This is a genomic window from Marinobacter excellens LAMA 842, assembly GCF_001574445.1.
Taxonomy (GTDB): domain Bacteria; phylum Pseudomonadota; class Gammaproteobacteria; order Pseudomonadales; family Oleiphilaceae; genus Marinobacter; species Marinobacter shengliensis.
Genome location: NZ_LOCO01000030.1, coordinates 3,450 through 44,131 on the forward strand (window position 1 = coordinate 3,450; position 40,682 = coordinate 44,131).

Sequence of the window (40,682 nt, forward strand, 5' to 3'; positions counted from 1 at the left end):
GTCGCCAGCGCATTGATCTCCGGTGACACCCCCATCCGCACAGATGAGAACACCACCATCGGCAGAGTCGTCGCCCCGGGCCCGGAGACAAAGCTGGCAATCACCAGGTCATCCAGGGACAGGGTAAACGCCAGTAACCAGCCCGACACCAGGGCCGGCGCAATCACCGGCAATGTGATCACAAAGAAGGTTTTCAGCGGCGTACAGCCCAGATCCATGGCGGCTTCTTCGATGGAGCGATCCACTTCCCGCAGCCGCGCGCTCACCACCACTGCCACATAGGCACTGCAGAAAGTGGTATGGGCAATCCAGATGGTGGCCATGCCACGGTCCGTTGGCCAGCCAATCAACTGCGCCATCTGCACAAACAGCAGCAACAGCGACAGGCCCGTGATCACTTCTGGCATCACTAGAGGCGCGGTGATCATACTGGACAGCAGGGTGCGGCCGCGCATCTTCTTGAACCGGGCAATCACAAACGCGCACAGGGTGCCCAGGCACACCGCCATGCTGGCGGAGTAGAAGGCAATGCGCAGGCTCATCCACACGGCAGACAGGATCTGCTCGTTGGCAAACAGGGCGCCGTACCATTTGGTGGAAAAACCGGCCCATACCGAGACTAACCGGGAGGCGTTGAAGGAATACACGATCAACACCACCATCGGCAGGTACAGGAACAGCATGCCCAGCACCAGCATGGTCTTGGAGAAACCGGGCGCTCTTAGCCTAACCATTTTTTTCCATCTCCCGTGCCTGGAAGCGGTGGAACAGCACAATGGGCACCAGCAGCAGCGCCAGCATCACAATCGCCAGGGCCGAGGCCACCGGCCAGTCACGGTTGTTGAAGAACTCTTCCCACAGCACCTTGCCGATCATCAGGGTATCCGGCCCGCCCAGCAGTTCCGGAATCACGAATTCGCCCACGGCGGGTATAAATACCAGCATGGAGCCCGCCAGGATTCCGGCCTTGGATAACGGCAGGGTGATGGCCCAAAAGGTGGTCAGGCTGCGGCAGCCAAGATCCGACGCCGCTTCCAGCAGGCGTATATCCAGCTTCACCAGGTTGGTGTAGATGGGCAGGATCATGAATGGCAGGTAGGCGTACACAATGCCCAGAATCACCGCGAAGTTGGTGTTCAGCATTTTCAGGGGCGAGTCGATCAGCCCCAGCCACATCAGGAACGTGTTCAGCAGGCCCTGGTTGCCGAGAATGCCCATCCAGGCGTATACCCGAATCAGGAACGAGGTCCAGGATGGCAGCATCACCATCAGCAGGAACACCAGTTGCCAGTGCTTGGGTGCCCGGGCGATAGCGTAAGCCATGGGATAACCGATCAGCAGGCAGAACAGGGTCGCCAGGAACGCCGTCTTCACCGAGCCCCAGTAGGCGGCCACGTACAAGCTGTCGGAGGCCAGGAACAGGTAATTGCCAAAGTTCACCACCACCGACAGGGTATTGTCGACAAAGCGGAACACCGGTTCGTAGGGCGGAATGGCCATCACCGCCGAGGTCAGGCTGATCTTCAATACCAGCGCAAACGGCAGCAGGAAGAACAGCAGCAGCCAGGCGAACGGTACGCCGAACACCACCCGGCGATGGAACAGCACGGCACGCACCCGCTCCACCACCGGGGCAGGAAAGAGCTTTCGATTCATCGCGTCAGTTCCAGAGCAGGATCGGGCTGGAGGCTTCCCAGGACACATAGACCCGGTCGCCCCAGGTGGGCCGTTCACCACGGCGTTCCACGTTGGCCATGGTGGCCTGAACCCGCTTGCCACTGGCCAGCTTCACGTAATAAGACGTGATATCACCCAGATAGGCGATGTTGTCGACCGTACCGCAGCTCCAGTTGGTGTCACCTTCCGGTTTCTCTGTGGTCAGGTAGATCTTTTCCGGGCGCAGGGCAATCAGGGTTTCCGTGGTTTCTGCGGGCGTGGTTACGCCCCGGTCAATAAACACCGGTGCATCCAGCAGCTCACTGGTCAGTGAAATGCTGTCGGAGTTGTCTTCCAGGATATTCGACTCAAAAATATTCACCGAGCCGATAAACTCCGCCGTCATGCGGCTGTTCGGGCTCTCGTAGATATCAATGGGGGACCCCACCTGGGCAATCCGGCCGTGGGACATAATGGCAATGCGACTGGCCATGGTCATGGCCTCTTCCTGGTCGTGGGTGACCATCAGGCAGGTTACGCCCACCTTTTCCAGGATATCCACCAGCTCCAGCTGCATTTCCGTGCGCAGTTTCTTGTCCAGTGCGCCCATGGGCTCGTCCAGCAACAACAGTTTGGGGCGTTTGGCCAGGGATCGGGCCAGGGCCACGCGCTGTTGCTGTCCGCCAGACAACTGTTGTGGCCGGCGCTTGCCGTAGGCTTCCATTTTCACCAGTTTAAGCATGGCCGCCACGCGGTCGGCGATTTCGTTTTTCGGCAGCTTGTCCTGTTTCAGACCCATGGCAATGTTCTGCTCCACCGTCATGTGTGGGAACAGGGCATAGGACTGGAACATCATGTTGGTGGGCCGCAGGTACGGGGGCAGGGCTGTGATGTCCTGTCCGTCCAGCACGATGCGACCGGAATCCGGAGTTTCAAAGCCTGCCAGCATGCGCAGCAGGGTGGATTTGCCGGAACCGGAACCACCCAGCAGGGCGAAGATCTCACCCTTGTGGATGTCCAGGCTGACATCGTCCACCGCCAGGGTGCTGTCAAAGCTCTTGGAAATGCCCTTGATGCTGAGAAGCACCTCCGCTTGCGCGGAGGTGCTGTTGGTTACGGCCACCGTCAGCGACCAGACTTCACGCTGGTCCAGGTACGGGTCATCAGGCGCTGGGCGTCCTGGGGCCGACCTTCCATGATGTAGAGATTCTTCATCACCTCATCAGTGGGGTAGATGCTGGTGTCTTCCAGGATCTCCGGGTTCACAAACTCGTCTGCCGCCTTGTTCGGGTTGGCGTACCACACGTAGTTGGTGACGTCTGCGATGATCTCCGGGCGCATCAGGAAGTCCATCAGTTTATGGGCGTTCTCCACGTTCGGCGCGCCGGCCGGAATGGTCATCATGTCAAACCACAGCACCGCACCTTCCTTGGGGATGGTGTAGCGGATCACGTTGCCGTTCTTTGCTTCGTCAGCGCGGGCAGCGGCCTGCAGGATGTCGCCGGAGTAGCCGGCCGCCACACACAGGTCACCGTTGGCCAGGTCGCCAATGTAGCGGGACGAGTGGAAGTAAGTAATGTTCGGGCGCACAGCCCGGATCACATCACCGCCTTTCTTTATGTCATCAGCGTTGTTGCTGTTCGGGTCCAGGCCGATGTAGGCCATGGCGGCGCGCACCATTTCCTCGCCGGAATCCAGCATGGCAATGCCACAGCCGCCAGCGGCCAGCTTGCCGGTTACTTGCGGGTCAAACACCAGGGCCCAGGAGTCCACGGGCGCATCGTCACCCAGGATTTTCTGGATACGGCCTTCGTTGTAGCCATAGCCGTTGGTGCCCCAGAGGTAAGGCAGGGAAAACTGGCTGCCCGGGTCAACCTTTTCCAGGTTGTCCATCAGGTCCGGGTTCAGGTTGGCCATGTTTGGCAGTTTGCTGTGGTCCAGCGCCACGAAGGCCTTGGCAGAGATCTGCTTGGCCACGTAGTGGTTGGAGGGCACAACAAGGTCGTAACCGGAGCGGCCAGAAAGCAGCGCAGCTTCCAGCACCTCATTGCTGTCGTACACATCGTAGACAACCTTGATGCCGGTTTCCTGGGTGAACTTCGCCAGGGTGTCCTCGGCGATGTAGTCAGACCAGTTATAAACACGCACTTCTCCGGCGGCAAAAACCGAAGAGGCACCCAGAGACAACGCAACAGCGGCGGCAAGCGCCTGTGGCTTACACAACTTGAACATTGGATGGTGTCCCTCACTGAAAAGGGATGGATACAAAGCGTGCAGGACGCACGCAGTTCTTGGTGGGATTCGAGCGATTTTTAACACGAGAACCCGGCGCGCGCTACAAAAATTTCAATGTTGGGATTGGGGGTTGTACGTAGCTGATTTCACTCTGAGCAAACGCCTGGTCCGGTGGGCCTTTACCCGGTCTTTACATGGGTTGACGGACACAAAGCGCGGCCTGACGAATAATAGAGGCAAACAACGGGTTGCGGAGTAAAAACATGGAAAAATCCAGGAGGTTGTGGACGATGGGGTTGCTGACACTTGCAGCCATGACGTTGTCTGGCTGCAAGGTGAGCGCCACATCCGGGGATCGCTACTACGACCGGGATGAACAGCACTTTAGCCGCGGCTATTTCCTGGATGCCCGAGACACCGGGCGCTACTTCCCCGAGGGCCGATGGAGCCTGAATTACGAGACGGAAGCGTGCATTGGCGACACCCTGTATTTTGAAACAGCGGACCGGCGGGTACGTGTCTACGGCTCACCCGCCTTCAGCGAAAATACCTTTCGTGCTGCCGCAACAGAGGTGAGCAACCGCATAGACGTCGTGCTTAACCGGTTCAGAATGAGCTGGCGTGATTTCGTCGATGAGCGCAGCTCAGCCGTGCCGTACCCGGAAAAGGTCATCGCCTGCTTGAGCCCGAGAGTCAGCAACAGCAATCTTGCCTCAGGTACCCTCGCCGCCGTGGCCGTCGCCCCCTATCACCGAAGCTGGCCCTACGAGGCCGGGCAGATCTTCACCCATGAACTGGCCCACTACGTTCAGGAAAACCTGAGCCGCTACACTGCCTCCACGTCTTTGCTACCGTACTGGTTTGCGGAAGGCCAGGCAGCCCTGGTGGCCGGTGATCCCGTAGCACCTGCCTATCGGCATTTCGACTATGACCCCCTGCGAGACGCCACCAGAAACGACGCCAGCAATGTCAGCTACCGTTTCGAACATTACGCGCTGGCCTACCGCTATCTGGAGCGGGCCAACGGCGCTCTGGAGATGACGCTGCTGCTGGATCTGGTTCAGTTTATGGACTGGACGGGTGACTACCGCGGGGTGATCAGCACGGGCGAATCACGGGCCTTTGTGGAAGCCTTTGATGCCATGGAGCTGGTGGACCATCGGGGGCGGTACCTGAGCTTTGCCCGTTTTCGGGCGGACTACCATTCCCTAGTAGGAGCGGGCGGCTGATTCAGCATTCATCCGGTTGCTGCTGCGTCTTCTTTCTGACATTGCGAGCAGCAGGATGCCCAGCCCAAAAAACAACGAGAGGCCGGACAGGTACGCAATCTCGGAGGTCAGGCTTTGGATTGGGGCCCCCATCTGATTGAGGGACAGGAAGCCCTGAATGCCGGGTTTGGCGGGAATCATCATGGTGAGTGAGTCTAGCCACTCCGGGAGATTAGACGCCGGCCAGGCAAACCCTGCCGTGAAGACGATGGGCAACGACGACAGCAGAACAATAACGGTCGTCAGTTCGGGCCTGGGCAAGAGGTAACCGAGCAGGATTGCAAAGAGTGTTGTTGAAGTGAGAAACAACAGGCTGAAACCGATTAATGCGAACTGCGGTGCAGCGTGCGGGACGCCATAAAGCTGAAAGAAAAAGCCGAAATACAAAAGCGCCAGGATCAGGTAGGCGAACACAAACGTTACTAATCTGATCGAAAGTGCCTGTCGGAGCGGGGTAGTGACAAGCCCTGATAACCGGCGGGCCCGATCCTTGATGGTGACCGTGCCTGCTGCAATCAACAGGGTCTGGTGCAGGATCAGAACAAAGACGGCAGGCACAATATAGTTGATGTATCCGCCCGTTGGGTTGAACACCCCATGTGGAGACATCCTGAACGGCATGATTTCACCGGGAATGTTGGCGGGGCTGCTGCCTTTTCGGAAGCTGCTGATAATCTGTGTTTCAACGGAAAGCGTGGTTGTTGCCTTCAGCAGGCCTTCGACAATATTCCCATAAATCAGAAAATAGCTGGCGTCACCGGCGAACGCAATATTCACCGGGCGCCCGAGATAGACGTCTCGCTCGAAGTTGGCGGGGATGACCAGCAGCCCGTGAACGACATCGTTCTCCAACAGGACGGTTGCCTCACCCATGCTTTGTGGGACGGCAGCCACGCGCAACTGAGGCGTTGCGTCGGCCATGCGTATCAATTGCCGGGCGAGCGCTGAGCGGTCCTGATCCAGAACCGCCAGGGCCTGTTGCCCCGGAACGTTCTTCTGGTAGGGCAGCGGGTAAAGCAGTGCATAGAATAAGATGCCACCGATCATAACCAGCATCACCGATCTGTCGTGGATGATATTCGACAGCTCGGCTTTCCAGGTACCCCACAGACTGGTGTTGCGGATCATCAGCTCACCTGCTCTGCAAGTTTGGGGTCAAGCCTTGCCGGAAGTAGCTTCAGCGCTATTGGCAAGACAAGTAGGAAAAGCAGCAACGCAATCAGTGAACTGACAATGAGCGGCAGGGAGGCGCCGTGGTCGGCAATGTCCACCTGCAACTTGATGTAGTGAGTGGATGGCATCAAGCCTCCCCAGGCCCATGCGATCACATTCATATCACCTCGGGGGAAGGTAATACCCATAAATGCAAACGCAGGGGCAAGATACGCAGCGCTAACACTCATTGCTTTTACCCGGTCCCGAACGAGAGCGACAATGAGGACTGCCATGGCCTGAACGCTGAAGATGGTCAGGGCCAAACCAAGAAGAAGCCAGACGATGTTGCCGGATGGCTGCCACCCCAGAAAGAGGCGAAACAATACGAGCATCAGCAACCCCTGGAGCCAGAGGAGCAGGCTGACAGGCGCAAGCGCGGCAGTGATCGCTTTGCTCCGCTCAATCAATGGTGCCGGGATGGCTTGTTTTTCGAGTCGCCAGCTTAACGTCAGAACCGTTGAGATAACGATGATAATTTGCCAGAGAGCCGGCGATATTGACGTCACCAGAAAGCGCGCGTAGCTCATGTTGGGGTTATAGAGCGATGTGACTTGCGGGCGCACTGGCACTGCCGAGGTGATGGCTTCAGGGGCAGTCTGGCCATGGCTGATCTTAAGGCCAACACCCGTGCGCGCGGCCAGATCCATGGAGGCGCTTATTAACGATGAATTGATGAATTTTCCGGACAACAGATATTGATTGTTGTAAAAGGCGGTCACCGTCGGGCTGATCGAAAGCCGAAGGTCTCGCCCAAAATTTTCCGGAATGATAACAAGGGCAAGGATTTCAGATCGCTGAAGGGCATCTGCGCCAGCGGACGCTGAGGTGTATGACCTTAACAGGCTCAGGCCCGGGCTTGCGTCCAACTGACGTTCAACCGTATAGGATTCATGGCTATGGTCCAGATTGACAACACCCACGGGAAGAGATTGCGGTGTTCCAATTCGGAAGATACTGATCAACAACACGAACAGAACCGGCGGTAGCCAAACGACCACCGCAAGCAGCCAGGGCTGCTCCCGCAGAGCTTTCCAGCCAGTCAGATGCTCACGACCCATCGGGCTCTCCGGTCCGTTTCCGAGCTTATGGTGCCATCTCAAGAAGAACACTCATGCCCGCCCTTAATCCAGCGATTGGCTCCACAGGTTGCATTTCTACCTCGAACGTTCTCATATCAAATCCGCGCCCTGGCGTTGTTGCACGCCATGTTGCGTAGTCCCCGAGCACAGAAATATGGCTGACACGGAATCGTGCGGATTGATCAAGGGCAGGGATTTTCAGATCAAATTCACTGCCTTCCGTGACTCGGCTGAGCAAATCTTCCCTGACGTTGAATAATGCCCACGAATCATCAAGATCAGTGACAATAATCACCGGGAAACCCTGGGGGGCAAGCTCTCCCTCGTTCAACAGCACATTACTGACAATGCCACCTCTGTGGGCCCGCGCCACAGTATCATCCAGCAGTTCAGCAACTTCGTCTCTCAAACTTGAGGTGGCTGCTTCACCGGCTTGCGCCGCGGTGCGGGCTTCCTGCCGTGGGCCTGCTTCGGCCAGTTTCAATATCTCAGATGCCGTAACCCGTGTTTTCTCGGCCACCTTCCACAGTGTGAACGTATCGTCGGCTCTTTGCCTGGCAACCAGACCCTCATCTGCAAGCGCACGAATACGTTCAAAGGTGGTTTTTGCCAGTGCCTCGGCGGCCAGTGCTTTTTCATACTCGCTGCGAGCTGCGGCGATACGTTCTTCACGCGTTCCACCCTCAACGGCTTGAGCGAGAGATTGGCTTATGGTTTCAAGCGCTTCTATCTGAGTCAGTTTGGCCTCAAGCTCCGGGCTGTCGATGCGGAAAACCTCAGTGCCTGCCTCTACGCGATCCCCACGGCGGACGCTAATGTCTGCAACCCGCCCCGGAATTTTGGACGCCACCATATGTTGCCTGGCCTCAATCTGCCCCTGTAACTGGATGGGGGCAGGTGCGTAGGCTTTCCAGAAGACGATGACAATACCTAACAGGATGACAACAACGATAAGAGGAATGGCAATTCGTTTCGCAGTCACTGAATTTCATCTCCTTCAAGCACGTAGGAAAACAGGCTTTCATAGTCGCCGCTCAGGGTCAGTAACTGAGTAAATGCCAGCACGAAACGGAGAGCCGCTGCATCACGACGGGTCTGTGTGGTCGCCAGGAAGGTTTGGGCATCGATGACATCAAGCGAGCGCCCGAGCCCTTCAGCAAATGCGCGTTCCTGCAATCTTAAGGTCTGCTCTGCCAGGGCCACGGTCGATGCCAGGTCCCGGTGCTCAGCAAGGGCCTGCCGGGCTTCACGGTAGTTCCGGTCGAGTAGCAACTCCAGCCTTCGTTGAGTGGCCTTTTGCAGTGAATCGACCTCACGAACGGTGTTGTCGGCTGCGCCTACCTTGCCTTTGCGGCCACTACGATCCACCAGCGCGATTCGGACGCCCACGCCAACCAGCCAATCCGGCGTGAGATCGCTCGCCAAAGAATCGTTCTCATACACGTTGTAGCTGCCGAACAGAAAAACGTCCGGGCGATACAGGCCCCGGCTCGCTTGGGCAATGTTCTTCGCCTGCTCATGCTTGGTGGACAGAATCCGCAGGCTAGGGTGTTCGCTTAACCCTGCCTCGAACGTATCCCGCGGAGGTAATTGCGGGAGGGTGAACAGAGGCGTTGTTGGATCCAGCCGGCGCGATTCAACCCGGTGCCCGTTATCCTGGAAATCCATATGTATCAACGACGCAAACGCGTTGTGCGCCGTGTCTCGTTGTTCCTCAACCGCTCGGGTGGTAATCCTGGCTCTGTCATAAGCGGCTTCCGCAGCCAGGCGCTCCACGCCGGAAATCTGTGCCTGATCCTCCAGGGCTGTTGCCACATGCAGATGCCTGGAAAGAGCGCTTTCTACCTGTTGCTGAGTGTTCAACGCGCGCTCCGCCATTACCAAACCGAAGTAGGTCGCAACCAGCTCCGTAAACCGGGCCCGCCGGACTTCCTCCAGGACATGTGATGCTTCGGTCTGCTCGAGTTGAAGCAGATTTTTCTTGGCCGTGATTTTTCCGCCGGTATAAATCGGCCACAGAGTGTTTATTGAGCTTCGAGTTATGTTGCGGCTTGTGACGGGGGTCTGGAAAGCTCCGGGGCCGCCAATCAAGTCGATCAGCAATTGCCCTGGTATGGTTTCCGATGCGCTGTTGAGGGGGTTCAGAGACAGCGCATCCAGTTCTATCTGGGAGTCGAGCCGCGTGTAAGACCCCACCAGGTCAACTTGGGGCAGATACAAGCTGTTCGCCGTTGATGCCAAGGCTTCCGCCCGAAGACTGGCTGACTGATTTGCGGACAGCAGATCGTCGTTTTGGAGAAGTGCTTGCCAGGATTCAGATAAGTTCAGAGAGGACGGTCTGTTCTCACCATACGCGCTGACACTCAAGCAGACAGCTAATATGAACGGCAAACATTTTACCTTTTCCCGCACGTTGACCTCGTGTTCTGGAGCGAAAGCGATTTATATCGATGTACGCCAAGTCTAGTCTAATTGTCTCCACACGTGCTCAGGGCTTTGTGGTTTTGAGAATTTTCTTAAATTTCTTAATCCGGGTTGATGGTCCCTGGTAACGCAATGACCTCACCATACACTCAGAAAACACCCTGACAGGAGATGCTGCCAGGGTGTTGTGGAGAGAACATCACAAAAGCTTGAATAGACTACTGAGCGGTAATAACGGTCATTACCAGCTTGCCATCCCGGCGAATCGGGCCGTCTTCCTTGGCACCCAGGGTGTATTCAAAAATACCGGTCTTGCTGCCGCCTTCTTCGTTGTGAATCATCAGCATCAGCTTGTCGCCGCTGGCCACTTCCTCGGTCAGGATGGCGGCCACGTCCATGTTCTTGCCTTTTTTCAGAGGCGCGTGACCCACGACCGGGCCAGGCTTCATGGCTTCATCAGTACGATGCACTACCAGCCAGCCATTCTCTTCAGTCACCACTTTCTTGGCGGTTACGGTGCCTTCGGATACAGATTGGTCATCGCCCCAGACACCCACCTTGTCGCCGTGATTCATCGCCAATGCTGAGCCGGAGGCGAATACGCCGGAAACCAGAGTGGCCGCCAGGAATGCAGTTGTCTTTAAGTGTTTTTTCATTGTGTGCTCCTTAAGTTCGGTTGTACCCATCCATCACCTTGTTTTTGATGGGAGTACAAGCAGCTACGGAGCGGCGCCTGAAAAGTTTCAGGCGCCATCACAATTTAGTTGCGACCTTTGCCTTGGTCGGCAGAGGTGGGGTAGAGGAAGCCGTGAATGGCCGGGCCAGTCGGTTGTCCGGTGGGTGAACCGCCCTTTGGCTCCAGGCTGATACCAAACGTGGCGCCCCGCAGAGTCTCCGGGTCGTAATCACGCAGTGCAGCCTGGTCCAGGGTGAAGTTTTCGCCGATCACGCCCACCGATCGTGGGTTAGGGCCATACTCCTCTGCCACCATCCAGAGCTGGTAAGATTTGTCCGGTTGAGGTTCGGCGGTTACCGGCTGGATATTCAGCTGGCGGCTGTTCAGGTCCACCGTCAACAGGAACGCAGGCTGTTCATCGTTGTGCTGGAATACCGCCACAAAGGATTGCGCCTGTGGGTCCGGCTCCGGTTGCGTGGCCAGCACGGCAACCAGTACCAGCGCCGCTGCCGAAGCAATGGCCGTGCTCCAGCGCCAGCGGGTCAGCTGTTTGCGCAGGCTGATGACATTGTCTGGTGCTGCGCTCTGCGCTTCTGGCACAGCGTATTGCTGGTCAGTGTTCTGGTCGATCGTTCGCTGAATTCTGGCAAACAGCTCGGGGCCGGGCGCTACAGGTTCAACCCCATCAAGCATGCCAGCCAGCCGGGCCTCCCATTGCTGAATCAACGCTTCCAGCTCAGGTTCGCGGGCACGGCGGGCCTGCAAGGCATCCCGCTCTACTTGTGGCAGAGTTCCCAGAACGAACTCCGCAACCATCATATCCAGGTCGTCGCGTTCGCTCATGGTTCAAGACACCTTTTGATCTGTTTCAAAGCTCGGTGCAACCAGGTTTTCACAGTGTTGATCGGCTGGTCAAAATGCAGCGCCAGCTGATCCCGGGACCAACCATTCAGATACGCCAGACGAACCATGTCCTGGCGATCTTTTTCGAGTTGGTCAATGCAATGGTTCAAGTGCTTTACCGTTTGTTGATCTGAGATTTCTTCATGGGCCGCGGGCGCATGGTCCGCAATATTGTCGAGTTCGTTGCTTGCGGTCTCTCGCCTTGCGGGATGCCGCCGTAATTCGTCGATAGCGCCGTGCCGGGCAATGGCTGCAAGCCAGGTGATCGGTGAGGAACGCTCTGCATCGAACTGGTCCGCCTTTTGCCAAACTTTGATATAGGTATCGTGAATCACATCATCTGCCCAGCTTCTGTCCTTAAGGATACGAAGCACGGTGGCCATAAGTTTCGGGGCGGTGGCTTCGTATAATTCGGCAAATGCTTTTCTATCCTGCTGGGCAACCCGGTGAAGGAGCCGGGTGATACCGGAGCTGCCCTCCTGATCAGTGCTCAGGTAGTCAGTGGCGCCGGGAGACGCATCTGGCTGATGTGAGTCAGAGTACATGCGCGCCTCAGTCGGTCTGTTGGGGGGAGCGGGCGCCGGTCCCGATGTACAGGTACACAGAATGGCGGCGGTGGTCTTCTACCCGGTGCAGAGCGACAGCCGGTGCCTTGGCTTCGCCGCTTGTAAACTGGATTCGCTCGCCCGCCGGCTTGCCATCACGCTCTCGGACACCCTTTTCGGCCTGCCAATCCGGCCCAAGGCACTCAGACAGTTCGCTTGCGGCACGGGCGTGCATGGTTTCCGCAACCTCCTTATCCGGAGCAGACACTGTGCAGGTATAGGCGGAGTCTCCGTTGCCCCAGGCCCAGATCTCGCAATGGCCCTTGATCAGGTGCTCTTTCGCCCGGTAGATCGTCACAGAATTGAAGTTGCTGCTGCCTCCCCGGAAATCGGCAAAGCCGGTGGGATAATCTGCCACTATGTTCTGAAGAGTAGCGCAGGGATCTTCCGTACCGCTGGTGACAGGCTGAAAACTGCTACAGCCGGCAAGTGCCGCGCTCGTCAGGGTCAAAATGAGAGCCGCGGTTGAGTTTCTGACCATCAATCGGTTCCTTCGCTGAATAGGGGGGGCAAAGAGCATTTGAGCTTAACTGTAGAAGCGATGCAAAGGCCAGACAAGCAAGATCAAAGTTGTTGGCGCGAGATGCCTTGCCGAACCCGGATAATATCTGCCATCACCGCCAGGGCAATTTCTGCGGGCGTTTTGCTGCCAATATTCAAACCTACGGGCATATGGATCCTGCGGATCTGTTGCTCGTTCAGCCCGCCAATACGAGCCAGCCGCTCCTGGCGCTTCTCAGAGGTTTTCATGGACCCCATCACGCCGATGTAAAAAGCGTCGGTTTTCACGGCCTCCATCATGGCGGTATCGTCAATGCGCGGGTCATGGGTGAGCGCGACCACTGCGGTAGCGCGATGGCAGCCCTCACGGGCAATAAACACCGAGGGCAACTCCTGTTGGAGTGTGACGTCTGCCAGGTTGAAGTGCCGAACTTCCTCGGGCCTTGGGTCGCACACAATGACCTCAAACCCCAGGCTGTGTGCAAAGCTCGCGCAGGCGGTGGCAACCGGTGACAGTCCTGCAATAACCAATCGCGAAACCGGGCCAACACGCAATCTCAGGCGGGCCTGGTCAGCATCTTCGGTGACCCGGGCGCCCAGCTCACTCTCAGGCTCCAGGTGAATGTCTCCGGTTTCCAGTGATACCACCCGGGCAATCGGCCCCTCGCCCGATAACGCGGACTGAAGCGCCAGGAAATGTTTTCGGGTAGCGGAGGATGCAGGCCAGTGCTCTATCAGAACATCCAGTACTCCGCCGCAGGGGAGGGTTACGCGGGCATTATCTGGGCCGTCCGGAGCGCCGTAGCGAATGCGATTAATGCGCCCTTTGAAGGTGTTGTCCTGCAAGCGGGCCAGAAAATCTTCTTCCACACACCCGCCAGAAAGCGAGCCACAGTGGGCACCATCCTGCCGGGCGATCAACCAGGAACCCGGCGCTCGGGGTGAAGAACCAAATGTGCTCACCACGGTACAAAGCCAGAAATCATGGCCTTCGTCGAACCAGTGCAGGGCTTGTTCAACAACCTTGATATCCAGTGGCTGCATGATGTTCTGTCGATTTCCTGTGCTTGTTGAATGTAACCGGCTGGTTAATCTATCAGTGTCTGGCCGTGTGGCGATAGTCACTGGGGGACTTGCCCATCACCTTCTTGAACAACCGGGAAAAGTAATAGGCGTCGTCATAACCCAGCTGCCGGCTGATGTCGGCGAAGCTCTGGCTGGTGGTATCCAGCAACTGGCAGGCCCGCTCCACCTTCAGGTGCAGGAAGTGCTGAATGGGTGAGGTGCCGGTCTGCGCCCGGTAGCGGGTGGCAAAGTGCGCCGGCGACAGGCCGGACAGCTCCGCCAGTTGCTGCAACGTTAGCCGTTCCTCAAGATGTTCCCGCATGTAGTTGTGGATGGTCTCCAGCTCCGCCTGTTGTGCCAGGCCGGTCTCATCGGCATTCAGGGGCACGGCGGCCAGCAGTTGTCGCAAGCGATTGCTGGCATGAATCAGCCCCCGGGCGCGAAACCCGGTCTGGCGAACCGACAACAGTCCGTTGAAATCCACCAACAGCCTCGGTTGCCGGCCCAGATGGCGAACGTGGTTGTTGCCATCAAAGCCCATGTAATTTCTGAACTCTTCTGCCAGCGGCCCGGTGTAGTGCACCCAGTGAATGGTCCATGGGTTGTCCGGTGCGGCGGTGTAGCGATGGCTGGCACCGGCGGGTAACAGCAGAAGATCCCCCGCGTTAACCGTCAGGGGCTCGCCCGCGACATTCAGGAAGGCCTGGCCTTCAGTGCAATAGATCAAAAGATTGTCACGATGGTGTTCCCGGTGCATGTGATGGCCAGCGGCCCTGCGGTAGTGGCCAAAAGCCAATGGGTACAGCTCGCGGGTTAATGGGTGCTTGGCCAGCAAGCGCACAATTGGTTCCGGCACCACATAGCGCACGCTGTCTGGCGGCACCGGCCATTGCGAGGTTTGGGTGGTTTTCGGGGTTCTCGGTTCCTGTGGCATCGAAAAATAATCCATCATGGGCGAAATTTAGTCAATCACCCTTTGCCAAACCCCATGCTACGCTCTTTTCATATCGTGCCGCTTCCCGCTGGGAAACGGCGCTCCCGCATAACAACAAACAGGGATTATCAGCATGAAGAAGATACCTCAGTACATCGCCGGTGAATTTGCCCAGAGCCAGACCGAAAACTGGATCGACGTCACCAACCCCGCCACCAACGAAGTGATCGCCCAGGTGCCCTGTGCCACCGAAGCCGAAATGCGCCGGGCCATCGATAACGCCGGGGAAGTGTTCAAGAGCTGGAAAGAAACCCCGGTGTCCGAGCGTGCCCGGGTGATGCTGCGTTACCAGGCACTGCTGAAACAGCACCACGATGAGATTGCCGAAATCCTGTCCCAGGAAACCGGCAAAACTTTTGACGACGCCAAGGGCGATGTCTGGCGCGGTATCGAGGTGGTGGAGCACGCTGCCAATGTCGCCTCCATGATGATGGGGGAAACGGTAGAGAACGTAGCCCGCGAAGTGGATACCCATTCCTGGGTTCAGCCTCTGGGCGTGTGTGCGGGCATCACCCCGTTTAACTTCCCGGCGATGATCCCGCTGTGGATGTTCCCCATGGCCATCGCCTGCGGTAACACCTTTATCCTGAAGCCCTCCGAGCAAGACCCGATGACCCCCATGCGCCTGGCCGAACTGTTCGAGCAGGCGGGTGCGCCGAAGGGCGTTCTTCAGGTGGTGCATGGCGCGAAAGAGCAAGTGGATACCTTGCTCACAGACCCGGCCATCAAAGCCATTTCCTTCGTCGGCTCGGTGCCGGTGGGGCGTTACATCTACGAAACCGGCACCAGCCACATGAAGCGGGTACAGAGCTTTGCGGGCGCCAAGAACCACATGGTGATCATGCCGGATGCCGACAAACAGCAAGTGATCAATGCCCTGGTAGGCGCCTCCGTGGGAGCCGCCGGTCAGCGTTGCATGGCCATTTCCGTCGCGGTATTCGTGGGCGCGGCGCAGGAGTGGATTCCGGAACTGAAAGAGGCCATGGCGAAAGTGCGCCCCGGCGCCTGGAACGATTCCGGTGCCAGCTACGGCCCGGTGATCAGCCCCAAGGCCAAGGAGCGTATTGAACAACTGATCGCCACAGGCGAGAAGCAGGGCGCTCAACTCCTGCTGGACGGCCGGAACTGCACCGTGGATGGCCTGCCCGATGGCAACTGGGTTGGGCCAACCCTGTTCGGCAACGTGACTCCGGAGATGGATATCTATAAGGAGGAAATCTTCGGGCCGGTGCTGACCTGCATGAATGCCAACGACCTGGGCGAAGCCATCGCGCTGATCAACAACAGCCCCTACGGTAACGGTACCTCTATCTTCACCAACCACGGTGGCGCCGCGCGCCGGTTCCAGCATGAGATTGATGTGGGCCAGGTGGGTATCAACGTGCCGATTCCGGTGCCCCTGCCGTTCTTCTCGTTCACCGGCTGGAAAGGTTCCTTCTACGGCGATCAGCACGCCTATGGCAAGCAGGCGGTTCGCTTCTACACCGAAACCAAAACCGTGACATCCCGGTGGTTCTCCAGCGAAGCCACCTCATCCGAGGCGAACTTCTCAATTCAGCTTCGCTAAAGGAGGAGCCGGGTAATGGACTTCAACCTGACCGAAGACCAACTGGCCTTCCGGGATGCCGCCCGTGCCTTCGCCGAGAAATCCATGGCACCGCACGCGGCCCAATGGGATGCCGAACACATCTTCCCGGTGGAGGTGATGAGGCAGGCGGGTGAGATGGGCTTTATGGGCATGTACACGCCCGAAGCCCTGGGCGGCATGGGGCTGTCTCGCCTGGACACCTCGGTGATCGTGGAAGAGCTGGCCATGGCCTGCCCCTCCACCGCTGCGTTTATCACCATCCATAACATGGCCACCTGGATGGTGGCCAGCTTTGCCTCGGACGACCTGAAGCAGGCCTATGTGCCCAAGCTGGCCAGCGGCGAATGGCTGGCCAGCTACTGCCTGACCGAACCGGGTGCCGGCTCCGATGCCGCCAGCCTGCGTACCCGCGCGGTGCGAGACGGCGACAGCTATGTGATCAACGGCAGCAAGATGTTTATCTCCGGTGCCGGTGCCACCGATATTCTAGTGTTGATGGCCCGAACCGGAGATGCCGACAGCGGTGCCAGGGGCATCTCGACCTTCGTGATTCCGGCTGATGCCGAAGGCATTTCCTACGGCAAGAACGAAGAGAAAATGGGCTGGCACAGCCAGCCAACCCGTATGGTCACCCTGGAAGATGTGCGCATTCCCGCCAGTAACCGGGTTGGTGAGGAAGGCGACGGCTTTGCCATTGCCATGAAAGGGCTGGACGGCGGTCGCCTGAACATTGCCACCTGTTCCCTGGGTGGAGCCCAGGCGGCCCTGTTGCGGGCCCGCAATTATATGCACGAACGCCAGCAATTCGGCAAACCGTTAGCGGCATTCCAGGCCTTGCAGTTCAAGCTGGCGGATATGGCCACCAACCTGGTAGCGGCCCGGCAAATGGTGCGTTTGGGGGCCTTCAGGCTGGACAGCGGTGATCCGGAAGCCACCCTGCATTGCGCCATGGCCAAACGTTTTGCCACCGACGCCTGTTTTGACGTGGCCAACGAGGCCCTGCAGCTGCACGGCGGCTATGGTTATATCCGGGAGTATCCGCTGGAACGCTACCTGCGGGATATACGGGTGCACCAGATCCTGGAAGGCACCAACGAAATCATGCGCCTGATTATCGCCCGCCGGCTGCTGGAGGATGGCGTGGTAGAAGCCATCCAGTAACCGACCAGAGACAAAACAAGGAACCGATCATGAGTGACCTGATTCAACTTGAGAAACGCGACCACATTGCCATCCTGACCATCGCCAATCCACCGGCCAACACCTGGACGGCGGATTCCCTGGCAGCACTGGCGAAACTGGTGGAAGAACTCAACCAGGACCGCAACATCTTTGCCCTGGTGGTTACCGGCCAGGGCGAAAAGTTCTTCTCCGCCGGGGCGGACCTGAAAACTTTCGCCGACGGGGATCTTGCCCGGGCCAACGACATGGCCCAGCGTTTTGGCGAAGCCTTCGCCGCGCTTACCGCTTTCCGGGGCGTGTCTATCGCCGCCATCAACGGCTACGCCATGGGCGGTGGCCTGGAGTGTGCGTTGTCCTGCGATATCCGCATCGCCGAGGAGCGCGCCCAGATGGCCCTGCCGGAAGCCAGCGTTGGCCTGTTGCCCTGTGCTGGCGGCACCCAGAACCTGCCCTGGCTGGTGGGTGAAGGCTGGGCCAAGCGCATGATTCTGTGTGGCGAACGGGTGGATGCCCAGAAAGCCCTGCAGATTGGCCTGGTGGAAGAGGTGGTGCCCTCTGGCGAGGGGCTGGCAGCCGCCCTGAAACTGGCCGAAGGCGCCTGCAAGCAAAGCCCGTCGTCCATTGCGCGCTGCAAGCAACTGGTGATGAGTGCCCGTGACGGTCGCAGCCACAGCGATGGCTGGCGCATGGAGCGGGAACTGTTCGTAGAACTGTTCCACACCGAAGACCAGAAAGAAGGCGTGAATGCCTTCCTGGAAAAGCGCAAGCCAGCCTGGAAGAACCAATAACCGTTGAGACTGCTATGAGCGAGCAACCCATTATTTTTGAAGAGTGGACAACCACCGGTGGTGAGCTGATTGCCGTGGCGCGGCTGAACACACCGCGCAACCTCAACTCGTTGTCGATGGAGATGATCCGCCTGCTCAAACCCCAACTGACCCGCTGGGCGGAAGACGAAAGGGTGTGCGCGGTCTGGCTGGAAGCCGAGGGTGACAAGGCCTTTTGCGCCGGCGGAGACATCGTGTCTCTGTACCGCAGCATGACCGAGCCGGGAAAACTCGTCGAGGGCGACCAGTTCTTCACCGAAGAGTACGAGCTGGACTACCAGATTCACACCTTCCCGAAACCGATCATTTGCTGGGGCCACGGCATTGTGATGGGCGGCGGCATCGGCCTGTTGGTGGGCGCTTCCCACCGGGTGGTTACCGAGCACTCGAAACTGGCGATGCCGGAAGTAAGCATCGGCCTGTACCCGGACATCGGCGCCGGCTGGTTCCTCAATCGCATGCCCGGGCGAATCGGCCTGTTCCTGGGCTTGACTGGTGCCCGGATGAACGCTGCCGACGCGTTGTTCACTGGCATGGCGGACCGGTTCGTGAAGCAGGAACTTAAAGCGCAGGTGGTCGACACTCTGGTTGCGGCCGACTGGCAGGGTTCCAATAGCCACGCCGTGGTCAGTCAGGTACTGCGCAGGTACGAGCAGCAAAGCCAGGATGCTGTGCTGGAATCACCGGTGCGGCAGCATTACGACGAGATCCAGCAAGCCACCGATGCCGATTCCCTGGAACAGGTGGTTGGTCGCCTGCAGGAATTCGGCAGCCGTAACGACTGGCTGGGCAGATCTGTGAAAGGCCTGGCCTCGGCCAGCCCGACGTCGCTGGCGCTGCATTGGCAGCATTACCACCGCAGCCGTTTGCAAAGCCTGGCCCAGGTATTGGACAACGAACTGGTCATGGCGAAGCAATGCCTGAGAAAAGGTGAGTTTGCCGAGGGCATCCGCGCCCTGCTGATTGATAAAGACATGCAACCCCGCTGGCGCTACGCCTCGCTGGGGGAAATCGACAACAGCTGGGTAGACGAGTTTTTCAGCCAGGAAGCCGAGGGCTAACCACTGCCCCTTGGCTTAACGACAACAACAAGGAGAAGCAACATGGCGAAGATTACCTTTATCGGCCTGGGCAACATGGGCGCACCCATGGCCTCTAACCTGCTCAAGGCCGGGCATGATGTGACCGTATTCGATCTGTCACATCATGCCGTTGAGGCGCTGGTGGCCGAAGGCGCCAGCACCGCCGATTCCGGCAAGGCCGCTGCCGAAGGGGCAGAGTGCATCATCACCATGCTGCCGGCCGGCAAACATGTGGAAGCGGTGTACCTGGGCGACGACGGCCTGCTCTCGGCCTTGCCGGAAGGCACCCTGGTGATTGATTCCTCCACCATTGCCCCGGAGACTGCCCGCGCCGTGGCGGAAGCCGCTGCAGCACGGCGCCTGGCGTTCATCGATGCCCCGGTGTCCGGTGGCGTAGGCGGTGCCAAAGCCGGCACCCTCACCTTCATCTGCGGTGGCGAAGAAGACACTTTCAATCGCGCCAAACCTGTCCTGGAAGGCATGGGAAAAAACATCTTCCACGCGGGCCCCCACGGCGCCGGCCAGGTGGCCAAGATCTGCAACAACATGATGCTGGCCATCCTGATGGCAGGGACCAGCGAGGCCCTGGCTCTGGGCGCCAAGAACGGCCTGGACCCAGCGGTACTGTCGGAAATCATGAAGCAGAGCTCTGGCGGCAACTGGGCGCTGAACGTGTACAACCCCTGGCCGGGTGTGATGGAGGGCGTACCGGCATCGCGAGAGTACCAGGGTGGTTTCCTTGTGAACCTGATGACCAAAGATTTGGGCCTGGCGTTTGATAACGCGGTGAAGAACCAGGCGTCTATCCCCATGGGCTCACTGGCCCGCAACCTGTTCCAGCTACATGCAGGGCAGGGTAATGGTGAGCTGGATTTTTCCAGCATCCTCCGGCTCTACAAGGCGGACTGAGCGGCTCAGCTTTGTAAGGCGGCGCTGTAAAGATCCGGTTATCGTCCTGGCTGGGGATGCACCCGCAACAGCCAGGACGCAGCCGCAACTCCGAGCAGACCAATCAGGGCGCCCGGTAGTGCACCGAGTGCCAGGCTGACAACCAGCCCGGCCATCAGCGAGAAGCCGCCGGCCAGGATGATTCGGGGCCTGGAGGTTGTCACAACGCCTTGCTTGCGGCGCATTTCAAAAGCCACCACCAGCGCGATGACCGGCACCACCATCAGGCCGCAGAGCACAATCCACCAGAATCGCCCCATCCAGAAGCCGGGTTCACCGGGCAAACCGGCGTCGACAGGCAACCCGAAACGGTCGCCCAGCCAGGCGGCTGGTAGTTCTGCAAGTTTGTGCCAGAGGTACAGGGGCATACTCAGGGCACTGAGCATGGTGACCGCCCCGCTGATTCTGCGCCTGTCCAGCAGCCAACGCCCCGGCCGCTCGAAGAACAGAACCGCGCCAACCTGAAGCCACATCACGCCCACCAGCGCCAGGGTGGGGGGCAGCATGTTGCTGTCGCCGTGAAAATCCCGGCCTACCATGCCGATGGGATAACCACTAGCCAGGGCAGCCACCAGCCAGAAGCCGCCCAGCACCAAGAAAAATAGACCTGTCCACACGCCCCTGAAGCGACCCCGCTTCCAGGCGATGCCCAGCTGCTGGGGTAACAGCCAAACCAGCACGGCATTGATCCAGCCGATGCTGTCTGCCGAATCCGTTACCCGGTGTCCCAGGCGCAGAATATCCGCCGCTGAGCCGGGCATGGCCCGCACAACATCCACCACCGCGGCTGCCACAACCAGCCCAACGACCGCCCCCAGGCCCCAGCGCCTGTCGGCCTCCACGCTCAGGGGCAACAGCGCCTGCACGGCCAGCAGCATGATCAGAAACCACAAGTGTATGGTGAGCGACTGGTTAAACGGCCCCAACACCCGGCCGCCGGTGTAGAGTGAAAGCAGGGCAATCAGGGTAATGGCGGCAAGATACGTCACCGTAGGCCTGGCCAGCGCCAGCGCTCTCCCTGCCCACCAATGCATTTGCCGGTGCCCCTGAGCCATCCGGTGCGCCACACCATCGGCACTGACGGTGGCAGATACAAACACGAACAGCGGCACCACCTGCACAAACCAGGTGATAAACCCTGACGGCTCCCAGATCTTTAACAGGTGTTCTGTTTGAATTTCCAGGCCACCATCAAACCGGGGCAGGGTGGCTATCCAGTGCCCGAATACCACCACCAGCAAGGCACCGGCACGCAGGGCATCCAGGTACAGGTCCCGCTCGGAAGGTGACTTGGTGTGTTTATCGGATGACGGCGTGGATTGTGTTGCCATGAAACTCCTAAGGAAGGGCTGCCAGCGCTTGCGCGATGTAACGGTAACCTTTCTCCCCGGGGTGATAGCCATCACTGGCCAGCAATTCCGGGTCTGAAATGACAGGGTAGTGAACGTAAGAGAACCGCTCTGGCATCTCGCTGGCAAGTGTCTTGTACAGGTGATCCAGCAGCCGCGCTCGCCACCCGATAACCTGCCGCAACGGCGCGGGCAGGGCGGTAAACAGGTGCATGGGCGGAACACTCAGAAGCATCAGCGGTGCCGGGTAACGGGCATCGAGCAACTGGCGCAGCTCCAGCAGTTGTTGGCGAAACTTGTACCTGGGCGTGAAGCCGGTGGTGTCGTTCACCCCCATGCTCAGGATCACCAGGTCTGCCTCTGGCAGGTCCGCCTTCGCGAGCTGCTTGTTCAAGGCACCCAGGCGAATACCGTTCACCCCAAAGGTATGCCAGGCAATGGCCTGGCCGGTACGTTCATGGATCTGCTTCGCCAACTGGCTGGCCAGCCCTTGCTCATGTTTGTCAACGCCCACGCCGGCGGCGGTGGATTCTCCGATCACCAGAACCCGCCTGGCGGGCTCGCCCTCGCCATACTGCCCACACGGAGAGCCAGAGGCCTCCGGCAGCCGAGGAGTGGCGCGCCGGGTGCGCTTACCCTGGTACAGCAAAACTGGAAACAGCAGGGCCGTTGTTAGCCAGAATGGAAGATGCATTGCGTGGGTCTCAGCTTTAATTAACCAACTTGGGGCTACAGTTAATCTCACCAGACTAGCACGAAACACAAAGGGCTGATCACCCGCCCCAGAGTGGTGGCCACTGGCCATGGCTTTTGATGTACTGCTCAATCGGCTCGCTGCGGTAACCGCTGCTGTAGCGCGTCTTAACGCTGGGGTGTACGTAGGTCAGGTTGGCCTCGGGTACGGGGATGGTGCGAACCAGCTTGCCCAGCAGCCGGTACTTGCCCTTGTATTCATTGTGCTGCTCGGCCGTTACATGGGTTTGGGAGGGCAGATTGTTATTGAACAACAGTTTCTGTTTCTTTGCCTCGTCTGCCATCCAGAGTAGCGGAATGTCTGCCAGAATCTGATTCGACTTGTCCGGGCCGTAGCCGCCACCCACATCCGAGTGCACCCCGGCAAACCACACCTGCTGGATGTCTGTGCCGTTCCTCGGCTCCCACAGCGTGGGTTCAAAATCCTCCCGCTGCTCATCCAGAGACAACGCGTGCCGGGCCGTTGCGATGTTGCTGCCAATCTCCCTGTCATAAAACAGGTCTTTATCCTTAATCAGCCCGAAAAAGGTAAACGGCAGCCCCAGGGCACCTACGGTATCCCACACACCCACAAACTTGATGGGAGTGCGCAGCTCTAACGAATGTGTCTTCTTCCCGTAAAACACCACCTGCTCCACGCCCTGATCATCCGTGGGCCGAATAGCCCGGGCAAACTGCAGAACATTGGTGGGGAAATCCTCGCCGATGTTTTCCTCTGGCCGATTCCAGGTGCCGTCAAAGCAAATGGCGATGCGCTTCATGGTGATGACCTCCTGTCACGCCCACACCTTGCTGACATACACCAGAGCTAAAACTCCGGCAGGCAAGTACCGCCTGGCTGTTGTGAATGAGTAACTCAGATAATTAAAGCCGATAGGTGAGGCGTGCGCCAGCGAACCCTGGCGGGCGTTATGCCCTAAAGGAGATGCCCATCTGGTAACATGCGTTTGTGTAGAATACGGATAATCTCAACGACACTGTCGGTCGCTACCCGATAGAATATGATGTGACTTCCTTGGGGATACTGTCGGTAGTCCGCGCGGATCCCATCGCAGGTTTGCCCCAGATTCGGGTTTTCGCCCAGTAGGTGGAAGCACTGGTCAAACTGGAGAATGTAGTGGTTTCGTTGATCTCGGCCCCATTTACGCTCCGCGTACAGTGCAATAGATTTGAGATCAGCTTTGGCCTTCCTGGAAAGCTTGAAATTCAGCATTAGCGCTCTTCGTTGTCCAGTTCGCGAATGAAAGAGTCATAGGAGTAGTCCTCAAAGCCACTATCTTCGCCTTCCTTAAGAAGTTTGCGGAGCGTAGTCAGGCGGGTTTCGGACTCTTCAAGCAGGCGCAATCCTGCACGAACAACTTCGCTGGTTGAGCTGTATCGGCCAGTTTTGAGTTGTTCCGCAATGAACGCATCAAAATGTTGGCCTAAAGTGATGCTGGTGTTCTTTTGCATGATGCTATCTCGCTAGTACCAATAATTGGTATATTTTGGTTCAGGTGGCATAACAAATCAATCCACGCGACAAGCGCTCGATTGCGGGCGTTAGGCATGCAAGGTGGCGCTTCTTGGATAGAAAACTTCTGAGCTTAGTTCAACGGTTGCAGGTCCCTGACCGACCAAAGACAAACAGCGGCTACGCTGGTCCGCGAGTTGCGGTGATTCACGGCTTCATGGCCCGACGACTGATGCAGCGCAACCTGCTGCGTTACCTTAGAAGCAAGGGGTTGTCAGACGTGACAATGTACGGCCACCTGCACTCGGTTGATGCGATATCAGATGACTTGCAAGCATCACGTCGCGAGGGGCGGAAGCTCGTGATTCTCGGGTATAGTCAGGGCGGGTTTCATGCGGTCAAGGTTGCACGCGAGCTTGAGCGACGAGGTGTGGAGATTGCCCTGCTCGTCAGCATCGCCGCAGGAGGGCTGGGGCGAGTATTCCCCGGACGGTGGGGGTTTGATCCTCGTAACGTACCGACAAATGTTGATGTGTGCCTTAATTTCTTCTCGCAGGGAGACTTGCTCGGGTGCGACCAAAGTCACCAAATGAACGAGGCTTTCGGGAGCAGTGCAACGCAACGGGTCGAAAACCACATGTTCCATGCGCACGAGGGCGTAAGTCATATTGATCTGGTCAGGTGTTATCCAGAAGAAAGGATCAAACCTGCGGTGCGGACACAGGTTATTGAAAGGATCATGACGGAGATTAGTGGGCTCAACACGTCCGGCGTCCAACACATATGAGCCTCTCCGGAAGCAGTCATATGATTCGAGAATAATAAACAGGCAGATGCCGACCAAATCCAGGAGATTTGGCTATCCGCCTCAATCGCAGCTCATAATCTAAAACAGGGATTAGTTTCCGTCGGAGACTTCCGTTTGTTGGTCGTCCTTTAGCCAAAAGTTTACCTTTACGTAAAGTGAAGGCTGTGCTAAACCTGATTGAAGTTTGTACAACCAACAACGACAACAAACGGAGTGTACGATGAGCCTTCCGCAATACAATGACGTGTACAACCAGTTTGATGCGGCCGCACTGGAAGCGGACATCCTGGACGGACGCCTGGAGAGTGGCCTGAACGTATGCCACGAAATTTGTGACCGATGGGCCGTTGACCCGCAAAAGGTTGCGCTCTACTACGAAAAAATCGGCGGTGGTGAGGGAACCCTGACCTTCGCTGAGCTCAAAGCCGCGTCTGCACGTTTCGCCAACTACCTGAAGTCTCTTGGTGTCACCAAAGGTGACCGGGTAGCCGGCCTTCTGCCCAGGGGGCCGGAGCTGCTGATTGTGATTGCTGGAACCCTGCGCCTGGGCGCGGTGTACCAGCCGTTGTTCACCGCCTTTGGTTCCGGCGCTATCGAGTATCGCCTGGAGAAGGCTAGCACCCGGCTGGTGGTGACCGATCCAGACAACTACCCCAAGCTGGAAGAAGTCAAAAATTGCCCGCCGGTACTGTGCCTGAACGCGGCGGCCACCGGTGCGGATGTGCGCGATTTCGATGCGGTGTTGGCGGAGCAGTCAGACCAGTGCGAGCCGGTAATGATCACTGGCAACGATCCGTTCCTGCAGATGTTTACCTCCGGTACTGTTGGCAAGGCCAAAGGTGTAGCCGTGCCCGCCAAAGCGTTGCTGGCATTCTACGTTTACATGAAATACGCCATCGACCTGCGCGAAGACGACGTATTCTGGAACGTGGCAGACCCCGGTTGGGCCTATGGCCTGTACTACGCGGTAACCGGTCCGCTGCTGATGGGCCACGCCACCCATTTCAATCCCAATCCGTTCACCCCGGAATCCACCTACGAGATGATCCGCAAGTACCGGATCACCAACCTCGCAGCGGCGCCGACGGCCTATCGTTTGCTCAAGGCGAACGATCAGGTTCTGCCGGAAGGGGAGAATCTTGGCCTGAGGGTGTGCAGCAGCGCCGGCGAGCCCCTGAATCCGGAGGTGGTGAACTGGATTGCTCGACGTCACTTCTGCCCGGTGAAGGATCATTATGGCCAGACTGAAACCGGCATGACCTGTTGCAACTTCCACGGCCTGGACCACCCGATTCGCCAGGGCTCCATGGGGTTCTCATCGCCTGGCCACAGAGTAGTGGCGTTGAACGAAAAAAATGAAGAAGTGGGCGAGGGCGAAATCGGCCAGTTGGCAGTGGATCTCAAGGCGTCGCCGCTGTTCCATTTTGATGGCTACACCTGGGGCGAGAAAGACCCGTTCGTGAACGGCTACTACCTGACCGGCGACATGGTGATCTGCCATGGCGATGGCAGTTTCTCCTTCAGCGGCCGTGACGACGACATTATCACCACAGCAGGTTACCGCGTAGGGCCAGCGGATGTTGAAAGTACCCTGCTGGAGCACGCGGCGGTGGCCGAATCCGGTGTGGTGGCCAAGCCGGATGAAAAGCGTGGCTCGATCATCAAGGCTTATGTGGTTATCAAATCCGGTCAGGAGCCGGCAGACGACGCCGTGCTCAAGGAAGAGCTGCAGGACCTGGTTCGCCACCGCTTGTCGACCCATGCCTACCCGCGGGAAATCGAGTTTGTGGAAGAGTTGCCGAAAACACCCAGCGGCAAGATCCAACGCTTTGTGTTGCGCAACCGGGCCAAAGAGGAAGTCGCCGTATGAAGATTACCTTTGAGGAGCTGCGCTATTTCCTTGAAGAGCAGTTTCCGCAGGGGGCCTCATACGGCACCCTGCAGGAACTGGGTGATGGCTGGGCAGAAATGAAGCTGGAGGTAGACGAAGAACACCTGCGCCCCGGGGGGACCGTGTCTGGCCCCGCCATGATGGGGCTGGCCGATGTTGCCATGTATGCCGCGTTGCTCAGCAAGATTGGCCTGGTGCCTTTGGCCGTCACCACCAACCTGAATATCAACTTCCTCAGGAAGCCCGTGGCTCATGCGCCTATCTGGGCCAGGGCGACCATTCTCAAGGTGGGGCGAACCATCGGTGTGGGTGAAGTATTTGTGTATTCCGAGGGCTCGGAAGAGCCCGTTGCGCACTCCACCATGACCTATTCCATACCGCCGGAAAAATAACCAAGTTTGTTCTTGACGTTTACGTATACGTCAATCTAATCTGTGGGTTGATTGTTAAATACAACAATAACAAAAGGTGAAGTGGCTCATGAGTGAACAGTTCGTTCTCGAGACCCGTAACCTGGTCAAGGAATTCAAAGGATTTGTAGCGGTTGATAACGTCAACCTGCAGGTCCGGCAGGGTGATATCCATGCACTGATCGGGCCCAATGGCGCGGGCAAGACCACGGTCTTTAACCTGCTGACCAAATTCCTGAGCCCGACCAGAGGCCAGATCCTCTACCACGGTGAAGACATTACCTCCCTGAAGTCTGCCGCCATTGCCCGTAAGGGTATCGTCCGCTCTTTCCAGATATCGGCGGTGTTTCCCCATATGACGGCGCTGGAGAATATCCGCATTGCGTTGCAAACCGCAGAGGGCACGTCTTTCAGCTTCTGGAAATCCGGCGCCTCCCTGAACAGGCTGAACCAGCGCTGCATGGAATTGCTCGATTCCGTCGGCCTTATCGAATTTGCCAACACCACCACCGTAGAACTGGCCTATGGCCGCAAGCGCGCGCTGGAACTGGCCACCACCCTGGCGATGGAGCCCAAGCTGCTGTTGCTGGACGAACCAACCCAGGGCATGGGCTCGGAAGACGTAGAGCGGGTGGTGGAGTTGGTGCGCAAGGCCGCCGCAGGCCGCACCGTCTTGATGGTGGAGCACAACCTGAGTGTGGTCAGCAAATTGTGCGACCGCATTACGGTGCTGGCCCAGGGTGCTGTGCTGACGGAAGGCGATTATCAAGCTGTCTCTGCAGACCCGAGAGTGCGCGAAGTGTACATGGGCAGCGATGGCAGCGGAGAACGCGGTGGCAACAGTCCCGCCGAGCAGGCGGAGGCAGCACAATGAGCCAGAATCCCCAGAAAGACTACGAACAGTTGCGGGTGTCTGGCCTGCACGCCTTTTACGGCGAATCTCACATTCTCCATGGCGTCGACCTGGTGGTTAAGCGTGGCGAGCTGGTCACCCTGCTTGGCCGCAACGGCGCCGGCCGCAGCACCACCCTCAAGGCCATTATGAATATGGTGGGCCGCCGCACCGGGTCCATCATGATCAACGGCGAAGAAACCATGCAGTGCGCGCCGCACCATATTGCGAGGTTGGGAGTGGGGTATTGCCCCGAACATCGGGGCATTTTTTCATCTCTCAACGTCCAGGAAAACCTCACTTTGCCGCCGGTGGTGCGCAGTGGCGGTATGAGCCTGGAAGACATCTACAACATGTTCCCAAACCTGTATGAACGTCGGTTCAGCCAGGGCACCAAGCTGTCCGGTGGTGAGCAGCAGATGCTGGCGATGGCCCGTATCCTGCGCACCGGCGCCAACATGCTCCTGCTGGATGAGATCACAGAAGGGCTTGCGCCCGTGATCGTAGAAAAGTTGGGCGAGGTGCTGATGGCGCTCAAAGAGAAAGGCCTGACCATCATACTGGTTGAACAGAATTTCCACTTTGCAGCCCCGCTGGCTGACCGGCATTACGTGGTTGAGCATGGGCAGATTGTGGAAGAAATCCACGCCGATGAACTGAGTGCCAAACAATCGGTGCTGGACGGCTATTTGGGGGTCTGAACTCCGGATAGAACAGGTGCAACAAAACCAATAACTCCAACAACATCAACCAACGCAAGACAGTAGCGGAGATACAATAATGACAATGACCAAAAAGCTTCTGACCTCAGCCGTTGCCTCAGCTCTGATGGTGAGTGGCGCGCAGGCGGCCATTTCCGACAATACGGTGAAGATCGGCTACCTGGCCGATATGTCTGGTACCTATCGTGACCTGGCGGGCCCCAATGGCCTCAAGGCCCTGCAGATGGCCATCAAGGATTTCGGTGGCACTGTGAACGGCGCCAAGATCGAAGTCCTCAGTGCCGATGACCGTAACAACCCCGATGCGTCTTCCAGCACGGTTCGCCGATGGGTGGAAAACGACAAGGTAGACATGGTTGCCGGCCTGGTGGCTTCGTCTGTCACCATCGCAGTCAGCAAGATCCTTGAAGAAAACGACAGACTGGGCATTGTCTCCGGTTCTGCCGCCTCAAGCATCACCAATGAGCACTGCACCCCCAACCACATCCACTATGTGTATGACACCTATCCGCTGGCCAACGGCACCGCCAGTGCGGTGGTTAAAGAGGGCGGCAAGAGCTGGTACCTGATGACTGCAGACTACGCCTTCGGCCACGCCCTGGAAGCAGACGTTACCCGCGTGGTGGAGGCCAACGGAGGTGAGATCGTCGGTTCTGTTCGCCATCCGTTCCCGACCCAGGATTTCTCCTCCTTCGTGCTACAGGCCCAGGCTTCCGGTGCGGATGTCGTTGGCCTGGCCAACGCCGGTTCAGACACCACCAACGCCATCACCACCGCCAGTGAATTCGGTGTTACCCAGGCGGGCCAAACCCTGGCCGCCTTGCTGCTGTTCCTGACCGACGTGCATGCGCTGGGTGTCGACACAGCGCAAGGTATCCAGCTCACCACCGGGTGGTACTGGGACATGAACGACGACACCCGTGAGTGGTCAGACCGCTTCATGAAAGAAACCGGTGTGCGGCCCACCATGGTGCATGCGGGTATCTATTCCAGCACCCTGCATTACCTGAATGCGGTAGCCGCGGCAGGCTCGGACGATGCCCAAACCGTTCGCAAGCAGATGATGGACACACCCATCAACGACATGTTCGCCACCAATGGTCGTATCCGCGAAGACGGCCGGATGGTGCACGACATGTATCTGGCCGAGGTGAAAACGCCGGCGGAGTCCAAGAACGAATGGGATCTTTACAAGATCCTGCGGACCATACCGGCCGACGAAGCCTACCGCCCACTCTCTGAGAGCAAGTGCAAACTGGTGACTAACTGAGGCTGAGGAAAGCCGGGCGCGCCCTGCAACAGGGCAGGGTGCGCCCGGCATATCACTGAGCCAACAAGCTCAATACCAACGTACGTGCTGCTTGTGGAGTTAAACCCATGACCATGATTTTCGGCGTCCCTCTTGCTGTGCTCTCCGGTCAGCTTTTGATCGGGTTCATCAATGGCGCCTTCTATGCCCTGTTAAGCCTGGGCCTTGCCATCATCTTCGGCCTGCTGAAGATCATCAACTTCGCCCACGGTGCCATGTACATGCTGGGTGCCCTGTTGACGGTGGTTATGTTCAACACCCTGGGCGTCAACTATTGGGTCGCCTTGTTTATGGCGCCGCTATTGGTCGGCGTGTTCGGGGTGCTGATTGAATATTTCCTGCTGCGGCGAATTGCCGGGCAAGATCACATTTACAGCCTGCTGCTTACCTTCGGGGTGGCGCTGATTATTCAGGGCGTGCTCACCAATATCTACGGTGTGTCTGGCCTGCGCTATGCCATGCCCGATATGTTCAAGGGCGGCATCACACTGGACTTTATGTTCCTGCCTTATTACCGGGCCTGGGTGATTGTGGTGGCGCTGCTGGTGTGTTTTGGCACCTGGTTCATGATCGAGAAAACCAAACTGGGGGCCTATTTGCGGGCCGGCACGGAAGATTCCCAGCTCATGCAGGGCTTTGGCATCAACGTGCCCTTGCTGGTCAGCCTCACTTACGGCTTTGGTGTGGCGCTGGCGGCTTTTGCCGGTGTGCTTGCCGCACCCATCTACTCCGTCACGCCCGGCATGGGCGCCAATACTCTGATCGTGGTGTTTGCCGTGGTGGTGATTGGCGGTATGGGCTCCATTGGCGGGGCGATTATCACGGGCATTATGATGGGCGTGATTGAAGGCCTCACCAAAACCTTTTATCCACCCGCGTCGTCTGCCGTTATTTTCCTGGTCATGGTGGTGGTGTTGATGTTCCGACCCTCAGGCCTGTTCGGTAAGGAAGCATAATCATGAGCCAATCCTTTAATCCCGCCGACGTGCGAAAGGCGATCATCGACCAGCAAAAGGCCCAGGATCGCCGGAAGATGCTCCTCAACGGCGTACTGCTGCTCTTGCTGCTGGCGGCGCCATTCGCGATGTACCCGGTCTTCCTGATGAAGATCCTGTGCTTCGCACTCTTTGCGGTGGCCTTTAACCTGCTGTTCGGTTTTACCGGGCTGTTGTCCTTTGGCCATGCCGCGTTTCTCGCCACCGGCGGCTACACCACCGGTTACCTGCTCAGCAATTATTCAGGCCTGACCACAGAAGTGGGCATTATTGCAGGCACGCTGGTCGCAACGGCACTGGGCCTGGCGTTCGCCTTGTTGTCCATTCGCCGGCAAGGCATCTACTTTGCCATGGTCACCCTGGCCCTGGCCCAGCTGGTCTATTTCTTCTTTGTTCAGTCGGAATTTACCGGCGGTGAAGATGGCATGCACGGCATCCCCCGGGGCCACCTGTTCGGGCTGATTGACCTGTCGAAAAACCTGAACATGTACTACTTCGTGCTGGCCGTGTTTATCGGTTGCTACCTGCTGGTTCAGCGCATTGTCAGCAGCCCCTATGGTCAGGTGCTCAAGGCCATCAAGCAGAACGAACCCCGCGCGGTGTCACTCGGTTACAACGTGGACCGCTACAAAGTGCTGGCGTTCGTGATTTCGGCGGCACTGGCGGGCCTGGCTGGTTCCATGAAATCGGTGGTGTTCCAGCTGGCCTCGCTCAACGACGCCCACTGGCACATGTCCGGTGAGGTCATCCTGATGACACTGGTCGGCGGCATGGGTACCTTGCTCGGCCCGGTGGTGGGCGCCACCTTTGTGGTCAACATCGAATACCAGTTGTCCCAGGGGCCACTGCGGGACTGGGTGAACCCGATCCTCGGCGGTATCTTCGTGCTCACCGTACTGGCGTTCCGCAGCGGGATCGTCGGCGAAATCCAGAAATTCCTGAAAAAGAACCTTGGCTGAATCCGACTTGGCCGGCTGTTGACAAAGTGGTTTGCCAACAGCCGGCAAGGCGTTAAAGCCAGGTCAGGCCGATGCTAATGATGGCGCCGGTAATAAACAGCAGCATCAGACAATAGCCCATGATGTCTTTGGCTTTCAGCCCGGCAATCGCCAGCACGGGCAGGGCCCAGAAAGGTTGCAGCAGGTTGGTCCAGGCGTCACCCCAGGCCACCGCCATGGCAACCCTCGGGATATCGGCACCCAGTTCCTGGGCAGCTGGCAGCATGACCGGCGCCTGCACCGCCCATTGCCCACCCCCAGACGGCACAAAGATGTTCACCAGGCCCGCGCTGATAAAGCTCCAGAAAGGCAGGCTTTGCGCGCTGGCGATGGAAACGAAGCCCGAGGAAATGCTGGCGGCCAGGCCGGATGCAGTCATAACCCCCATGATGCCTGCATAGAAGGGGAACTGAATCACGATGCCGGAACCACCTTTAACCGCCTCGTTCAGACTGGCCAGCAGGCGTTTGGGAGTCTGGTGTAGAATGATTGCCAGGAACAGGAACATGAAGTTGACGATGTTCAGGTTCAGGCCGCCACCGTTAATGAAATACTGGAAGATGAATGCGATGCCGCTGAAGCCAATCAGCCACGCCAGAATCCTGCTGTTTTCCAGGTGGTCCGCCGGGCGATTGATCACAACGGCAGTGTCTGGCTCGTCGTCCAGCACTTTCGGGTCTGCGTACACGCTGTCTCGTTCCTCGGGCAACATGAGCCGGTTAACCAGCGGCACCACGATAAACAGGGCCACCACGATGGCCAGGTTAAAAAACGCGAAAATGGTCTCGCTGGTACCGATAACGCCGATCACGTTTTCCGTGAAGTGGCCATCGGTGGCAATTACCAGCGGAATGGACCCCGCCAGCCCGCCGTGCCACACGATAAACCCGGAGTAGGCGCTGGCGATCAGCAGCGGATAGTGCACCCGAATCTGCCGAGCCAGGGCTTTGGCAAACAGCGCCCCCACCACCAGGCCGAACCCCCAGTTGATCCAGCTGGCAATCAGGGCCACGAAGGTAACCAGCACAATCGCCTGCCCAGGCGTTCTTGCCAGGCCTGCAATCCGGTTGAGTATGCCGCGCACCAGTGGTGTGCTGGCCAGCATAAACCCGGTAACCAGCACCAGCAGCATCTGCATGGAGAACGTCAGCAGGTTCCAGAAGCCATTACCCCACATCTCGATCACCGCCAACGGGCCATGGCCTTCAAAGATCATGGCGGCGATGAACGACAGTAGCGTGAGGATAATAACGAACAGGTAGGGGTCTGGCAGGTACTTCTCCACCAGACTGACAAAGGGTTTGGATGCTCTGTCTAACATGGTGTTCTCCTTTATTATTTTTGGGTCATCACAAGCTTAGCAATCAAATGGAAAAACGCATGCTGTAGGGATCATTCTTTTGTCGGATGTGCTCTTTACGCGCGCCAGATGAGTCGCTCAAATAGCACTGACATGTTGAGGCACTAATTGGTAGATTCAGGTACTGAATCCTCTCTACTCTGAAAACGGAGTCTATTCATGCAGCCCAAAGACATCGTGGCGCAGTTCATTTCAGACATTCAGGCCCAGCGTTTTGATGAGGCAAAGGCCTTGCTGGTTGAAGAGGGGTTTGAATATGTGGGGCCGAACATGCGTTTCCTCCGGCCCGACGACATGCTGGCGTACCAATTCGGCATGGCGGCCATCCAGAAAGACCTGGTTATTCGCCAGCTCAGCGCTGACGGCGAGCACGTTTACGCCATTCTGGACTACCAGACCCACTTCAAACCGATCGGAGACGTGCGGCTTGCGGTCTGGTTTCGTGTCCGGAATGACAAAATACACACGGTGGAAACCTTCTATAACGCCGCCGTGGTTGAAAACATGCTCGGGGGCAACCTGCCGTCCGCCAGTTGATCAGCTGAGATTAGGCAGGCTTTGCGTGTTTGCCCTCTGGCGTATAAGTGGCTATCCGTTGCGCCCATTCCCGATTATGCTAGTGAAATATACTTTCACATGTGAAGTAAATGGCTGCGCCTATGCCTGTCGATCTTGAAACCCTGTATCCCAAGCTGGTTAATCTGTTGCTGGATCCAGTATTCGTTGTGGATGAATTCGGGAACATTGTGTTTGTCAGCGACGCCTGCGAGGCACTGCTGGGGTACACCGCCTCTGAAATGATCGGCACGTTGATTTTCGATTACCTTCATCCCGATGACCGTGAGCGCACCCGCGCAGAAGCCAAGCGCGTTATGCAGGGCCAGGCCCACACCAACTTTGAAAACCGATACCTCCATAAAGAGGGCCATGCGGTTCATATATTATGGTCTGCGCGCTGGTCAGAAGACGACCGATTGCGAATTGGCCTGGCCCGCAATGTGACGTCTCTGCGGCGCACCAATCAAACCCGGGATGCGCTCTACCGAATATCGGAAGCCACACACGCTGCCGATAGCCTGCGTGGGATCTGCGACGGTGTGCGGCAGGTGATTACAGAGCTGTTTCCGCACAACGATCTGCACCTGGTTTTCTATGATCCGGTGAAGGCGGTGTTGACCGTTCCGGACTGGTCAGTCGATGGCTCCAATGACTGGATTGAAGGCTCGATGCAACCCGGCACCGCGCTGGCCGAGGTGATCGGCTCCGGACAGGCCATACTGACCTCACGGGATCCCTATCAACCGGGTCTTGGGGCGATAACGATGGATGGATTGAAATCGCCGGGCCCCATGAACTGGCTGGGTGTGCCCCTGATCTCAAACGAGTCGGTACTGGGCGCGCTGGTGATTGAGAGCCATTCAGAACACACCCATTACCGCGCTGAGGACCAGGAGCTGCTTCAGTTCGTTGCCGCCCAGGTTGCGACCGTTGTCGAGCGTAAGCGCGCGGAAGATCACCTGCGTTTTCTTGCACACCACGACCCACTGACGGGTTTGACCAACCGATCACTGTTTTACGATCGGCTGGAAACCGCCCTCAAATCAGCCAGCCGGCATAACAGCCAGGTGGCGCTGTTGTATCTGGACCTCAACGATTTCAAACAGATCAACGACAACCTGGGCCATGAGGCAGGCGACCAGCTGCTGATCGAAACCGCCCGCCGGCTGGAACAGTGCACCCGCGAAACAGACACCGTTGCGCGTATGGGCGGTGACGAATTCACCGTGTTGTTGACCGACATCGGCGATCTTGCCGCAGCGGAGGCTGCCGTTGGCAAAATCCGCGAGGTAATGGCCGCGCCCATGGTGCTGGGAGGCCAGAGGGTGCTGATTTCCCTCAGCGTGGGTGTTGCCTTGTACCCCGAAGACGGCCACACGGCGCGCAACCTGCTTGGGCGCGCCGATTCGAAAATGTACGAGCAGAAACGGGGACTCTGAACGGGTTTTAGTCGGCCCTTTTCAAGCCGACCGGGAATTTTCGGATGCAGTGTGGAGCCGCCCCTCAGAAAACAAACGAATCCATCGAAAGCACCCCGTGCTCAATGCCACCTTCAATAACCGTGGCCCGGGCATTGGAATCAGCAGCTCCAAGGGCAACCAGTAGCGGCAGGAAATGCTCAACGGTGGGGTGTGCGCGGCGAGCATGGGGAGCCAGGGTCAGGGCGTTTACCAGCCGCTCGTGATCGCCGGCAATCGCCGCTTCCCGAATCCAGTGGCTGAAGTCCCGGGCGTATTCGCTTGCCTGTTCGTCGCGCCAACGGACCTCATACAGGTTGTGGGTCAGGCTGCCGGAGCCAACGATCAGAACACCCTCTTTTTCCAATGGGGCGAGCGTCTGGCCCAGGCGCCAGGCAGAGTGGCTGTCGAGCCAATCCGGCAGGGATACCTGAAATACCGGCACGGACGCATCCGGGTAAAGATGCCGCAACGGCACCCAGGCACCGTGGTCGAGGCCGCGTTGGGCGTCGGCGACGGGCTTCCAGCCCGCTTTCTCAAGAAGAGAAAGCGCCTTTCTGGCAAAAGCCGGGTGGCCGGGAGCCGGGTATTCGAGCTCATAAAGCGCGGGTTCGAAGCCGTTGAAGTCGTGGATGGTTGCCGGTGTTTCGGCAAGGCCTACCCGCACCTCGGGTGTCATCCAGTGGGGCGACACCACCAGCACAGCAGCCGGCCGCGGAAGTTGCTGCCCCAGCCGGGTGAGGGCCGGGCCTGCCAGGCCCGGCTCCAGTGCAAAGGTGGGGGCGCCGTGGGATACGAACAGACTGGTCATGGCGCGTTGCTCCTTTGGGTTGAGTTCGGCGTACTGTTTAGCGAGCGGCCACAAGCCGGTCAACCGATGCGCGCCCGGCTCCGCTGAACATCAGCGAAACAGAAGCCGCCAGCAAGGCCAGTCCGAATTCGTAGCCATTGTTGCTCATGAACAGGCCGTTCTGGATGTGCACGCTGAAAATGGCAATCACCATGGCGAAGGCCAGAGCCGCGCTGGCAGGGCGAACCAGCAGGCCGATGATCAGCGCCAGACCGCCGAAGAACTCCGTACCGCCGGCCAGCAGGGCCATCAGGTAGCCCGGGCTTAAACCAATAGAATCCATCCATTGGCCGGTGCCTTCAAGGCCATAGCCTCCGAACCAGCCGAACAGCTTCTGGGCACCGTGGGCGGCAAAGATAATACCTACCGGAATACGCAGGGCGAGGGCGCCCCAGCCAGCGTTGGTATTGAGCAGTTTGTTGATGAGTGCGTTGTTCATGATCGTGTTTCCTTCTGTGTGGTTGAGTATGGGGCTACTTTACGGGGATCTATTTTTGGGATAAATATGCGTTTAATAGATTGACTGTTTCAAAAAATGGAACAACAGGATGGATCGTTTACTGGAAATGCAGACCTTCTGCGCCGTTGTGGAAGCCGGCAGTTTTGTCGCCGCCTCCGAGACCATGGGTATGTCCAAGGCTGCGGTGTCGCGGTACATCAACGAGCTGGAATCGCGCCTTACCGTGCGGCTGCTACACCGCACCACCCGGCGGTTGTCCCTGACAGCGGAAGGGGAGGTGTTTTACGTTCGTTGCCGGGAACTGCTGGCGGGGGTGGAAGAGGCTGAAGCAGAACTGACCTCGCGCACCAGCGTGGCCAAAGGGGTGCTGCGCATCAACGCACCGGTGAGTTTCGGTATTCGACACCTGGCCCCGCTTTGGGGTGAGTTCCACGCCCGGTTTCCGGATGTGGAACTGAACATCGAGCTGTCTGATCGCATAGTGGATATCGTTGAAGAAGGCTTTGACCTGGCCATTCGTATTGCCAGCCTGCGAACCTCTACCCTGGTGAGCCGTCGCCTCACCAACACCCGGCTGATGGTGTGCGCCTCTCCCGAATACATCCGGGCGCACGGAGCCCCGGAAACGCCGGAAGACCTGATGCACCACAAGGTCATTGCATACAGCATCCTGGCCAGCGGTAACGCATGGCAGTTTCGGGGGCCGGAGGGGCCGGTCAGTGCGCGGGTACGCCCGTGGATGTACGCCAACAACGGTGATACCTGTTGCGCCGCCGCGGTGGCTCACCAGGGGGTGGTGTACCAGCCGAGCTTCCTGTTGCGTGATGATCTGGACTCGGGCAGGCTGGTGGAGTTGCTGCCGGAATACTGCTCTACCGAGCTGGGGGTGTATGCGGTTTATCCCACCCGCAAGTTTGTTACGCCCAAGGTGAGGGCGCTGGTGGACTTCCTGGTGGCAACGTTGCCAGACGCTGTGTAGTGCCGCCGTAAATTTACAGTAGCCTGCCGGAGGTGACATGAAGTTTCCTTCAAGTACCTCGTTTGCTCTACTGGGTGCCGCCCTGATAGCCATCAGCTTCGGGCTGGCCCGCTTTGCCTTCGGCTTGTTCGTGCCGCCGATCCGGGCGGAGCTGGAACTCTCGCCAGACATGATCGGCATCATCGGCGCGCTTCCCCTCATCAGTTTTATCCTGGCTACCCTGGTCGCGCCGCTGGCGGCTGATCGCTTGGGCGCCCGCAACACGGCGGCGCTGTCTGGGGGCTTTGGTGCGGTGGGCCTGGTGTTGATCAGCCAGGCGGCGGGCGTTTTGTCGCTGGGTGTGGGCGTAGTCGCTTGTGGTATCTGCACCGGCCTGATGATGCCGGCACTGACCGCCGCCATGCAGGCGCTGGTAAAACGCTCCCTGCATGGGCGCGTGAGCTCGGTGATGAACGCCGGTACCAGCGTAGGTGTGGTGATTGCCGCGTCGGCCATTCTGTTACTGGCCGGGGCCTGGCGTTATGCCTATTTCTCCTTCGCGGTTTTGGCCATTATCGGGGTGTTGGCAACCTGGTATTTAATCCCCTCGGTTTCACGAGTCATGCCGGCGAACGCAGCGCCGCCGCCTGCCATTACTACCCTGCAGTGGGTGCGCCTGCTGCGGCTCTCATTGTTCGCCTTCGTGATGGGCTTTGTGTCTGCCGCGTACTGGATTTTTGCGCCGGACCTGGCGGTTACCGTGGGAGCCTTGCCATCGGGTTCCACCGGCTGGCTGTGGCTGGGGGTAGGCCTGGCTGGGCTGGGCGGTGCCGTGGTTGCAGACCTTGCCGATCGCAACAACCCACCCATCACCCAGGCCCTGATGCTGATGATGCTGTCTGCCAGCCTGGCCCTGCTGGCAGCCAGCCCCGGCAATATAGTGATTGCGGTGTTTTCCGCCCTGGTATTCGGCCTGGCCTACATGAGCCTGACCGGCCTGTACCTGATGACCGGCATCCGCCTGCTACCCGGCCGGTTGTCTGTGGGGCCGGTGTTACCCTTTATATCGGTATCCCTTGGCCAGGCCGTCGGCTCGCCCATCGTGGGTATGTTGGTGAACGAGTTCAGTTATGCGGATGCGTTTGCCATGTTTGCCGCCATCGGCATACTGGCGGCACTGCTGTCGCCGCTTTACCCGCGCTCCCTTGAACCGAGCGCAGAAGAGCAGGGCGAGGACGAAACCGGCTTGCAGGCGGCTTATGATTATCAGTTGCAGACTGAGGAGGGGGAGCCGTATCGGGCCGTCAAAATCGAAGCACCGAGTGAGGGCAACTAACTATGATCCTGAAGACGACTAAGGTAAAACGTCTGTTCCATCGTAAATCGTGTGCCCAGCAGCCGGACGTAGGTTACCCCATTCTCTTTGAGGACTTTGGCGGTGGCGTCTGCAATGTGAAGCAGGGGAATGCTCATCGCCCGTTCAATCCCGGCGGCGACCTTGTCTTCACATACCCCGCACTTTTCTAGGGTAGTCCGGGAGCAAGGAATCACCACTTCGCGTGGCCTCTCAGCCCGATTCGGAGCGGTCACTATTGGTTGAGTCGATCGGCATGCGCCAGGAGCGATACAGACTTTTCTGACCATGCGTCCCCCGCAATTCCAGTAGCCAGTAGTAACATGGTAGGTCATTAACGGGCAGTCCTGAAGGCACATCAAAACTGAACGGCACAACACGCTCCCTGCCGTCGGGCTTCACCCGAATCTGCTGCTTTATGCTCCAGTATTCAGCGTCACGCGACGAATTATTATTACTAACGATTGCGTCCTTCTTATAACAAACCAGCTTCACCTCCACTGACTGGTTTCCCCGCAGAGGCTTCAGAAAACGTATGATTCCTGAAGCGTTGCCACCAACCTCAGGTTCCGTATCCAGTTTTAGCAATGTGGTTCCGTATTTGAGCAGCTTCCGTGTGGTGTTCAGTCGAGAGGAAAGCATGCAAATCCCGAAAAACGGACCGCACAACAGATTAGGATGGAAATAGTTGCCCAGCGTTACCGCGTAGACAGTCAGTGGCAACAGCAGAAAAAACAGCCCGATGAGATACTGTATCTTTGATCCTGTTGCCTGCGCACTGCGTGTCCAACGGCCAACTCCCGGATATCCCAGCTCCTCACGGGACATTGGTTTCAGGCCGGGGATCGGAATGCTTTTTTTGTATGACACACTAAAGCCCAGAGCAGGGCTTCGCTGACTTACGGAAATTGTTTGCGGACTTGTTTCGCGACACTCTGCTCCTGACATAAATACTACTCTTCCCTGAAGTACACCGTTCGCAGAGGTTGCCACAGCCAAACGATGCTTTCTCTGTTTCAGCTAACAATTATGAGCATCAGTCGTGATGCTAGCTTGGATCGGGCGCCGCTGCGCCCCGTTGTGAAATGCACCTCATCAAGAGAAAGGCGAGGGGCTGGCTGTTTGGCAACTAATCTCTTTGCGAGAGTGCTATTACCAGCGTCAGCATTTCCAAGAAGTATCGTTTTTACCGTGCTGTCTTTCCTGGCTAACGCAGAAGGCGGTGGCGCGCTTTAGCGCGTCCGCTGGCCCGACTTGTTGGCACAGATGTCTTTGAGACCGCCGGAGACATACTTGTGCAGTACACTGGAAACCAGAGACTGGTAAGGAAGTCCCTCTTCCAGGGCTCGACGTTGCAGTGCTTCCAGATCTCGACTGGAGATGCGTATATTGATTCGCTTGTCCTTCTTGAACGTTTCTTCCGCTGCCTTCGCCAAGTACTCCCGACGATCGGCATCCAGATCTGACTCGAACTCTCCGGACTCGTAAGCCTCCAGCAGTTCTTGCTCTTCGGGATCTAATTTGGTCTTAGCCATGCTACCTCCCTAGAAATTTCTTGGTGGCCTTGCGACTGGGGATGACCGTCTTGAGAAAAATTTCGCTATCATTTTCAACGTACGGCACCTGAACCGCCCCGGGTTTGAGGAGGCCCCAGGAATCGAAATCCAGAAGAGGAAAGCTCCTAGTAGTAATTTTTGCGACATTTCTCCTCTCCTAGAAAACTTAACGCTGAATGTTAAGCGGCGCCTGCGGTCGAGTAGGCCCTGGGAACCACCCCCAAAGCCTCTCACAGAACCGTACGTGAACCTCTCGATTCATACGGCTCTTGTTATCCAACCACTGCCCTTGATCCTGCCC

Annotated in this window: 42 protein-coding genes and 1 pseudogene; 18 read left to right on the forward strand and 25 right to left on the reverse strand. The window is 58.0% G+C overall.

Annotated features, from left to right (window positions below):
- The 4 genes from J122_RS17955 to J122_RS17970 form a co-directional block, all read right to left on the reverse strand.
- Nucleotides 1-734: ABC transporter permease subunit (locus tag J122_RS17955; RefSeq protein ID WP_061333529.1), on the reverse strand; the 734-nt coding region annotated here is incomplete at its 3' end.
- Entirely contained in the window at nt 727-1,656 is a 930-nt protein-coding gene (locus J122_RS17960; protein ID WP_061333489.1) for an ABC transporter permease subunit, read from the reverse strand. The genes J122_RS17955 and J122_RS17960, both read right to left, overlap by 8 nt.
- Nucleotides 1,657-1,660: 4 nt before the next feature.
- Nucleotides 1,661-2,743: a polyamine ABC transporter ATP-binding protein gene (potA, locus tag J122_RS17965; protein ID WP_374787662.1), complete on the reverse strand. Its 1,083-nt coding sequence runs from the start codon at nt 2,741-2,743 to the stop codon at nt 1,661-1,663.
- A 38-nt stretch (nt 2,744-2,781) separates the two neighbouring features.
- Nucleotides 2,782-3,888 carry a polyamine ABC transporter substrate-binding protein gene (locus J122_RS17970; protein ID WP_061333491.1) on the reverse strand — a complete coding sequence of 369 codons (1,107 nt, stop codon included), beginning with the start codon at nt 3,886-3,888 and terminating at the stop codon, nt 2,782-2,784.
- 266 nt (nt 3,889-4,154) lie between these two features.
- On the opposite strand from J122_RS17970, the gene J122_RS17975 reads away from it, so the two are divergent.
- Entirely contained in the window at nt 4,155-5,120 is a 966-nt protein-coding gene (locus tag J122_RS17975) for a hypothetical protein (RefSeq protein ID WP_156471781.1), read from the forward strand.
- Here J122_RS17975 and J122_RS17980 read toward each other — a convergent pair.
- From J122_RS17980 to J122_RS18025, 10 genes are all read right to left on the reverse strand, one after another.
- The gene (locus J122_RS17980; protein ID WP_061333493.1) at nt 5,100-6,287 is read right to left on the reverse strand and encodes an ABC transporter permease; all 1,188 of its coding nucleotides are present in this window, start codon (nt 6,285-6,287) and stop codon (nt 5,100-5,102) included. The two genes, J122_RS17975 and J122_RS17980, sit on opposite strands and share 21 nt — an antisense overlap.
- Entirely contained in the window at nt 6,287-7,432 is a 1,146-nt protein-coding gene (locus J122_RS17985) for an ABC transporter permease (protein ID WP_061333494.1), read from the reverse strand. Before J122_RS17985 ends, J122_RS17980 begins: the two co-directional genes overlap by 1 nt.
- Nucleotides 7,433-7,457: 25 nt before the next feature.
- Complete coding sequence (locus J122_RS17990; RefSeq protein WP_061333495.1) at nt 7,458-8,435, reverse strand: HlyD family secretion protein; 978 nt, start codon at nt 8,433-8,435, stop codon at nt 7,458-7,460.
- A complete protein-coding gene (locus J122_RS17995) occupies nt 8,432-9,865 on the reverse strand; it encodes a TolC family protein (protein WP_082780639.1) in 1,434 nt (477 codons plus the stop codon). Before J122_RS17995 ends, J122_RS17990 begins: the two co-directional genes overlap by 4 nt.
- A gap of 230 nt (nt 9,866-10,095) precedes the next feature.
- The gene (locus J122_RS18000; protein ID WP_061333497.1) at nt 10,096-10,533 is read right to left on the reverse strand and encodes a hypothetical protein; all 438 of its coding nucleotides are present in this window, start codon (nt 10,531-10,533) and stop codon (nt 10,096-10,098) included.
- A gap of 104 nt (nt 10,534-10,637) precedes the next feature.
- Complete coding sequence (locus J122_RS18005; RefSeq protein WP_061333498.1) at nt 10,638-11,396, reverse strand: anti-sigma factor domain-containing protein; 759 nt, start codon at nt 11,394-11,396, stop codon at nt 10,638-10,640.
- Entirely contained in the window at nt 11,393-12,001 is a 609-nt protein-coding gene (locus J122_RS18010; RefSeq protein WP_082780640.1) for a sigma-70 family RNA polymerase sigma factor, read from the reverse strand. Before J122_RS18010 ends, J122_RS18005 begins: the two co-directional genes overlap by 4 nt.
- Before the next feature lie 7 nt (nt 12,002-12,008).
- Complete coding sequence (locus J122_RS18015; protein ID WP_061333499.1) at nt 12,009-12,542, reverse strand: hypothetical protein; 534 nt, start codon at nt 12,540-12,542, stop codon at nt 12,009-12,011.
- Nucleotides 12,543-12,625: 83 nt separating this feature from the next.
- A complete protein-coding gene (locus J122_RS18020) occupies nt 12,626-13,606 on the reverse strand; it encodes an XdhC family protein (protein ID WP_061333500.1) in 981 nt (326 codons plus the stop codon).
- Between the two features lie 52 nt (nt 13,607-13,658).
- Nucleotides 13,659-14,579 (reverse strand): AraC family transcriptional regulator, encoded by a 921-nt coding sequence (locus tag J122_RS18025; protein WP_061333501.1) that lies wholly within the window; start codon nt 14,577-14,579, stop codon nt 13,659-13,661.
- Nucleotides 14,580-14,694: 115 nt separating this feature from the next.
- On the opposite strand from J122_RS18025, the gene J122_RS18030 reads away from it, so the two are divergent.
- Genes J122_RS18030 through mmsB form a run of 5 tightly spaced genes read left to right on the forward strand, consistent with a single transcriptional unit; the run spans nt 14,695 to nt 20,209 of the window.
- Nucleotides 14,695-16,188: a CoA-acylating methylmalonate-semialdehyde dehydrogenase gene (locus J122_RS18030; protein WP_061333502.1), complete on the forward strand. Its 1,494-nt coding sequence runs from the start codon at nt 14,695-14,697 to the stop codon at nt 16,186-16,188.
- A gap of 15 nt (nt 16,189-16,203) precedes the next feature.
- On the forward strand, nt 16,204-17,370 hold the full coding sequence (locus J122_RS18035; RefSeq protein WP_061333503.1) for an acyl-CoA dehydrogenase family protein: 1,167 nt from the start codon (nt 16,204-16,206) through the stop codon (nt 17,368-17,370).
- Nucleotides 17,371-17,399: 29 nt separating this feature from the next.
- Nucleotides 17,400-18,179, forward strand: a complete 780-nt coding sequence (locus J122_RS18040; RefSeq protein WP_061333504.1) for an enoyl-CoA hydratase — start codon at nt 17,400-17,402, stop codon at nt 18,177-18,179.
- A gap of 14 nt (nt 18,180-18,193) precedes the next feature.
- Nucleotides 18,194-19,279 carry an enoyl-CoA hydratase/isomerase family protein gene (locus J122_RS18045; protein WP_061333505.1) on the forward strand — a complete coding sequence of 362 codons (1,086 nt, stop codon included), beginning with the start codon at nt 18,194-18,196 and terminating at the stop codon, nt 19,277-19,279.
- Nucleotides 19,280-19,321: 42 nt separating this feature from the next.
- Complete coding sequence (gene mmsB / locus J122_RS18050; protein ID WP_061333506.1) at nt 19,322-20,209, forward strand: 3-hydroxyisobutyrate dehydrogenase; 888 nt, start codon at nt 19,322-19,324, stop codon at nt 20,207-20,209.
- A gap of 38 nt (nt 20,210-20,247) precedes the next feature.
- Here the strand turns inward: mmsB and J122_RS18055 are convergent, their stop codons facing one another.
- From J122_RS18055 to J122_RS18075, 5 genes are all read right to left on the reverse strand, one after another.
- A complete protein-coding gene (locus J122_RS18055) occupies nt 20,248-21,579 on the reverse strand; it encodes an acyltransferase family protein (RefSeq protein WP_061333507.1) in 1,332 nt (443 codons plus the stop codon).
- Nucleotides 21,580-21,586: 7 nt separating this feature from the next.
- Complete coding sequence (locus J122_RS18060) at nt 21,587-22,291, reverse strand: SGNH/GDSL hydrolase family protein (protein WP_061333508.1); 705 nt, start codon at nt 22,289-22,291, stop codon at nt 21,587-21,589.
- Nucleotides 22,292-22,370: 79 nt separating this feature from the next.
- Nucleotides 22,371-23,111, reverse strand: coding sequence for a T6SS phospholipase effector Tle1-like catalytic domain-containing protein (locus J122_RS18065; protein ID WP_061333509.1), 741 nt, complete (start codon nt 23,109-23,111; stop codon nt 22,371-22,373).
- A 155-nt stretch (nt 23,112-23,266) separates the two neighbouring features.
- Nucleotides 23,267-23,563, reverse strand: a complete 297-nt coding sequence (locus J122_RS18070; RefSeq protein ID WP_061333510.1) for a type II toxin-antitoxin system RelE/ParE family toxin — start codon at nt 23,561-23,563, stop codon at nt 23,267-23,269.
- Nucleotides 23,563-23,802, reverse strand: coding sequence for a type II toxin-antitoxin system ParD family antitoxin (locus J122_RS18075; protein WP_058091653.1), 240 nt, complete (start codon nt 23,800-23,802; stop codon nt 23,563-23,565). The genes J122_RS18070 and J122_RS18075 overlap by 1 nt, the downstream gene beginning before the upstream one ends.
- 113 nt (nt 23,803-23,915) lie before the next feature.
- On the opposite strand from J122_RS18075, the gene J122_RS18080 reads away from it, so the two are divergent.
- The 8 genes from J122_RS18080 to J122_RS18115 all read left to right on the forward strand — a co-directional run bounded on the left by J122_RS18080 (nt 23,916) and on the right by J122_RS18115 (nt 31,789).
- Nucleotides 23,916-24,590 (forward strand): hypothetical protein, encoded by a 675-nt coding sequence (locus J122_RS18080; RefSeq protein WP_061333511.1) that lies wholly within the window; start codon nt 23,916-23,918, stop codon nt 24,588-24,590.
- 241 nt (nt 24,591-24,831) lie between these two features.
- Nucleotides 24,832-26,481 (forward strand): AMP-binding protein, encoded by a 1,650-nt coding sequence (locus tag J122_RS18085; RefSeq protein WP_061333512.1) that lies wholly within the window; start codon nt 24,832-24,834, stop codon nt 26,479-26,481.
- Complete coding sequence (locus J122_RS18090) at nt 26,478-26,894, forward strand: PaaI family thioesterase (RefSeq protein WP_061333513.1); 417 nt, start codon at nt 26,478-26,480, stop codon at nt 26,892-26,894. Before J122_RS18085 ends, J122_RS18090 begins: the two co-directional genes overlap by 4 nt.
- An 88-nt stretch (nt 26,895-26,982) precedes the next feature.
- On the forward strand, nt 26,983-27,786 hold the full coding sequence (locus J122_RS18095; protein WP_061333514.1) for an ABC transporter ATP-binding protein: 804 nt from the start codon (nt 26,983-26,985) through the stop codon (nt 27,784-27,786).
- Nucleotides 27,783-28,505, forward strand: a complete 723-nt coding sequence (locus tag J122_RS18100; protein ID WP_061333515.1) for an ABC transporter ATP-binding protein — start codon at nt 27,783-27,785, stop codon at nt 28,503-28,505. The genes J122_RS18095 and J122_RS18100 overlap by 4 nt, the downstream gene beginning before the upstream one ends.
- A 79-nt stretch (nt 28,506-28,584) precedes the next feature.
- On the forward strand, nt 28,585-29,796 hold the full coding sequence (locus tag J122_RS18105; protein ID WP_061333516.1) for an ABC transporter substrate-binding protein: 1,212 nt from the start codon (nt 28,585-28,587) through the stop codon (nt 29,794-29,796).
- A gap of 107 nt (nt 29,797-29,903) precedes the next feature.
- Nucleotides 29,904-30,791, forward strand: a complete 888-nt coding sequence (locus J122_RS18110; RefSeq protein WP_061333517.1) for a branched-chain amino acid ABC transporter permease — start codon at nt 29,904-29,906, stop codon at nt 30,789-30,791.
- A 2-nt stretch (nt 30,792-30,793) separates the two neighbouring features.
- Nucleotides 30,794-31,789 carry a branched-chain amino acid ABC transporter permease gene (locus J122_RS18115; RefSeq protein WP_061333518.1) on the forward strand — a complete coding sequence of 332 codons (996 nt, stop codon included), beginning with the start codon at nt 30,794-30,796 and terminating at the stop codon, nt 31,787-31,789.
- 52 nt (nt 31,790-31,841) lie between these two features.
- Here J122_RS18115 and J122_RS18120 read toward each other — a convergent pair whose 3' ends face one another.
- Nucleotides 31,842-33,149: a short-chain fatty acid transporter gene (locus J122_RS18120; protein ID WP_061333519.1), complete on the reverse strand. Its 1,308-nt coding sequence runs from the start codon at nt 33,147-33,149 to the stop codon at nt 31,842-31,844.
- A gap of 198 nt (nt 33,150-33,347) precedes the next feature.
- On the opposite strand from J122_RS18120, the gene J122_RS18125 reads away from it, so the two are divergent.
- Both J122_RS18125 and J122_RS18130 read left to right on the forward strand, forming a co-directional pair.
- Nucleotides 33,348-33,725: a nuclear transport factor 2 family protein gene (locus J122_RS18125; protein WP_061333520.1), complete on the forward strand. Its 378-nt coding sequence runs from the start codon at nt 33,348-33,350 to the stop codon at nt 33,723-33,725.
- Nucleotides 33,726-33,835: 110 nt separating this feature from the next.
- Entirely contained in the window at nt 33,836-35,185 is a 1,350-nt protein-coding gene (locus J122_RS18130; RefSeq protein ID WP_227510282.1) for a GGDEF domain-containing protein, read from the forward strand.
- Nucleotides 35,186-35,249: 64 nt separating this feature from the next.
- Here the strand turns inward: J122_RS18130 and J122_RS18135 are convergent, their stop codons facing one another.
- Together J122_RS18135 and J122_RS18140 are read right to left on the reverse strand one after the other, a co-directional pair.
- Entirely contained in the window at nt 35,250-36,014 is a 765-nt protein-coding gene (locus J122_RS18135) for a dioxygenase (RefSeq protein WP_061333522.1), read from the reverse strand.
- Between the two features lie 37 nt (nt 36,015-36,051).
- Nucleotides 36,052-36,492, reverse strand: coding sequence for a DoxX family protein (locus tag J122_RS18140; protein ID WP_061333523.1), 441 nt, complete (start codon nt 36,490-36,492; stop codon nt 36,052-36,054).
- 109 nt (nt 36,493-36,601) lie between these two features.
- On the opposite strand from J122_RS18140, the gene J122_RS18145 reads away from it, so the two are divergent.
- Together J122_RS18145 and J122_RS18150 are read left to right on the forward strand one after the other, a co-directional pair.
- Complete coding sequence (locus J122_RS18145; protein WP_061333524.1) at nt 36,602-37,492, forward strand: LysR family transcriptional regulator; 891 nt, start codon at nt 36,602-36,604, stop codon at nt 37,490-37,492.
- A 37-nt stretch (nt 37,493-37,529) separates the two neighbouring features.
- Nucleotides 37,530-38,807: an MFS transporter gene (locus J122_RS18150; RefSeq protein WP_061333525.1), complete on the forward strand. Its 1,278-nt coding sequence runs from the start codon at nt 37,530-37,532 to the stop codon at nt 38,805-38,807.
- Nucleotides 38,808-38,815: 8 nt separating this feature from the next.
- Here the strand turns inward: J122_RS18150 and J122_RS25955 are convergent.
- The 3 genes and pseudogenes from J122_RS25955 to J122_RS18165 all read right to left on the reverse strand — a co-directional run.
- A pseudogene (locus J122_RS25955) lies at nt 38,816-38,971 on the reverse strand (aspartate/glutamate racemase); the annotation flags it as partial.
- A gap of 67 nt (nt 38,972-39,038) precedes the next feature.
- Nucleotides 39,039-39,773, reverse strand: coding sequence for a sporulation protein (locus J122_RS24855; RefSeq protein ID WP_227510283.1), 735 nt, complete (start codon nt 39,771-39,773; stop codon nt 39,039-39,041).
- Nucleotides 39,774-40,057: 284 nt separating this feature from the next.
- Nucleotides 40,058-40,360 carry a CopG family antitoxin gene (locus J122_RS18165; protein WP_061333528.1) on the reverse strand — a complete coding sequence of 101 codons (303 nt, stop codon included), beginning with the start codon at nt 40,358-40,360 and terminating at the stop codon, nt 40,058-40,060.
- Nucleotides 40,361-40,682 lie beyond the last annotated feature (322 nt).

Coding starts and splice junctions, on each gene's coding strand:
- J122_RS18020 (WP_061333500.1), bottom strand. CDS start 13,606: ATGCAGCCACTGGATATCAAGGTTGTTGAACAAGCCCTGCACTGGTTC.
- J122_RS18165 (WP_061333528.1), bottom strand. CDS start 40,360: ATGGCTAAGACCAAATTAGATCCCGAAGAGCAAGAACTGCTGGAGGCT.
- J122_RS18120 (WP_061333519.1), bottom strand. CDS start 33,149: ATGTTAGACAGAGCATCCAAACCCTTTGTCAGTCTGGTGGAGAAGTAC.
- J122_RS18040 (WP_061333504.1), top strand. CDS start 17,400: ATGAGTGACCTGATTCAACTTGAGAAACGCGACCACATTGCCATCCTG.
- J122_RS18015 (WP_061333499.1), bottom strand. CDS start 12,542: ATGGTCAGAAACTCAACCGCGGCTCTCATTTTGACCCTGACGAGCGCG.
- J122_RS18025 (WP_061333501.1), bottom strand. CDS start 14,579: ATGATGGATTATTTTTCGATGCCACAGGAACCGAGAACCCCGAAAACC.
- J122_RS18030 (WP_061333502.1), top strand. CDS start 14,695: ATGAAGAAGATACCTCAGTACATCGCCGGTGAATTTGCCCAGAGCCAG.
- J122_RS17970 (WP_061333491.1), bottom strand. CDS start 3,888: ATGTTCAAGTTGTGTAAGCCACAGGCGCTTGCCGCCGCTGTTGCGTTG.
- J122_RS17975 (WP_156471781.1), top strand. CDS start 4,155: ATGGAAAAATCCAGGAGGTTGTGGACGATGGGGTTGCTGACACTTGCA.
- J122_RS18000 (WP_061333497.1), bottom strand. CDS start 10,533: ATGAAAAAACACTTAAAGACAACTGCATTCCTGGCGGCCACTCTGGTT.
- J122_RS18140 (WP_061333523.1), bottom strand. CDS start 36,492: ATGAACAACGCACTCATCAACAAACTGCTCAATACCAACGCTGGCTGG.
- J122_RS18045 (WP_061333505.1), top strand. CDS start 18,194: ATGAGCGAGCAACCCATTATTTTTGAAGAGTGGACAACCACCGGTGGT.
- J122_RS18100 (WP_061333515.1), top strand. CDS start 27,783: ATGAGCCAGAATCCCCAGAAAGACTACGAACAGTTGCGGGTGTCTGGC.
- J122_RS18150 (WP_061333525.1), top strand. CDS start 37,530: ATGAAGTTTCCTTCAAGTACCTCGTTTGCTCTACTGGGTGCCGCCCTG.
- mmsB (WP_061333506.1), top strand. CDS start 19,322: ATGGCGAAGATTACCTTTATCGGCCTGGGCAACATGGGCGCACCCATG.
- J122_RS18115 (WP_061333518.1), top strand. CDS start 30,794: ATGAGCCAATCCTTTAATCCCGCCGACGTGCGAAAGGCGATCATCGAC.
- J122_RS18070 (WP_061333510.1), bottom strand. CDS start 23,563: ATGCTGAATTTCAAGCTTTCCAGGAAGGCCAAAGCTGATCTCAAATCT.
- J122_RS18095 (WP_061333514.1), top strand. CDS start 26,983: ATGAGTGAACAGTTCGTTCTCGAGACCCGTAACCTGGTCAAGGAATTC.
- J122_RS18075 (WP_058091653.1), bottom strand. CDS start 23,802: ATGCAAAAGAACACCAGCATCACTTTAGGCCAACATTTTGATGCGTTC.
- J122_RS18005 (WP_061333498.1), bottom strand. CDS start 11,396: ATGAGCGAACGCGACGACCTGGATATGATGGTTGCGGAGTTCGTTCTG.
- J122_RS17980 (WP_061333493.1), bottom strand. CDS start 6,287: ATGATCCGCAACACCAGTCTGTGGGGTACCTGGAAAGCCGAGCTGTCG.
- J122_RS18065 (WP_061333509.1), bottom strand. CDS start 23,111: ATGAAGCGCATCGCCATTTGCTTTGACGGCACCTGGAATCGGCCAGAG.
- J122_RS24855 (WP_227510283.1), bottom strand. CDS start 39,773: ATGTCAGGAGCAGAGTGTCGCGAAACAAGTCCGCAAACAATTTCCGTA.
- J122_RS18125 (WP_061333520.1), top strand. CDS start 33,348: ATGCAGCCCAAAGACATCGTGGCGCAGTTCATTTCAGACATTCAGGCC.
- J122_RS18035 (WP_061333503.1), top strand. CDS start 16,204: ATGGACTTCAACCTGACCGAAGACCAACTGGCCTTCCGGGATGCCGCC.
- J122_RS18145 (WP_061333524.1), top strand. CDS start 36,602: ATGGATCGTTTACTGGAAATGCAGACCTTCTGCGCCGTTGTGGAAGCC.
- J122_RS17985 (WP_061333494.1), bottom strand. CDS start 7,432: ATGGGTCGTGAGCATCTGACTGGCTGGAAAGCTCTGCGGGAGCAGCCC.
- J122_RS17960 (WP_061333489.1), bottom strand. CDS start 1,656: ATGAATCGAAAGCTCTTTCCTGCCCCGGTGGTGGAGCGGGTGCGTGCC.
- J122_RS18110 (WP_061333517.1), top strand. CDS start 29,904: ATGACCATGATTTTCGGCGTCCCTCTTGCTGTGCTCTCCGGTCAGCTT.
- J122_RS18105 (WP_061333516.1), top strand. CDS start 28,585: ATGACAATGACCAAAAAGCTTCTGACCTCAGCCGTTGCCTCAGCTCTG.
- J122_RS18060 (WP_061333508.1), bottom strand. CDS start 22,291: ATGCATCTTCCATTCTGGCTAACAACGGCCCTGCTGTTTCCAGTTTTG.
- J122_RS18130 (WP_227510282.1), top strand. CDS start 33,836: ATGGCTGCGCCTATGCCTGTCGATCTTGAAACCCTGTATCCCAAGCTG.
- J122_RS18055 (WP_061333507.1), bottom strand. CDS start 21,579: ATGGCAACACAATCCACGCCGTCATCCGATAAACACACCAAGTCACCT.
- J122_RS18135 (WP_061333522.1), bottom strand. CDS start 36,014: ATGACCAGTCTGTTCGTATCCCACGGCGCCCCCACCTTTGCACTGGAG.
- J122_RS18090 (WP_061333513.1), top strand. CDS start 26,478: ATGAAGATTACCTTTGAGGAGCTGCGCTATTTCCTTGAAGAGCAGTTT.
- J122_RS18085 (WP_061333512.1), top strand. CDS start 24,832: ATGAGCCTTCCGCAATACAATGACGTGTACAACCAGTTTGATGCGGCC.
- J122_RS18010 (WP_082780640.1), bottom strand. CDS start 12,001: ATGTACTCTGACTCACATCAGCCAGATGCGTCTCCCGGCGCCACTGAC.